The sequence below is a fragment of the Neobacillus cucumis genome (genome assembly GCF_002860255.1).
Lineage (GTDB): Bacteria > Bacillota > Bacilli > Bacillales > Cytobacillaceae > Neobacillus > Neobacillus cucumis_A.
Window position 1 is genome coordinate 115,343 of sequence record NZ_PGVE01000090.1, and the last position, 56,677, is coordinate 172,019.

The window sequence follows — 56,677 nt, forward strand, 5'->3', positions numbered from 1 at the left end:
TCTCGCTTAAAAAAGATTCCGTTTCTTCGCGGGATTATTGCAATTATTGAAGCTAGTGCTAATGGCTCAAAACATTTGAACTTTTCAACTGAAAGATATGATGTTGATCCTAAAGATGACAAAACCATTAAAGAAAAAGAAGTTTCGAAACTAACGATGTATTTAGGGGTAGCCGTTATAGGAGTCATTTCGTTTTTATTTGGGAAATTTGCTTTTACATTAATTCCTGTCTTTTTAGCTGTTCTAACAAAACCCATTTTCCCATCAGATTTTGCCCAAGTAATGGTAGAAGGCTTTTTTAAGCTAATATTACTCCTTTCATATATATACTTTGTTTCTCTTACCCCACTTGTAAAAAGAGTGTTTCAATATCATGGTGCTGAGCATAAAGTAATAAACACCTTTGAAGCAGGGGTAGATTTAACAGTTGAAAATGTGCAGGCCCATTCCCGACTGCACTATCGCTGTGGAAGCAGCTTCATTTTATTTACGGTCGTTGTTGGAGTGTTTGTTTATTTGCTTGTGCCAACCACACCTTTATGGTTACGGGTTGTTGACCGTCTTCTGTTAATACCAGTGGTGTTAGGTATTGCTTTTGAAGTCTTACAGATTACAAACAAATTACGCAATATCCCGGTATTAAAATATCTAGGTTTACCCGGACTTTGGCTTCAATTGTTAACAACAAAAGAACCAACTAATGACCAAGTAGAGGTAGCAATACTCTCTTTCCAAGAATTATTAAGAAGAGAGAAGGAAACAGATCTTGATACAAAAAATGAAGAAATTGTCTAAATCTTTTTACCTATGTGTTTAAAAGAATCAAAAAATGCTTAAGATGCTCTTAGGGAGGTGGCTTTCTTGAAAAATCGGACATCAACGTTTATTGTTGGGGTACTTATTATACTTGCATTACTTGGACTTGTCAGTTCATTTACAGCAGATCCTGCCGGTTTCATTCAGGGAATAGCTGTCGTCGCATTGATCGGTTTAGTTATTTATTTCCTTTTTCGAAGGTTTTCAAATTCGAGCCCTCAGAAAAAAGAGCAGCGGGCATTTCTTAAGGCAGCTAAAAAATCAAAAAAACGATTACAGCAAAAGAGTGGAGATTCTACTGCTAGGACTTCTTCTCTAGGAACATTCACTTCACTAAAGAAAAGCACCAAGACAAAAAAGAAAACCCCTGCTCATTTGACCGTTATCGACGGCAAGAAGGGTAAAAAGAAAAATCGAGCGTCTTTTTAGACACTCGATTTTTTTATTAGAAAAGCGCCAAGAGCATGAATTAGTACGACCACTGATCTAAAAACTTTTTAGCATGATTTTTGCCTATTTCAAATAATTTTTGTTTCTTTTCATCGCTTATGGAAAATTCGGTTAAAGAAACACCTTCTGCTTTAATAAAAATGATATTATCAACATGTTTTTTTGAAATGTAACGTTGATCATGGGCATCTTTCATTGTCTCAATCAGGGCCCCAAACAATTGAATCCCATTTTTTATTTGATGTTTTTCGTGTTCATATTCACTCGGGCTAAGCTTTATTCCAAGTACTGGCCTGACTTTTTTTACTGTTTCCGTATCAAACAGCCACATGGGAAAGTTACTGAGCACCCCGCCATCCACAATGACATTCACGCCATCCATAGACCGTAACTTAACGGGCTCATAAAAATAAGGAATACTGCAGCTCATTCGAATGGCTTTAGAAATGGGAAAGGAAGCCGGATTTATCCCGAATTTTTCTAAGTCATCAGGTATGACGATCATTTGTCCATTCGAAAGATCTGATGCAATGACTCTTAGCGTATCCGGCGGAAGGTCTGAAAATGTTCTTAACCCTTTTGCTTCAAGTTTCTCTTTCAGCCATTTTTCAAGTTCATTTCCTTTATAAAGGCCTAACTTCCAATATACAAGCATCCATTTTGCAATAGAAAACGGGATGATCGTCTTTCGAGTATCAAGCATTTTAGGCAAATCGAACTCATCCACCAATTTATAAATCTCTTTACTTGTGTATCCCGCAACGATTAAAGCGGCAATTATGGAGCCTGCACTTGTTGCAGCCACCCTTACAAATTGGAATCCCCTGCTTTCAAGTTCTTCATAGGCTCCAATAAGAGCAAAGCCTTTAATTCCCCCTCCAGAAAAAACGCCGTCTATTTTCATGGGCAGCCACTCCTAAAAGATGAACTTGTTACATCTTTAGTCAGCTTACTTAGAATATAGTACGGCGGACAAGTAGAAAATTTAAGTGAAATATTGGACTATAGCATGAGGGAAATATTCCTGAACATATTCCCGGATAGTAGTTTCTAAATCTTTTGCTGCTTCATCCGGATAGACATATTTTCCAATGCCATATCTTCCCCATTTGTATTTTCGTTCTTCCTCCTTCATTTCAAGCTTTGTTTTCGGATAGCGCTTGGCAATCACGTTCTTTGCTGGTTTGGTGTAACGATGCTGAATAAGTTCAAATGTTAAGTCAGGTATCTCTACTCCTGATAGCTCCTCACTAAGTCGTTCAAATAATTCTCGATACCCTTCTTTCCAGTCTTCATGCATGTAAATAGGTGCAATAATAAATCCTAACGGATAACCGGCATTGGCTACCTTCCGTGCAGCTTTTAACCTCTCTTCAAAGGAAGAGGTACCTGGCTCAAAGTTCTTAATCACGTAACGCGAATTCACACTAAACCTGAATCTTGTTTTTCCATTGTGTTTTGCATCAAGCAGATGGTCAACATGATGAAATTTTGTAACAAAACGAAGTTGGCCATATTCGGATTGTCCAAAGAATTCAATAGCTTTCTTTAAAGAATGAGTTAAATGATCCAATCCCACAATGTCAGATGTACAGGCTGCTTCAAAGCGGGTAATTTCGGGTTTGCGCTCATCCATATATTTTTGAGCCTGTTCAAAGATTTCATCTAGATTTACGTAAGTCCGGATATAGGGTTTACTTCCGAGTGTTGTTTGCAGGTAACAATAGTGACAGTGTCCCATACATCCCGTTGCGAGTGGAATCGCATACTCGGCAGATGGTTTTGATGTATCGAATTTTAATGTTCTTCTGATTCCTACTACTAAGGTTGATTTCGCATTACGGTATTGCTGTAGTTCATTATCACCAGGTATTCCCCTGACTTGGTTATGGGAAGTGGTTTCGCGAATTTCGAGACCTAATTTTGTGAATTTATCTTTTAACTCCCTGCCGAGAGGATACTCTAAAGCTTTGGGCTCGATATAGACAAGCTGCGGTATAAAAGGGTCCATACTGACTTCCTCATTTCACTTTATTTTTAAGTAGTATGAGTCGTTGTCAAGGAAGATAATTAATAATAAGGGAGAGAAGTTTTTCCATATTTATTAATCAAATCAAAAAAAGAGCATCGGTTTTTTATCCGATACTCTTCTTACTTTTTATTTAGATACGCTTTGCACCAATATACCTTGGCTTCCAATAGGTATTGCTTGTATATGTGATAATAACACCTTTTGATGAAGAAGCCATAATCATTTTTCCAGAGCCAATGTAAATCGCTACATGTGTTGGTCTGCTTGCTTTAGTTGGGGCAAAGAACATTAAATCCCCTACCTGTAGTGAGCTTACTCGATATCCTTTTGAATAGAACATATCTGCTGCCGTACGTGGCAGTGTTACGCCTGCCCTTCCAAAAGAGTACTTAACAAGACCAGAACAGTCAAAGCCAGCTGGTGTAATTCCTCCCCATCTATATGGAACACCTATATTTGATTTTGCTACCGAAATTGCTTTTGTATGATAATATGCCGCTTCTGCTTTATCACCCGATGAGGCAAACAAAGACGTTGTGATTGTAGCTGTCATTACTAATGCTGCAATTACTTTTTTTATCATGTTGTTATTCCCCCTTGAGTGAATTGATAACATTACTATACAAGGAAAGGATAACAGGCATGTCACAGCCATATTACAATTCAATTACAAAGTTATATTGATATAATTTTATAAAAAAAAAGAGAATGGAAGCTTTGTTCCATTCTCTAAAAGTTTTTATAAACCACACTTCAATTGGGCATTACAGTTAGTACATGTATTACATCCGCCGATTTCTTTTACTTTACCTTTGCGGCAGACTGGGCAAGTATTTCCAACCTCAGAACCAATGGTTACATCGGTTGAGCGAAGGTCACTAATTGTATCAACTAGAACCACATGCTGATGCGGTTTTTCATCAAACATGGATAATTGTTCATTTGTATTTTCTTCTGCTTTTAGAGTTAATACTTGAGAATCACGTGAACCGTCGACATAAACAGTACCACCTTTAGCACCACCGCGATATAGGCGCTCATATACCTTTTCAACTTGTTCTACACTGTATCCCTTAGGTGCGTTTACTGTTTTACTAATAGAGCTGTCAATCCAGCGCTGAATGACACATTGTACATCGGCATGTGCTTCAGGTGCAAGCTCCATAGCAGTAACGAACCATTTAGGAAGGTTGTTAGAGTCTGCTTCTGGGTGCTGATCTAAATATTCTTGTACGATATCTGCTTTTACTTCAATAAATTTGCCAAGACGTCCACTGCGGAAGTAAGAGAATGAGAAATAAGGCTCTAATCCTGTAGAAACGCCAACCATGGTACCAGTGGATCCTGTAGGAGCCACAGTCAGGAGATGCGAATTTCTAATACCCTTTTCTAGAATTGTTTCACGGATATCATCAGGCATTTTTTTCATAAATCCTGTATTTATGAATGCCTGTCTTAAGCGATTTGTTTCTTCAGGTGTTTCGCCAGTTAAGAATGGGAAGCTTCCCTTCTCTGTCGCTAATTCAACAGATGCTCTATAAGCAGTAGTTGCAATCGTTTCAAACACTTTATCAACTAATTCGTTGCCTTCTGGTGAACCGTATTCTGTTTCACAGTAGATCAAAAGATCATGTAATCCCATGACGCCCAGACCTACCCGGCGCTCACCAAGAGCCTGCTTTTTATTCTCTTCAAGGAAGTATGGTGTAGCGTTAATAACGTTGTCCTGCATACGGACACCAACAGCTACAGTTTGTTTAAGTTTTTCGAAATCTACTGTTTTTGTCTCTTTATCTGCCATTTCAGCAAGGTTTACTGCTGCAAGATTACACACTGAAAATGGTGCAAGAGGCTGCTCTCCACATGGATTTGTTGCAACAACTTGTTGTCCATATGCTTTAGCATTTGTCATGTCGTTGGCGTTATCAATAAAGAATATACCTGGTTCTGCCGAGTAGGTAGCGCAAATGTTGATTAAATTCCAAAGTTCTTTTGCCTTAATTTTCTTATAAACACGAACTTTATAACCAAGTTTTTCCCACTCGCGCACGTCACCGACTTTGTGCCATTCTTCATTATAAATATTCATTTCTTCTGAATTGTATTGCTCAACATAAGGGAAACGAAGTTCATATTCACTGTCGTTTTCTACGGCTTCCATAAATTCCTTTGTTAAACACACTGATATGTTTGCACCGGTTAAGAACTCAGAATTATGAACAGTATAATTACCGCCTGTTAGAAGCTTTTCTTCTGCATGGGCAATAATGCTTTCATCAAACCCGCCAAAGCCAGGAATGCTTTTATAGTTCACAATCCCTTGGTACATAGCAGTTTCTTGTAGAGTTAATGGTGTAAATTTCAGTTTATCTTTCGCATGCTTTTTAATAGTTTCATCATTTGTATTTTCAATTAAGAATCGTAGAATTCTAGGATTCTGCATTTTTGAAATAATAAATTCAATAATGTCCGGATGCCAGTCAGCCAGCATGATCATCTGAGCTCCCCGGCGCGAACCTCCTTGCTCAACAAGATGCGTCAATTTTGCAATATCATCCAACCAAGAAACCGAACCAGAAGATTTTCCATTTACTCCTCTAGCAAGAGTATTTCGTGGTCTTAATGTTGAACCATTCGTTCCTACTCCGCCGCCTCGGCTCATAATCTCCATGACCGACTTACGATGGTCAGAGATTCCTTCACGTGAATCTGGTACAAACGGCATGACATAACAGTTGAAATACGTCACATCCGTATTTGCACCTGCACCGTAAAGAACCCGGCCGGCTGGAATAAAGTTCAAGTTCACTAACTCTTGATAAAACTTCTCCGTCCACTCAATTCGCTTCTCTTCCGTAGTTTCAACCGCAGCCAGACCTGTAGCATTACGCTTCGCAATCTGCTCATAGAAGAGTTCTAATGGCTTTTCAATCACATCTAAAGACCTGATGATCGTTCCTGTAGATGCTTCCTCAGGATCATCAAGTACTCCTCTAAATTCCTCTTCCACTAAAACTTTTGCTTTTTTCTTCTCCCAATCAATCTCCATGATAGTCCCAAGACCGCGTGCTGGGAATTTCGGATCCTCTTTAATTGTTAAAACAACAAAGTCGCCAGTTGTAAGGGTAATTTTAGCTGTGTCTTTAAAGGTGTAACGGTCAAGCATAACCAATCGAGATACACCTTTATGAGTTATTTTCATATCTGGGGTAACCGGGTGCACTTGGGGGAATAAGCGGATATCCTCATTCAACCTTTCAAAATCAATATTCATTTTTTGTCTAAAAACTACAGACATGAGAACAACTCCTTCAAATAAAAATCTATCTATTGTATTTAATCTAATAGCATACAGCTATATCTAGTTGCTTTATATAAATAAGGTATCATAGTCTTACTGGAATAATCAACTAAAAATACAATATATAGTACCGAAAATATTTTCGGTAACACTATATATTGTATATAGAACGAATGTTAATTATTTTGTCAAACTCAAAATAAACTATAATTTGAAGAAAATAAAAGATTTAATCGGAATTTCGTCAAATAACAGGGAAATTCAACAAAATTCGAGGCTTGCTTCTTTTGTAAATTGCTATTTTCAAAAATAGAAAAAAGCGGCGGATGCCGCTCCCCCTACCTTTTGAAATTCCATTCATCATTTTCATAACGTTCTTTAGCAATTTTCTCTACATAAGCAAGTTCTTCTGCTGTTAATTGGTGGGGTTCTAGCTCAATATTCAACCCTTCTGCAAATCCTTTATAAAAAGCTTCCTTTGCTTCCTCTAAAGTAATCCTCCTAGGACTAATCGCGTTAATAGCGACTGCCTTATCCTTAAAAGCCTTTTTCATTCGTTGCTTAACCCGGTCATTAGGATACTTAAATAAACTAAATAACTTATCCTCATCCAAATCTAGAAGTATAGATCCGTGTTGGAGGATAACCCCCTTTTGTCTTGTTTGAGCGCTCCCCGCTACTTTTCGTCCTTCAACCACAAGTTCGTACCAGCTTGGAGCATCAAAACAAACAGCAGAGCGAGGACTTTTTAATGCATCTCTTTCTTCCGCTGTTTTAGGAACCGCAAAATAAGCTTCAAGTCCCAAATGATGAAAACCTTTTAATATTCCCTCCGAGATAACACGGTAGGCCTCTGTTACCGTTTTAGGCATTTCAGGATGATCTTCCGAAACAATGACACTATATGTAAGCTCATCTTCATGGAGCACTCCCCTGCCTCCAGTTGGTCTTCTGACAAACCCTAGATTGTGCTCCTTTACAGCATCCATGTCGATTTCTTTCTCGATTTTTTGGAAATAGCCTACAGACAAGGTTGGAGGATTCCAGCCATAGAACCGAATAACTGGAGGGATTTTTCCTTGACTGTGCCAATCAAGCAGTGCTTCATCCAAAGCCATATTAAAAGACGGAGAGCCATTCCCTGAATCTATAAAACGCCAAGTTTCTTTTTTCATATAAAGACCTCATTTGAAATAAATTAGTACGAATTTAAGTCTACCAAAATCTGATAGGAATTCAAAATCAGATGTTTCTGGTATAATTTTATTAGGCAAAATGAAAAAGTTTTTTCTTTTCATCTTTATCTTTAATGGTTTGACTTATATAATAAATACTAGTGCAGTAAAGCTTGAAAGGAGCAATAGAAGTTGAATTCACTTTATACTTTATTAATTATTATTGCAGCCGTTATAATCTACTCCGTCTTCACCTACTTTTATCAAAAGCGGATTGTTAAAACGGTAACAGAAGAAGAATTCCGTGCAGGATACCGAAAGGCACAACTAATAGATGTTCGTGAACCGAACGAGTTCGAAGGCGGCCATATTTTAGGATCCCGTAATATCCCAATGTCTCAATTAAAAATGCGCATGAAGGAGATCCGCCAAGATATGCCAGTTTATCTATATTGCCAAAGCGGTATGCGAAGCGCTCGTGCAGCACAATTCTTACACCGTAGAGGGTATAAAGATTTAACCCAGCTTCAAGGCGGATTCAAAAAATGGACAGGTAAAGTAAAAACAAAGAAATAATCAAGCTGAGAGGTCCCGGAAATGTCCCCGGGACCTCACTTATTTTTAAATCAATCATAAGGAATGGTCAGATTCTCACGGAATCTGACCTTTTTCTGTTAAGCCTTTTGATATTTTAAAACTGGTTTACGCGCCGCTAGTGTCTCATCTAAACGGCCAACAACCGTTGTATGCGGTGCCTCTTGAACCATTTCAGGATTTTCTTCCGCTTCTTTGGCAATTTGAATCATCGTATCGATAAAAGAATCAAGTGTTTCTTTCGATTCTGTTTCTGTCGGTTCAATCATAATACATTCTTCCACATTTAATGGGAAGTAAATGGTTGGTGGATGATAGCCAAAATCCAACAGACGTTTAGCAATATCAAGCGTTCGAACCCCTAATTTTTTCTGACGTTTACCACTTAGAACAAACTCATGTTTACAATGTTTATCAAACGGTAAGTCATAGTGTTCCGCCAGTCTTCTCATCATATAGTTAGCATTTAAGACCGCATACTCCGTAACTGCTTTTAAGCCGTCCGGCCCCATGGAACGAATATAAGTATAAGCCCTAACGTTAATACCAAAGTTTCCGTAGAACGGCTTAACACGTCCAATGGATTGGGGACGGTCATAGTCTAAAATAAATTCATTGCCACGCTTTGTAATAATTGGTTTTGGCAAAAATGGTATTAGATCTTCTTTCACTCCAACAGGACCTGAACCGGGACCTCCGCCGCCATGCGGACCTGTAAAGGTTTTATGAAGATTTAAGTGGACAACGTCAAAGCCCATATCACCAGGTCTAGCTTTAGATAGAACCGCGTTCAGATTTGCACCGTCATAATACAACTTTCCGCCTGCCTCATGAACAATATCGGCCATCTCAAGAATTTGTTCTTCAAATAAGCCAAGTGTATTTGGATTTGTGAGCATAAGCGCAGCCGTATCATTACCCACAACTCGTTTCAAATCATCTAAATCAACAAGACCCTGATCAGTGGATTTTACCGTTATCGTTTCAAAGCCAGCAATGGTTGCCGAAGCAGGGTTTGTACCATGAGCGGAATCCGGAACGATTACTTTAGTACGGTTGGTTTCACCGTTTGCTTCGTGGTAAGCACGTATTAACATTAACCCAGTCCATTCACCGTGTGCCCCTGCTGCAGATTGTAAAGTTACTTCATCCATCCCTGTAATTTCAACCAAATGCTGCTGAAGGTCGTATAAAAGCGCTAACGCCCCTTGAACAGAGCTTTCATCCTGTAGCGGATGAACATGAGCAAACCCATTAAAACGAGCAACATTTTCATTGATTTTTGGATTATATTTCATAGTACAAGAGCCAAGCGGATAAAAACCTGAATCTAGGCCATGGTTTCTTTTGGAAAGAGCTGTATAGTGACGGATGATATCAAGCTCAGAAACCTCTGGAAGTTCTGGATCTTCTTCACGCATGAACCCGTCTGGGAGCAGTGTGCTGATATTTAATTCCGGTACATCCATTTCCGGAAGACTGTAACCGATTCGGCCGGGAGTACTACGTTCAAAAATAAGTGCTTGTTCTTGATTATGCATGTAAATCCCCCAATTCTTTCACAAAAGTATCGATTTCTTCTTTTGATCTTTGCTCAGTTACGGCAATCAACATATGATTAGATAGTTCGGAATAGTCACGGCCTAAATCATAGCCCCCGATAATGCCCTTTTGTAACAATAGTTGATTCATTTCTTTAACAGGTTTTTTTAATTTAATGACAAATTCATTAAAAGAGTAGCCATTATATACCACCTCAAACCCGGCCTTTTTAAACTCATTTTTAGCATAGTGGGCCTTTTGAAGGTTTGCTGCGGCCAACTCACGAACACCTTTTTTACCCAAAGCTGTCATGGCAACAGATGCTGCAAGTGCGTTCAGCGCTTGGTTTGAACAAATATTTGAAGTGGCTTTTTCACGTCGAATATGCTGTTCACGGGCTTGGAGCGTTAAGACAAAACCACGGCGACCTTGATCATCTACTGTTTGGCCGACAAGACGGCCCGGTACTTTTCGCATTAATTTGTTCGTAACTGCAAAATACCCACAGTGTGGACCACCAAAAGCTGTAGGAATACCAAATGGCTGGGCGTCGCCAATAACGATATCAGCACCAAACTTCCCAGGAGGCGTTAATACACCTAGAGAAAGTGGATTGCTGTTTACAACAAACATTCCTTTATGGGCATGAATGATTTCCTCAACTTCTTTTAAGGGCTCAATACGACCAAAGAAGTTTGGATATTGAACGATTACGGCTGCCACCTCTTCGTTTACTAAAATCTTTAAGGATTCAATATCTGTTACGCCCTCTTTTATTGGGGCTTCTATCACTTCAAGATATTGTCCTTTGGCATACGTTTTAAGGACCTCCCGATACTCTGGATGAACAGCACTTGAAACAACAATCTTTTTACGTTTGGTATGACCCGCACTTAGCATGGCCGCTTCTGCAAGGGAGGTACCTCCGTCATACATAGAGGAGTTGGCAACATCCATACCGGTTAACTCACAAATCATGGTTTGGAATTCAAAAATAGCTTGCAATTCACCTTGGGAAATTTCCGGCTGATAGGGTGTATAAGCAGTATAAAACTCAGAACGAGAAATCACATGGTCCACAATTACAGGCATATAGTGATCATAAACACCCGCTCCTAAAAAAGAGACATTGCGTTTGAGGTCAGCATTTTGGTCTGCTAATTGGAACAGTTCTTTCATTAGTGCTGTCTCTGACTTAGCTGCTTTAATCTTATAGTCACCCTTGAACCTTACTTTTTCTGGGATATCGCTAAATAGTTCATCTATTGAAGAAACACCAATGGTTTCCATCATTGCCTTCTTATCTTGTTCAGTCATAGGTAAATAGCGATGTTTCATAATCTTACTCCCTTCTCCTATTTCTTTTCTCTTTTATAAAAAGGTGTTGGAACTACTGCAGCCTTTAGGCGTTTTCCACGAATTTCAACTTCTACCTCTGACTCTAGTCCGGCATATTCTGTCTTTATAAGAGCGAGACCAATATTTCTTTTTAACGTTGGCGACTGTGTACCGGTTGTTACTTCACCGATCAGTTCTTCTCCTTTAAAAACAGGATAGCCATGACGCGGAATACCGCGGTCAATCATTTCGATCCCTACTAATTTCCTTGTTAACCCATTCTCCTTCTGTTTTCTTAACGCATCTTTCCCAATAAAGTCAGCTTCTTTATTTAACTTCACTGCAAATGCAATTCCTGCTTCGAAAGGAGTGATCTCAGGAGAGAGCTCTTGCCCATAAAGTGCTAGAACTGATTCAAAACGAAGGGTATCCCGTGCACCTAATCCGCATGGAATTACTCCATCTTCTTTTCCTGCGTCCAAAATGGCTTCCCAAAGGTCAATTGCGTCGCCAGCCTCACAGTAAATTTCAAAACCATCTTCACCTGTATATCCTGTTCTTGATACAAGTGCCTTTATACCATTTAACTTTACTTCTTGCTGAAATTTGAAAAAGCCAATATGACTTAAATTTGTTTCAACAGCAAGTCTTTGTAGAACCTTTTCCGCAAGCGGCCCTTGCAGAGCAAGCTGGGCTGTTTTTTCAGACAAGTTATCAAGAATCACATCCCCTTCAACATGCTCATTAAGCCAGTTGTAGTCCTTTTCGATATTTGAGGCATTAACAACAAGTAAGTAATGATGATCCTCAATTTTATAAACAAGCAAATCATCGACGGTTCCACCATTTTCATAACACATTGCAGTGTACTGGGCTCCTCCGTTGTTAATTTTTGAAATATCATTTGTCATCATTTTTTGTAAGAATTTTAAACTATCTTTTCCTTTTACTTCCACTTCTCCCATATGAGAGACATCAAACAAGCCGGCTTTTGTGCGGACTGCTTCATGTTCTTCTTTAATGCTTGAAAATTGTACAGGCAGCTCCCATCCTCCAAAATCTATCGTTTTTCCACCGTGTTCTTTATACACTGTAAAAATCGGAGTTCTCTTTAATTCAGACATCCCTTAAGCCCCCTTCGTTCTTTTCCACATGTTTGATTACTCATTAACCAGTCAAACAATACTATTCCCCTATATTTTTTAAGAATATTAGGTTTTTTTAATGGCTCTGTTAAATTTGGCTGTTGAATTCCGCTCCAGGCGCTCGCTTTCCGCGGGCGTGCCAGGAAGCCTCCTCGGCGCTTTAGCGCCTGTGGGGTCTCCCCTGCCCCGTACTCCCGCAGGAGTCGAGCGACTTCCGCTCCAATCAACAGGTATAAAAAACAACAATATCGTTTAACAGAGCCTAAAACATAAAAAAGGACAGAAACCTCCCTATGAATATAAGAAGGTCTCTGTCCTTGCACCTGAAAGTTTACCTAAATGGTTTTCCCCTTTGGTGGCTGCTACACAATACAGCTCTCTCCAGAGTTGCGTCAAGCAAGTGTTCTTTTGCCTGAGAGATTCACATTGTCTGCTTGCTCCTTCGGCGCTACATCTTGTAGTCTCTCCCCTTGCTGTCATTCGCATTATAATATTTTCCAATTTGGTAATACTAATTATACTTAAAAAATAACTTACCTTATTAAAAATATTTTAAACATTCTAAGCTATTTTCATCCTACCATTAAACTACAACTTTGAGCAATAAATTTATTAGAAAATTAGAACACCAAAATCCTTTAGGTTAGGAAAAAGACATGATACTACACTGTATGTAAAGGAGCATAAATGATGTCTGTTGAAATTGAATTTGATTCCACTTGGCAGGATGATTTTTTACATAGGATTGACAACGATGGTCCGTGGGGGAACTGGGAGCTTTTTAAACTAGCAATCGATGTGGAAAAACATTTAGTCATCCCTGAATTTGAGGGTCTGCAGGCCCCAAATCACCTTCCTAATCTAACTCCTCTGCCGCACCAGCTCGAAACAGCGAAACAGGTTATTGAAAATATGAATGGTAAAGCCATTTTAGCTGATGAAGTCGGTCTAGGAAAAACAATTGAAGCAGGATTAATTTTAAAAGAATACATGATTCGCGGCTTAGTAAAAAAGGTTTTAATCCTCGTCCCGGCATCATTGGTTACCCAATGGGCGATTGAGCTTAATAGCAAATTTTTTATACCAGCTGTTACCCAAAGAAAAAGCTATGTATGGGAACAATGCGATGTGGTTGTTTCTTCTATTGATACTGCCAAAAGAAATCCCCACAGGGATATTATTTATAATCAGGATTATGATTTAATTATCATTGATGAGGCCCATAAACTAAAAAATAATAAAACGAAAAACTATGAATTTGTACAAAATCTTAAAAAGAAATTTTGTTTACTTTTAACCGCCACGCCAATTCAAAATCGCATTGAGGAAATCTTTAATCTGGTTTCTCTTTTAAAGCCTGGGCACTTAGGAAGTGAAACGGCCTTTTATGAAAAATATAAACGAGATGCCCGTTCCCTAAATGATGATGAGCGTTTAAAAGAATTAGTGAACAAGGTTATGATTCGAAATCGCCGCGCTGACACTGGTATTGAGTGGACAAAAAGACAGGTAGAAACCATACCAATTGAGTTCTCACCAGCTGAAAAGGATCTTTATGATACGATATGCCTGTTAAAAAATGAAGGAGATTGGGTTCAAACAAGTGCTTTTTCCGTGATGACTTTACAGCGCGAGGCTTGCTCCAGCAGGGAAGCAGTTTTCTATACCCTAAAAAATATGCTTCAAAAGAAAGAGAACCCCTCTCCTGCCTTTGAAGAACAAATACAATTTTTAATCAAAAAGGTTGAAGCTGTGCAACAAAATTCAAAAGCAGAAAAAGCCCTTGAATTAATCCAGCAGGTAAATGATAAGGTTATTATTTTTACAGAGTATCGTGCAACCCAGATGTATCTGCAGTGGTATTTAAAGCAGCACGGAATCAGTTCCGTTCCTTTCCGCGGCGGTTTTAAGCGAGGAAAAAAGGACTGGATGAGGGAGTTGTTCCAAAAACACGCTCAAGTCCTTATTGCCACTGAAGCTGGCGGTGAGGGGATCAATCTGCAGTTCTGTAATCATATTATTAATTTTGATTTGCCATGGAATCCAATGAGACTAGAACAGCGGATTGGAAGGATTCATCGCCTGGGACAGGAAAAGGATGTCATGATTTACAATTTTGCCATTAAAGGTACAGTGGAAGAACATATTCTTAAATTACTTTATGAAAAAATCCATCTATTTGAAAAAGTGATTGGAGAGTTAGACGATATCCTAACAAAATTGGAATTTGGAAATATTGAAGACCATCTTGTTGATATTTTCGGGCAATCCAGTTCTGAGGGTGAAATGCGTATTAAAATGGAGAATTTATCATCTATGATTGAATTTGCTCAATCAATGAAGGAGGATGACCCACATGCAGCAGCAGGAAATTCATGACTTTCTTATAAAATATTTTCAGGCAAACGATTGTCCTATCGTTGAAAATAAACCTGGATATCTAATTGTTCAATTAACCGTTGAACTTGATAAGGAATTAATGAACCGGCCCTTCTACTGGCACTATCTCGAAAAAACTGGCGGGATTCCAAACCCGATGAGGTTAACGTTTATAACGGACCAAAAAAAGGCACCTGAAAATATCAAAGGGGAAATTGTTCATTTTGGTTCACCCCGGCTTCATCAAATATTTGCTTCAACCAAAAAATTATCTAGTTATATCCGCTTATATGAAAACCATCAACATATTCAAAGTCAAACGGCCTTGTACCCTTGGCTGTGTATGAATGTCAAAATCTCTTATCAATGTGATCGGAAGAGAGATATTTTTAAATCCATCGGCTTACAGCTTATAAATGGACAAATGATTGAAGATTTTCACGGACGTTTACAAAAAGTACCTCTAACTCCAAAAATCCCGGACTATTCTTTTACATTATCTCCGCTGGTTAAACCAAAGAGCGGGATGATAAGGGTTGAAAACTATTTAAGAGCCATTATTAATGAGGATGACCATTCCTGGGCTGAAGAGGCACGAAAACGATGGGAACAGGATTTACGGTTACTAAATCATTTTTATGAAGACCTAGAAGAAGAAGAAAATGAAAACTATGAAACCGAAAAAAAAGCATTGCAAGAACAATATGAACCCAAAATTAATATCTCTTTTATTAATGGAGGCCTCTTTTATTTAACCGAAAAGGCAATATAATTACTTTCTAATATTGCTAATGTAATTAACGGTGACAGGCACCATGTGAATTCTTCACATGGTGCCTGTCACTTTATAATCAAAAAATTTTTTTATTTATTAAAAATAATAAAGGAAAAGTATGAATCCTGTCGAATTATGATTATAGACAATTTAAAAGGCGGTGGTACCCATTGTTAGTTCCATTGAAATACTAGCTAATCGGATTATTAAAGATGCCGTAAGAAATCAAGCAACCGATATTCACATTATTCCTCGCAAGAAAGACACACTTGTTCAGATCCGTTTAACCAACAAACTCATTCCACGATTATCCCTCCCAAAAGATGAATGCGACAGATTAATCTCACATTTTAAATTCACCGCAAATATGGACATCGGGGAAAGAAGACGCCCTCAAAGCGGAGCCGTTTTTTGTGAAGTAGACGGACAATTAATGGGTCTTAGACTTTCAACTCTTCCATCTAACAATAGAGAGAGCCTCGTTATTCGACTTTTACCGCAACATGAACAGATACCCTTTCACCAACTCTCACTATTTCCTTCCATGACAAGAAAGCTATTAGCCCTTCTCAAACATGCACATGGTTTAATTATCTTTACCGGTCCAACCGGCTCGGGGAAAACCACAACACTCTACTCTCTTCTTAATGAAACAGCGCACCTCTTTCATCGCAATGTAATCACACTTGAAGATCCCATTGAAAAAAACTACGACTCTGTTTTGCAAGTTCAGGTGAATGAAAAAGCCGGTGTAACCTATGCCGCTGGACTTAAAGCGATACTCCGGCATGATCCCGATATTATTATGGTAGGAGAAATCAGGGATGTAGAAACGGCAAAAATTGCAGTTAGAGCAGCCCTAACAGGGCATTTAGTCCTCTCCACTATGCACACACGAGATGCAAAAGGGGCAGTGTTTCGGCTCCATGAATTCGGTGTAAATTGGCTAGAAGTCGAACAGACCTTGATTGCCGTCACTGCTCAGAGATTGGTAGAACTAACCTGCCCGTATTGTGAAGGAGAATGTTCGCCACTGTGTTATTCCTCTGGCCGCTGGAAAAGAGCAAGTGTTTTTGAACTCTTATCCGGACGGAACCTAAACACAGCAATGAAAGCAGCTAAAGGTGAAAAAATAGACACACCTTACCGTACTTTAAAAGAAGTGATAAACAAAGGCATTGCATTAGGTTACATACAAGCATCCGAATATGAACGGCTGGTATACGATGATGAGCCGTCATAAATGGACTGTAAATGAACAAGCCAACTTCTTAAAAAGAACAGGAGATTTACTTTTACGGGGATACCCAATTGCTGAAGCAATTGAATCCATAGCATTGCAATTACCGCCCCATCGAAAGGAGGAATTATATGGATGTTTAGTTGAGTTAAAGCAGGGTTCACCTTTTCATGTTGTATTAAGCGACATTGGCTTTCACAAAGACTTAATCGGCTATATCTACTTCGCCGAACAGCATGGCAGTTTTGCTGAAGCACTATTGGAAGGAAGTGACCTTGCTTTATTAAAGGATAAAGATTTACAAAAGCTTTTAAAATTACTTCAATATCCATTGTTATTAATGTTTATTACTGGTTTTTTATTTATTTTCATCCAGAACACTTTATTGCCAAGATTTACAACACTGTTTGCTTCACTTGGACTAAAAGAAAACTTTTTCACAAAGGTCCTTTATGCTTTTGACCACTATTTCCCGACTGCCATTTATGCTATCCTAGTTGTTCTCATCCTGGCAGCCATCTATTATTTTTTTGTTTTTCGAAAGATTTCAATCCTTAGCCAAAGGGCACTGCTTATTCGTATCCCCATTGCCGGCAGAATCCTCAAATTATTGTTCACACACTACTTTTCCATTCAATTGAGTTTCCTATTATCCGGAGGAATTTCTGTCTCTGAGGCCCTTTCCCTATTTGAAAAAAATCACAGACAGCCATTTTACAGCCGGATAGCTGAAGAGATAAAAATCAAACTTGTAACAGGAGAAAAATTGGACACAATCATTGCCTCCTTTTCTTTTTTTGAAAAGGAATTTCCTATGATTATTAAACACGGCCAAGAAAATGGAAAATTAGAGCAGGAATTACTTTTTTTCAGCAAACATTGTGTGAGATGTATGGAGGAAAAAATTGAAAAAAGTTTAAAAACCATTCAGCCGATCCTTTACTTATTTATTGGATGTTTAGTGGTTTCAATGTATTTAGCTATTCTATTACCAATGTTCCATCTATTAGATGGTATTTAAAACAGGAGGTTAAGGTTATGTTAAAAAATGAAAAAGGGTTTACATTGATAGAAATGATGATTGTTATGTTGATAATATCTGTTTTGCTTTTGATCACCATACCAAATGTTACCAAACACAATTCTAATATCAACAATAAAGGTTGTGAAGCTTACGTGAAAATGGTCCAAGCCCAAGTTCAAGCCTATGAAATGGAAAAAAATAAAATCCCAACCCTTTCAGAATTACAAACAGCAGGCTATTTAAACGACATCAAGGGCTGTCCGAATGGTCAAGAAGTGACAATCGATTCCGAGGGTAATGTCAAAGCTGTTGAAAAAACAGACTCATAACCCTAAATGAACAGAAATCAAAAAGGCTTTACATTAATTGAATCATTACTAGTCCTCTCAATTTTTATTGTAATCTCCTCCATTACAGTCTTTTCATTACAACCCCAGCATTCTGTATTGGAAGATGAAAATTTTATTTCACAGCTAAGTGCAGACCTCCTTTACGCTCAACAATATGCGATTGCTCATCAAGACGAAGTCTCGGTCATGTTCATGTCCAATCAATTCAAATATTACATGGTTCCAAAGGCAGACTCGCAACCGATTGTCGAGAGAGACTATTCCACCAATATTTCTCTGACTGAAGGATCGCTTCCCTTGGCTTTCAGATTCCTCCCAGATGGGAATATTAATAAATTTGGTTCCTTTTTTATACAAACTAAGATAAAACAATACCGCTTGACCTTTTTGATTGGGAAGGGAAGATTTTATGTTACAGAGCAATAAGGGCTATTTCCTGCTAGAATTACTTTTGTCACTTTCAACCATGCTCATGCTTAGTCTATTCTTACTTCCTTTAGTAAGGGAGATGAAGGATCAATCAAAAAAAATAGAGATTGAGAATACCGCACAAAAATTTATGTATGAGGAACTGAAAGCAAAAATAATTGACGGAAGCACGTTTTCCGATTACACCATTAACCAAAATAATGTTAAATATAAAATTATTTGGTTGAACCCTAATTCAACTGGTCAAAAGGAGGTATGTGTAAAGGTTGAAAAAAATTCATTTTATCAGGAAACCAATATCTGTGGCGTCCTCGAATGATAAAGCTTTTACGTTAATTGAAGTATTAATTGCCTTTTCCATCTTTTCCACCATCATCTTCTTTATGGCACCTATTTTTAACATCCTCCTAAACCAAAAAAGTACAAAAATGGAATTGCAGGGTATGGAATGGGAAGTATTTTGCAGTCAAATAAAAAAGGAAATTGCAACAGTCTCTCGCGCTGAGGTAATATCCGGGCGATTGATTCTAACAAAGGGCACAGATACCATTCAATATGAAAAGTATGGGTCCTACCTTAGGCGGAGGGTAAACTCCACTGGAAACGAGACCATTCTTCAAAATGTTTCTGTATATTCCCTTTCAATTGTGAATAATGGCGTGAAAATTATAGTGGTAGATTTGTGGGGAAAAGAATATTCCGTAACTGCCTATTCCTACTTAAAGTGGAATACAAGTCCATGAAAAATAGTCAACAAGGCTTTACCTACCCTTTAACCTTATGCATCTTACTTCTTTTCCTAATCTTTTTCACCATGCATATTGAACAATTGTTAACAGAACGGAAGATGGCAGTTGACACAACAACCATCCTTAAACAGGAATATTATTTCCTATCCTCTGTCAAAAAAGTGGAATCTTTGTACCGCATCCAAGGTTCAATGCCTGCAAAAGGGACCTTCTTTTATGTAAATGGAACTATGGATTATAAGGCGGAGTCTCCTTCTGGTTATATACAAATTGTTGATTTTACACTCGTTCTTTATACGCGCAAACCTATAGCCGGTTACGGCTACTTTGATACACGTTCAAAAAACTTGATTAAATGGGTAGAAGCAAAATAATTAGATTGAAAGGAATAAAAAATGGACATAATGTTGGTGTAAAAGGTGGTGTGTCCATGAAAACAAATGATTATGTAAAATACATGACCCAAACGATTGTTAAATATGCTGACCAGCCAAAAGATGAACGAAAACGGCTGCGGATTGAGAAAAAACAAACAAAAGCAGATTTCTGGTACCGCTGGTTCGGTATCCTGCCCTATATACTTTATTCTGAAATAAAGAAAAAACAGAGACATAAATAGCGGTACTCATGTGCCGCTTCTTTTTTTTCATTAAATCATCATTGACAAAAAGAAAAATATCAATAAATTAGATATTTAAAACATATTGTTACAATATAAAGACAGTAATTGTGAACATTTTCTAAACATATAGTGTTAACATTGTTAACTTCATTCCTTTTTATTCTCTCTGTATTATAATGGAATAAATTATGGGGGTTCGAGGTGAACAGTGATGGAACAAACATTAAAAATAACAAACGTTTTGTCAGATCCAACACGTTACTACATTTATCAATACATTACCAAACGTCATCAAGAAGTAACAGTTCAAGAGGTAGCTGAAAATTTTAACATTCATCCTAATGTGGCCAGACTACATTTATCAAAGCTAGAAGATGTTAATATGTTAGCATCCGAAACAAAGAAAACCGGAAAAGGCGGAAGACCAAGCCGACTATACCGTTTATCTGAAGACGTTATACAACTGCATTTCCCTTACCGAGATTACATGCTTTTATCAAAAGTCGCTATTCAAACAATGATGTCACTTGGTGAGGCTGGTAAGGAAGCACTTTTTATGACTGGTAAACGTTTTGGGACTGAAATCATCGAACAGGAATTGGCAAAAAGAGCTCTTGGTGACGAGCTAACATTTGAGCATAAACTGTCGATCTTAAAAAGTGCTGCTACCCTGGCAGGTTTTTATCCAGAGTTTGAAGCCAATGGCGATCAAACGAAAATTTACTTCCAAATTTTCAATTGTCCGTTTAAGGAAGTTGCGGAAGAACATACCGAAGCTGTCTGCAATATGCACCATGAATTTTTAAAGGGGATGTTTGGCGCCTTATTTGAATCAGTTGAATTGATTGAAAAAGAAAATATGATTACTGGTTGTGAAACTTGCTCCTACCAGGTACTCGTCACAAACTAATTGGAACCCAATGTTTACATTATGCCTCCTTTTACTTTATAATATTGTATTGATGGTATCGCACGTTAAAAGGGGGTATACATATGGATCGCATGTTCAGAGTTTGTGGTTTTTGGACAGGTATTTTTACCGTAATGCTCTATTTGGGTGACATGGATAAAACAGCCATGCTATTCTTAGCACAAACAGGCTTTTTCGTTCTGCTTAGTTACCTAAAGCTTTCCGAACGTATGTATTTGTATGTTTTCGGAGCATATTTAACCATCTTCTTCGTCGGCTTTACATATTGGACAACGTTCATGATGCCACTTGGCGCAGGAGAATAATGACCAAAAGCGTAAGCGCTTAGCATTGTTTACGCTGCAGCAAAAAAACGCCGTATCCCGGCGTTTTTTTTTATTCTATGAACAAATCTTCTTGCCGTAACAGTAGATCTTTTTGCTGGATAATAACATGAAAATAAGCGCTCATTCCTGACGGCATAATTAAACTTCGAATCGCACGATTTCTCCTGCTAACCTCTGAAAAAGGATTGGGGTCATAATGGTTCTCTAACTCTTTCAGAATACCCGCTTTTAAAAGAAATTCATCCTGCCTAAGTTTGGTTAGCAACGCTAACCGATGCTGAGTCCCTTTTTGGACCAGATAATCAAAGTGAATATGGGTAGTAATGTCCATTTCACCCGGATTTTTGAGGACATCATTAATCATTGAATGTTGATGGTATCCTCTTAAACTCCCCATTTTGTGAATGGGATTAGCCCATTCCTCATTCGTATAGCCGTAATCAGCAGTTACAACCAGTCCTCCAATTAAGACATTCGAAATATCCTCAATCATCTTCTCCATCGCTAACGGAATTTCAATTCGCTGTTTTTCTTTTATAACCAGATTACTTTCTGAGAGGAAGGTAAGGATGGCTTTGTTCGTTAATACTTCATTTTGTTCAATTAATTGTCCGTCATCATTTATCCCTATCATCACTTCGAACAGCTGGCCATCTATTTTTTCAATAACATGGACAGGGAGAGCATCAAAGAGCTCATTAGAAAAAACCATCCCTCTAAACGGCTCCACCTCGTTCAGACTCACTGCTTGAACAAAAGAAAAATCAGGATAAAGTAATTCACTCTGTAGTTTTCGATGGTAGGGACTGCTTTCCACAATAATATATTTAATAGGTAGTTGGCTCGATTCTTGCCACTCTTTTAAAAAAGAATTCGCAAAGCGCCCTGTCCCACCCCCTAGTTCACAAAAAACGGGGGGCAATTTTGTTTTTTGGCAAATGTTAGAAAACCATTTTGCTGCCATTCTGCCGTAAATATCAGAAACATTACTAGTGGTAATAAAATCGCCTTGTTTTCCTATTTTTGTTGTATCTTTCATATAATAACCTAATTCTGGATGATACAAGACTGCAGACATGTATTCGGCATAAGAGATTAGCTCATTGGGTGAATGAGAAATTAAATTCCGTAAAAATGTAATCATGGTTACTCCCTTTAAATTAACACTGTTGACATAGTGTTAACTTTATTATAATGTTAGGATAAGTAGCTTAACATTAAAAATATCCCTTCCCATTATATGAAAAAGAACATCCCCTAAAAAGACCCTTCTCTCTAAATAAGGAAGGGTCTTTTTATATATTTTAGAATCCATTTAAAAAGGGATTGCTGTCCATTTCCTCTCCTATGGTCGTCACGGGACCATGTCCTGACAGGACATACGTTTCTTCCGGCAAACTTAAAAGTTTATCATGAATACTCTTTATTAGCTGGGCAGAATTCCCTCCTGGTAAATCAGTCCGGCCAATGCTTCCCTGAAATAAGGCATCACCTGAAATGACAACATCATATTCCTGAAAGTAAAAAGAAACACTGCCTGGTGAATGCCCAGGGGTATGAAAAATTCGGAACGAAAAATCTCCTATTTTCATTTCCCCTTCATTCTGTATAATATGCTCCGCTGGCTTCGCTACAATAGGATTAATTTGCATAAATAATTGGGAACCATTCAACCGAGGGTCACCAAGCCATTTTTCTTCCTGTTTGTGAATATAGACTGGAATGTTATAGGTGTCTCTCACACGATCTACTGCTCCAATATGATCAAAGTGTGCGTGGGTTAATAGAATAGCTATTGGCTTTAACTTTCTTTGATTTAACAAATGGATTAGCTTGTTCCCTTCCTCACCTGGATCAATAATCATGCAAGTTTTATCGGGATTTTCAACAATATAGCTATTAGTCTGCAGGGGGCCTAATGGAATTTGCTGCCATTTCATATCATGTTCCTCCAATACATAAGTTCATCACTATTTTACACTAAAGAACATTGGAGAGAAAGAAACGGCACACAAAAGCGCTATATTTTGCCCTCGACAAATCCATGAAAAAAATATAAAATAGGAAATGAATGTATATAATATAGTTACATAATTTTTTGAAAATCTTAGGCATCTTGCCTGCTTTAAAGAAAAAGGGGGAATTAAAATGGGTTTAGTGATTATATTTGCTCTCGTAACAATCCTTGCAGCTATTGGAGGATTTAAATCACTGAAAGATAAGAACTTCCTTGGCGCTTTTTGGGGTGTAGCTTCATTTCTAGTTTTCGGCTGGTTTACAGTCATGACGGTTATTGAATCCGGTTTCCCAACTGGAACTCATTAATACGAAACGTAAAGCAAAAGACTGTCATTTTGACAGTCTTTTTTGCTTGGTTATTTATCCTCTTTTTCGTTCAGCAGACTATTAACCCGTTCAACCTTATACTCCATGGTCCGTTTAACATCTCTGCGGTCATCAATACGAACCGTGGTAGCAACCCGCTGGATTCCCTCAGAGAATGGTACCTCATGCATGGCTTGGATCACTTCAAACAGTACTGGAAGTTCACCCTCAATAATTGTATTCATTGGAGTTAATTGAAACTTAATTTTTCCTTCCTCTTCATATTTTCTTAATACCTTTTGAACACTTGCTACATATTTACTTACACTTGGGGTTTCAGTTCCTAATGGAATGACTGTTACATCTACAATTGCCATTAAATATCACCTTCACTTTTCATTTTTAATTTCCTCTGTGATTTTACCATAACAATCCACAAAGCAAAAAAGAATGACTCTGTTTGTCATTCCTTCATTAAGTCATAAATTTCCTTTTTATTTAAATCAATTATTTTTTCATAACTATTACCGAGTAAAGCAGTATCTCCAGATGGTGAGAAGGAAATTGGAACATTATCCAAGCCGCCAAGTATCAGATCACTAGTGCCCTTCTTTAAATCATATCTCATAAGTTCGAAACCATCTGTATAGGTATCGGCATCACCACTAGAAAATGGTGTGAACGTAAGAAACTGTTTCTTTTGTTCACTATAATCATAAAAAGGGACCAGCCAATCTGAAAACTTTTTTAACTGCGGCTGAGAAAAACGAAACATCTCTTTTTTCTCTTTATCAAAAAATGAATAATCAGCCATGGATGTTTCCTTTTCGTTAACTGCTACGTTCATTAGCATATCACGATAAGCCGAAAATTGAATTACTTTAGAAAAAACAGTCTTTTCTCCTTCATCACGTAATTCTTTAAAAATAAGCGGGGCTGCTAAGGAAGGACTATTTTGATCCCAATTTAAGTAAGCCACCTCTTCTCTCTTTATCCATTGAATAAACGGCTGCGGCAGATTAAGTTCTGTCGTATTACCCATTTTCGTATCCAATAAAAATAATTGAAAGCTCCAGTCTTCTGCAAATTTAGTAACAAGAATTTTTGACTCATTAAATGGATTCCATTCAAACACTAAATCATACGAAGGAAACTTTTTCTTTAATAGTTCAGTTCCTTTGGAATCGATAATAGTCACCAAGCCTTCAAGTGAGGACGGGGATGAATGGATCAAAAGATATTTCCTTGATGGGCTTATTTGTACATTGACTATAGGATTCTCAGTTTTATAAATTAACTTACTTTTACCTGTTAAAAGATTATATAGAAAAAGATTTGACGTTTGATTTAAGTTAGTAACATAGAAAATTTGTTGATTGGTAAACCACCCTATCACCTTAGACATCTCACCCTGACCCTCCGGAATCAATATTGGCATTTTCCATTTGGCAGGCGAAGCCCCTATCATGCTTGTTTTTACATGTTTCATATTGTTTTTTTGATTAGACTGTTCCTTCTTAGCACATGAACTTAAACAGAGGGACGACAAAATAAAGATTAGCAAAATGAAAATTCTATTCGCTTGTTTAAATTTGTTCCTATAAATCAAGTCGTCTCCTCCTACCCCTATCATGGTTAAGACGGTATTTATACAAAAAATGTTTCCATAATCTAAATATCTCAAGTTAAATAGGAAAAAAGCCGTAGATGCCCGGCTTTTTTATTGTTTGTGTGTTGATGGACCGTTTCAAGCCCCATCTTAATGTCTGAATTTTCTTATGCTATTTCAATTCTATTGTAAATGACGATGAGGCGATATTACAAGTAAGGAAGCAGGAAAAATTTTAATAGGTTATTACCGTCTCAAATATTTCTACTGCACGTTTTAGAATATCTGGGTATTGAGAAAGCGGCAAGGGATTAATGCCTTTTCCGAGTTCTATTGTAAATCCTGGCCGCTTAAACTCCTGAATAAACCAGTCCTTATAACCTGCATGACTGTTTACATAGCGAACAGCTTGATAACCACTCACTTTTTCTAGTTCTTGGGCAAGTTGTTCCGACTCTGCTGGTTCAAGTCCTTCATATCCCCAATAAAACTCCTCTCCTTGGGTATGGAAGGCTAATAGAAGATCAAATTGAATTTTTTTTGCTAAGTTCGCCATTGTAACTGCCTCGGGTTCTGTTAATGGTTCATCCCCAGGAAAGTCTCTTGGAGCCGGAGCTTTAGGCTTTTTATTTTCCCTGCAAATGTCCCAGTTCGCTGGAAATTGGTTATTTAAATCGATTCCTCTTATATTTGCTTTCCAATGAATAAAGTCATCACTGCCTTCATTTATTTCAATTACCTCTTTTCGTAAATGAGCAGGCGGTCCGTTTAAAACTAAGTCTACTCCATCAGGATTAACCATTGGAACAATGGAGAGTGAAAGGCACTCATATATCGCTGCAGCATTCCTTCCTCTGATAGAATAATTATTAATTAAAGAGAGTAAATACTGATTTAATACACTCATTAGAACCATTGTTGTAATCCATTCATTGGCATGGAAGGAAGCATTCATATGTATTTTCTTTTCTCCCTTTCCAATCCTGATTTCTTGTATTGGACTGCCTAAAACACTTGTACCAACATTAGCGGTTTCTATAAAAGGATAGACACGTGTAAGGTTGTTTATTAACTTTGTCAGTCTCTTAGAATCTAATGGGGTTTTTACTGGTGCAAAGGGAACCGTCACTTTTTCGGGGACATAAATCTTCTCACCTATAGCCAATTTTTCTGGGGTTTTGGTTTGATTCAGCAGTAAGAGTGAATCAACCTCTACTCCTCTTATTTTAGCAATTTTTTCAAACGTATCTGCCTCTTTAATGGTATAAGGAACCGAAACATATCCAGGCAGTCGAACTTTCTCTGCTGGTTTCATCTCTGTTGGATTAATATTGGAGTTAGATTCCATAATTAAATAAAGTGGGACGTTAAAAAGCTCGCTTAAATATGACAAGGTATCTCCAGTTCGTACACAAATCTCCATATACTTTTCTCCTCCCATCATAAAAAAACATATGATGAAAGGAAGGAAAAAATGACGAAAACCCGTATTTCTACGGGTACATAAAAATCACCTATCTTTGGTTACTTTTTTCTTTTAGAATTTGGATTTCGTGTCTAAGTAGTAACACAGCTGTCTGATAGTCTTTTGGTTCAATTAGTTGTGCTTGATACAAATCTTTTATTTCTGCTTCCATTAGTTCAAGGTCGCCTAATCTATCACCAACATAAATAATTGTCCCAAACTGTTTTAAAAATTGCTGAATATCATAGATGGTTTTCATTTAGGAATTCCTCCCCCCTAACTTTTGAATGGAGAGTATTTTACTATACTAATGAAAGTATAACTCAAGCACCATTTCACCTCAAGACTATAAAATTATTCAAAAAAATAAGCAGAAGATAAAAGACAAACTAATGTCAGAGACCTTCTGCTTATTCCTATAACTATAATCTTCTATCATCCGCCAAGAGATTGCAAATGCTGATTAATTTCTTTTACCAAATCCTTATATTGTTCTTTTTGGGGATCTAATTTTGCAGCTTTTTCAGCATTCTTTTTAGCTTGTTTGAGATCATTTTGTTCCATGTTAATAAGAGCAAGATTAAAATATGCTTCATCAAATTCAGGATCAAGTTGAATAGCTTTTTGTAAATGTATTTTAGCATCAGGCAGCATATTCTTTTTTATTTCTACAAAAGATAAAAGAAAATAGGTCCTTTCTGTAAGATTGTCTGCATTCTTCTCTGTATCTTTCAATAGTTTATATGCTTGATCATATTTACCTTGTTTGACATAATTATTTGCTATCATTAAATTGTTGTTTTCATCCTTTGATTGAGCGGAACTACTAAATCCATAAGAAATAGAAAACCAAATGACTGCTATAGAAGCAATAAGAAAAACCATTTGCCAAATAAGTTTTTTCTTTTTAGGGAAATAAGTAATACCAGCTGCAAGAAATCCCCCAGCTAAACCTCCAAGATGTCCTGCATTATCGATCCCTGATGCGGAGAAACCAAACACAAGATTGATCCCTAAAATAACAATAAGATTCATTCCCATTGTTCTGAAAAATAATTTTGGATACATTACACCAAAATACAACAAAGCCCCAAAGCATCCGAAAATGGCACCACTTGCACCAGCAGATAAGTTAGTACTAAAGAGGAAGCTGGCAATAAACCCTGTAAATCCAGCAAACAAATAAATAAATGGAAAACGTAACCTGCCGAATATCCTTTCAACTGTTGTCCCAAGAAAATATAGTGATAGGGTGTTTGTTGCGAGGTGCAAGAAACCGATATGTAAAAAAACAGGTGTGATCAATCTCCACCATTCACCTTGATATATCAAAGCGTTTACTTTTGCCCCATACTTGATTAATGTCGATGTATTAGTACTTCCCCCGTTTATTTCCAACCAGAGAAAAACTGCAAGTTGAATAGCGATAAATACATAAGTAAATAAAGGCTTGCCGTTAAATAGAATTTCTTGCTCGGTTTTCACTCTTTTAATTGAAAGATTTAAAGCCGACTTTTTTAATTCATCCACTTCCTGTTCTGTATAATCATCAAGAACCGTAAAGTGGATGTCCCTTTCAAGTTTTTCGGATATTCTTCCAAGCCCTGAGTCAAGTACATCATTCGCCAGGAGGATGGAATTAACCTTCGTTTTATCTCCATGCGGAGAGACAAAAGGTTTTGCAAGACGAAATTCATACTCATCCACAGGTGGAAACTTACTAACATATATATTTAGTACATTAAGTTCACTTTTACCTATTTGTTTACGTACTCTTTCCCCGTTTGAAGCCGTAAATTCAATATCTCTTTGCATGGCATTACTCCAATCTAAATCATGGAGCAGCATTCGAATAATTGGAGCTTTCTTATTTTCCAATCTTTCCAGCCAGAGCTCTTTTTGATTTTCAAATAATTGTATAACTCGATAACCATGGTCAGAGATGAAAGAATATGCCAGCCTCCAAAAAACGTAACCTTCTCTATTATTCATTTCTCCCCTACTTTCTAAGTTCAGCTAAAAGTGAATATCAGCTATGGCAATACCTTACCAACACCATTTGCCCCTTAAGCTAAGAGATTCCAATTGCTAATCTGTATTCATTTTTACCCGGTTTCTTTCATTATAAACGAAATGAGTCATTTACATTTGATAGAACTACGGAACGAAAGATATTTAACTAATTCGACAAAAAATAGAAAAACCATCTGTGGTTTTCACCCTTCAGATGGTCCTCCAAAAACTGTTGACATTAATTTTTGTCTTATCCCAGGCACGCTCATAATAGAACCTACAGCAAGTCTGCGCATCCATCCTGTACCAATCAGGATATTAATGATTCTGTATCTATACCGGAATACGATATAACCAATTGAACCAATCATAAATATGGATGTTAATATACGAGACATCTTCATCCCTCCTACTTATTATTCTGTGATGATAATATAGGGATTATCCATAAGTTTAAAATAAAAAGAGATGAATTGGTAATCCATCTCTTTATTTCGTTAGAATTTCTTAAACACCGGTTCCATTGTCTTTTTTAATACTTGAACAGAGTTTGTGAATTGTGCCTTCTCTTCATCACTTAGATCAAGTTCAACAATTTCCCTAACACCATTTCGGTTAACAACAGCAGGGACACCAATATAGATATCGTCGTGGCCATACTCTCCATCCAAATAGGTGGAAACAGTAAGAACGGAGTTTTCATTTCTTAAAATAGCCTTTGTTAAGCGGACTAACCCCATGGCAATTCCGTAATAAGTAGCACCTTTTCGCTCAATGATGTGATAAGCAGCATCACGAACATTTAAGAAGATTTTATTTAAATCATCTTTATTAACGTCAGCTTTATTTTTAGTCCATTCAGAAATGGTTGTTCCTGCAATATCAGCATGGCTCCAGACAGGAAGTTCAGTATCACCATGTTCACCAATAATATAAGCGTGTACGTTCCTCGTATCCACGTCAAAGTATTCCCCAAGTAAATAGCGGAACCTAGCAGTATCTAAAATAGTTCCGGAACCAATAACCCTTCCTCTTGGAAGTCCTGAGAACTTCCAGACGGCATATGTTAATATATCAACTGGATTTGTGGCCACTAGGAAAATTCCATTAAAGCCGCTATCCATGATTTCATCCACAATGCCTTTAAAAATCTTCGTGTTTTTCTCAACAAGATCAAGTCTGGTTTCTCCTGGCTTTTGGTTTGCACCGGCAGTAATAACTACAAGATCAGCAACGCCGCAATCTTTGTAATCCCCATACCAAATTTTCGTACGGGATGGAGCAAAAGGCATACCATGATTTAAGTCCATAGCATCCCCTTCCGCTTTTTCCTTGTTAAGGTCAATTAACACCAGTTCTTCAGTTATGCCTTGGTTTAATAGAGCAAATGCATAACTTGACCCAACAAAACCTGTTCCGATTAGTACAACACGGTTCACTCGTCTTAGCATCTTCATTCCTCCATTTCAGTTATATAGATTGATACTGTGTAAATATTAATATGAGTACATAAAATTCTATCAAAAAAGTCTAAATATTACGATTGATAATATTGCAGCTATTAGTCCTGAAAGAAAATTCACCATATCATTATCCACTAAGGTGAAACCTTTTATTCTTATTGTTGGGAATTGACAATGGCTCTTCTTTTCCGTAGTGATTCCACATTGTTCACATATATACACTTGCTGATAAAAAGCACCAAATAATGTATCAATAACATTTCCAATAAAACCAAATAGAAAAATAATCACCACTAAGTAGAGATCTAAGTGGAAAAACCAATAACTAAGTATGGAGATAAAGAACGAGCCAGAAGCTCCGGCAACACTGCCTAATCCGCTTATTGCACCAGAGGTACCTCTTTCAACTCGTTTAAAGGTTCGTATGTAAATGGGGTTTTCCCTGCTTAAACTGCCAATTTCCGATGCCCATGTATCGGAATTGGCACTCGCTATACAGACTATAAACCCTAGCATCCAAATCAGCTCAGGCTGAAGGGAATAAAGGAGGCTAAAAAGTGATGCAGCACCTCCATTCGCAAGAACCTGAAGCCAATCTCTCGTTCCCCCTTTGGCTAGTTTTTCTTCCATTTTTGTTTTGGCAGCACTTTTATATTTTGACCAAAAGCTGGACGTGGCAAAAAAAGCCCCCAGCAACGCAAGTCCATTTACACCAAAACCAATATATACAGACATCCCTACAAACATAGCTGTAAAGGCTCCTGTTATGGTTAGTGCATTTAATCGAACTCCTGCCACCGCCACAACTATTATGACAATAAAAGCAGAGATACCTTCTAGCATTTTGCTTTAATAACCTCTTGATCTGTAATAATTTTAGAAACTGGAATATCATGTTTTTCAACAGGAAAATGTGGGATGATTTGCAGATGAAAAGCTAGTGATAAGGTTTTACCGGAATAATTTGATAAAAACCGATCATAAAAACCCCCCCCAAAACCTAACCGAAAGCCGTCTCTAGTATAGGCAAGACCAGGGACAATGATTAAATCAATCATTTCGGAACTAATCTTGTTAGTCACTGATACTATTGGTTCCCATAAACCATAGTAAACCGATTCAAGTTGGGAAAAATCTGTAAGTGTTCTAAAGGATAGTGTTTTATCAATTGGATTACATTTTGGGACAACTACTTGTTTTCCTTCATCCCAAGCTCTACGAATGATTTGATATGTATCAACTTCTGGCTTTCTCGAAATATAAATCCCGATGGTTTTCGCTGTTTTCCACTCATCCTCTTCAAATAGGGTGCGGGCAATTTTATGAGAATAATCTTCATATAGGGTTTTTCCAAGTGATTGGAGCGACTCTTTAACTCGCGTTCGTACTACTTTTTTATCATTCATTATAGTTCCACCTCACCTTTTTTACGCAACAAAAAAAGCAGCAGGAAGCCCTACTGCTTATTTTGTTTCACGGTGTGCTGTTGTACGCTTTTCTCTTGGGCAATATTTTTTAAGCTCAAGACGATCTGGGTTGTTACGTTTATTTTTTGTTGAAATATAGTTACGATCTCCACACTCAGTGCAAGCTAACGTAATATTTACACGCATGTTTATTTCCCTCCAAACGATTAAGCTGTTCGTTCATACGACTTTTCTATAATATCACTTTTCAACAGGAAATGCTAGTGTGTTTTTTAAGAAGTGCTTTTTCTAAGGAAAGGAGTTCGCTTTTATTGGAACCACTTATCGTCCAAGTAACCATTTTTAAGGTTTGATGCGGCTCGATACACATTTTCATCGTAAAAATACTAGCCGCAGGTCCTTTTGCCATAGGCTGATATTTTAAGTTTCCTTTTTGAATGGAACTCCAAATCCGGTCCGTAAATGCACTCCATAATGGGACAACTGAATATTCTTTTATACAGGATTTATTACAGAATCCATTCACGAGATAGACCATTTCATCCGCATGATGAAAAATATGATTTTCTACTGGTGACACAAAAGTTAAATGGTCATGACTAACATTTAGAAAATGGTGCATCGCTAAAAGATTAATCGGTTTTGTTTGATCACTGTGATTACTTACATGAACACTTGAAAGAGAAATCTTTGAATGAATTTGTTCATGCTTCACCTGCAACATTAATGATTCATCGTAAATCACTTTCTCCATAGTGTTTTGGAGCCATAAGTATTTACCATTTACCCAAATACCAGGAATAAATTGAAATGTATCTATCGCTTGTTTAAGATCAGAGACATTTTTCTCGTTTTGAGATTCAGTAGTTAATTTTATCATCATGTACACCTAATTTATTATTTATTTGGCGCTGCCTTTTGCTCCTTCTCATTAACTCGATTGTCTAATAAAGTATCTTTGATAACCCTGCTTGTTTCAGCAGCGATCCGTTTCCATCCATATAGACTTTGAACAATTTGCTTACCTCTGGTGCCAATCTCTTTTGCTTTCTCAGGTTGACTTAATAAGTATTCCAACTGTTCTAATAGACTATGAGCATTTCCCGGAGCCATAAGCATACCCGTTTGAAGATGCTTTACAATTCCTTTCATACCGCCAGTATTAGACACCACCGTTGGTTTCCCCAGAATCATTGTTTCTAAAACAACAATACCAAATGGCTCGTAAAGGCTTGGTATAACAGCCAGCTCACAGCCTTGGATAAGGACATTTCTTTGTTCATCCGAAACATAGCCAATAAAGGAAACCTGTTTATCCAAACCACGTTCTGTTACCTGTTTTTGATAGGTTCTGAGCATTGGTCCTTTACCAGCTATTACGAAGCATAAGTCCCTATTCTTTACCTTTGCAATTGCTGCTGCCTCGATAATGGTTTCAAAACCTTTTTCTTCGACTATTCTCCCAATGGAAAATATATACTTTTTTCCATTTAAATCAGGGAAGATGTCTTCAATCTTATGGTCCACCCTTAAGGGTTCAATTCCATTTGGAATAACGGCAACCTTTTCATCGGCTGATGTAAAAACCTTTTTTATTTCGTCCTTCATATAATCGCTGCAAACAATTAGTTGATCTGATTCCAAAATTAATTGTTGTTCTTTTTCGTGGATAAATTGTTGTATCTCCGTGTAGATTCCATTATTTCTTCCATGCTCAGTAGCATGGATGGTTGTCAGCAATGGAATGCCTAAACGTTCCCTTAATGTGATTGCTGCTGCTCCAACTAGCCAATCATGGGCATGTATGATGTCAAAGTCTTCCCCCATTGCAAGTTGTTCTGCTTTAAATGCCATTGCTAAATTAAGTCCAGCGATCCAATTTAGGAAATGGTCATCATATTCATTTATAGGCTTTACACGATGGACAGTTACTCCATTCATGTCTTCAAAGGGCGGAAGATCATTTTTCCCTGCTGTTAATACATGAACTTCATGACCCTGTTCTGCTAACTGTGAGGATAAGCCAAAAACATGTCTAGAGAGTCCACCGACAATGTTAGGCGGATATTCCCAGGAAAGGATCAGAATTTTTAATTTCCATACGGTTTGGCTTTTTACATCCAAGTCAACTGAGGCTGAAAGTGGCTTATTCATTTTACTCCTCCAAGCTGTTCGATTTCACATAGTAGCTGTAAGTACTCACATGCTCCATCCATTTTGGAGACTCTTCCTCAAATCGTTGAAATTGCAATAATTCCTGGTGATATGTACCCCCGCTCTGAATATCTAGAGAAGGCGTTTGAATACTATCTGAACGATAAAGAGGAAAAAATTCATTGTTATAGACGTACACACCTAATTCAGCGACATAGCAACGATTTTCCGCCAATCCTTTAACAAACCAGTGCCCACTTTGATAAGGAACAGTTATTTCATTATAATGGTGGGCGTTTTTACCATTAAACAATATATTTGTTACATCAAAAATTTTAAAAACAGTAACCAATTCTTCAAACTTACGATTAAAAAATCGCTCAATGATTTTTTTTGGTAATTCGGAAACGTCCCAGAAAAGAATTAGTTTGCGAGGTGCAACAAGCTTTGCCTTTAGCTCACCTTTTAGTGGGATTAATTCAGGTGAAATAGAGTAATCTGAGGAATTTGTATCCTTGGTAGATTGCCTATTAGTGTGACCAGTTATTTCATTATCATTATCATTCTCTTCAATCCATTTATTCCAACGATATTGAACTTTGCCTACCGTTGTATTTAATTCCGTGGCGATTTTTCGAAATGAAAGCCCATCTCCTCTTAATTTAATAATTTCTTCAATCATTTTTTTCCTCCATTCTGTAAACAATCAATATATGCATTTAATTACAAAATAATTCTATTAATTATTAATTTAATGGTATCATCAGTTTAAACAGCAGACAATAAACACAATTTGTCGTAATTTGGTTACCCTATACAGTATGCTTATTTACCAACCGAAAATTTTTTTAGATTTTTAAACTTACACTGTTTTTTACAATAATCAACAAAATTCAGAGCTGACGATGATCAGACTTTCGACACTATTTCCTATATAAAAAAAATGAGGATGCATAATGCACCCTCATTTTAACTCTACTCATTTAAATTAATTCGTTGTCCTGTTACAAGGTAAATAACATTTTCAGCAATATTCGTTGAGTGGTCAGCAATTCTTTCTACAAACCTACAAACAAATGATAACTGGATAATTTGATTGGTTGAATTAGGATTTTGCGGAATATATCCCATTAATTCCTGAACTAGCCGGCCAAACATTCTATCTACCTCGTCATCTTTTTTAGCACATCTTTGCGCCAAGGCTACATCTTCCCTGGTAAAGGCCTCTATTGACTCGGTAACCATCTCTAAGGCTATCCCCATCATCAGGGGTATGTCAACGATATCCTTAATATGCTTTTCCACACCAATATGGATAGTTGATTTTGCAATATTTACTGCCATATCAGCCAATCTTTCAACTTCAGATGATACCTTTAAAGCTGCACTAATTTTTCGAAGGTCAGTCGCTACAGGTGACTCTCTCGCAATTAATAATAATGCTTTATCATTGATTTCTTGCTCCAATTTGTCAATTTCATTATCACCTAAAATAACGGCCTTTGCCTTATCGAGATCTTGATTGACTAAGGAAATCATGGCCTCTCTAATAGCCACTTCAGCTTTTTTAGCCATTGAAATTAACATATCGTTTAACTGAATTAAATTATGATCAAAATTAGATCGTGTACTCATTATTCTAGTCACCTCATCATCCGAATCTTCCAGTAATATAGCCCTCAGTACGTGAGTCTGCAGGGTTTGAAAAAATTGTAGCTGTAGAGTCGAGCTCGATTAACTCTCCCATTAAGAAGAAAGCTGTTTTATCAGACACCCGTGATGCTTGCTGCATATTGTGAGTAACAATAACAATTGTATATTTTTCTTTTAACTCTAAAATCAATTCTTCAATTTTTAAAGTAGAAATCGGATCCAAGGCAGAGGTTGGTTCGTCCATTAACAGTACATCAGGTTTGGTTGCTAATGCTCTTGCAATACATAACCGTTGTTGTTGTCCACCAGACAAACCTAACGCAGGTGCATGTAATCGGTCCTTTACTTCATCCCATAATGCCACGTCCATCAATGATTTCGTGACAACCTCATCAAGGTGAACCTTCTTTTTAATCCCATGGATTCTTGGTCCGTAGGCAACATTATCATAAATAGATTGTGGAAACGGGTTTCCCTTTTGGAATACCATACCTACATGCTTCCTAAGGTCTACAAGGTCAACTTTTTCATCAAGTATGTTTTTTCCGTTAAAGTTTATTTCTCCTGTCATTTTGACATTTGGAACCATGTTGATCATTAAGTTTAGAGTTTTAATGAAGGTTGATTTACCACAACCCGAAGGCCCAATAATGGCAGTAACCTCTTTTTTGTTAATGGAGAAATTAATATCCTTAAGAGCATGGTGTTCCCCATACCATAAATTCAATTGGTTAATATCAAACACTTCTCTTGTCAATGTCGAAGTCAGCATCGTTTTTCCCCCTTATCCAAACCTTCCAGAAATATATTCTTCGGTCTTTTTCACTGAAGGATTAGTAAAGATTTTTTCGGTAGAATCATATTCAACCAAATCTCCATTTAAGAAGAAAGCCGTTTTATCAGAAATTCGGGAAGCCTGCTGCATGTTGTGAGTTACAATAATGATGGAATAATCCTTTTTCAATTCAACGATCAATTCCTCAACCTTCGCATTAGAGATTGGATCTAATGCCGAAGATGGTTCATCAAGAAGCATAACAGTCGGCTTCATCGCAATAGTTCTCGCTATGCATAAGCGTTGCTGCTGTCCGCCTGAAAGGGATAGGGCCGACTTATGAAGTCTATCCTTTACCTCGTCCCAAAGGGCAGCTTTCTCAAGACTTTCCTGTACGATATCATCAAGAACACTTTTCTTTCTTGTGCCGCTAAATTTCAAAGCATGAGTAATATTTTCATAGATTGATTTTGGAAATGGATTTGGCTTTTGAAATACCATACCTATCTCTTTCCTCAAAGCAACTACATTTATTCGGTCGGATAAAATATTTAAATCTTCATAGATGATTTCTCCTTCAGCTCTTGCTCCTGGGATTAAATCATTCATCCGATTGATACTTCTTAAAAAAGTGGATTTACCACAACCAGATGGCCCAATTAATGCTGTTACTGAATTTTTCTCAATATCCATTGAAATGCCATTAACAGCACGTTTTTCTCCATAAAATATTTCTAGATTATTTACTTTTAAAATATTTTCCATTTTCAACGGGACGGTTGTTGTTGGAATTATTTGTTCTATCGATTCCTTTTCTAAAAGAGTAGTAACCATCCGTTTTCACCTGCCCTTTATTTAGTTGCTGTGATCTTTTTATGAATCATACTTCCAATCCATCTAGCTAATAGGTTAAATAGTAAAACCGAAATAACTAGCACAGCTGCCGATCCGTTCGAAACCTCTTCAACGTCAGGAATGAGCCCTTGCGTATTAACTGACCAAATGTGCACAGCCAGCGTCTCGGCAGGACGAAAAATATTTAGTGGAGATTGTTCAGAAAATGGGTTCCAGTTTGAATAATCCAGCCTTGGTGTAGATAGGCCCGCTGTAAATAATAATGCAGCTGCTTCTCCAAATACCCTTCCTGCCGCAAGGATTGCACCTGTTAAAATCGATGGAAAAGCACTTGGTAAAATAACCGTTTTAATCGTATGCCAATGAGTAATCCCTAAAGCAAGACTGGCTTCTTTTAAATCGCGAGGTACGGCACGAATGGCATCTTCACTCACCCGGACTAATACAGGTAAATTAAAAACTGTTAATGCCAGAGCACCTCCAAGAATGGTGTACCCCCATCCAGTTAAATTTACAAACATTAATAAACCAAACATCCCGATAACAATGGATGGAAGAGAAGCCAATACCTCAATACAAGATCGAATGATATCAGTAACTTTCCCTGGCTTTGCATATTCGGCCATATAGATTCCGCCGCCTAAACCAAGAGGAACAGTAATTAACATCGTAATAAAAAGAACGTAAAAGGAATTAAATAATTGATCCCGAATTCCTCCACCAGCCATTACATTACTTGAAGGAGTGGTTAAAAATTCAAAAGATATGTGCTTAAATCCGTTGATTAATATAAACGAGAATAAACCAACTAAAATCGAAATGATGATTATAGCAATAGCAACAAATACTCCAGTAGCTATACGGTCAGCAGTTTTACTGTTCATTACATTTTCCTCCTTGATGACAGATAACGGATAAGGAGAATAAACGCAAACGACATGACTAATAGAATTAAGCCCATAGACCAAAGTGTGTTATTTTCAACACTTCCATATGTGGTATGACCCATGTTTAAAGTAATAATTGTCGTTAAAGTTGCGGATGCATCCAAAAGGCTTGAAGGTATATTTCGAACGTTTCCGATAACCATTTGAACGGCTAAAGCTTCTCCAAATGCCCTTGCCATACCTAATACTATTGCAGTGAGCAACGTTGGCAATGCTGCGGGAATGAGCACTTTGCGAATGGTCTGCCAGCGGGTCGCACCTAAGGCATAAGAGCCTTCTCTTAAATTTTTTGGCAATGAACTCATCGCATCTGTCGCGATCGTAGTGATTGTTGGTAAAATCATAATAGACAATACAATTGTTCCTGAAAGTAAACTAAACCCTAATCCTCCCACATGTTCCCGTACAAAAGGAACTAATACTGTAAGCCCGATGAATCCATAAACAACGGAAGGAATACCAACTAATAACTCAATGACCGGCTGTAATATTTTTCTTCCCCACGAGGGTGCAATCTCTGTCATAAATATTGCTCCGCCAATTCCTAATGGCGCAGCAACAAGTGCAGCAAGAAAGGTTACAGCAAATGAACCGAAGATAAACGGTAAAACCCCATATTTCGGGTTAGCTTGATTTGTAGGATTCCAATCTGCACTGGTTAAGAATTCAATAAGACTGACACCATTTTTAATAAATGATTGTAAACCTTTTGTGCCAAGGAAAATGGTTATAGATATAGTGGCTGAGATCATGATTACTGCGCATAAAATAACTAGTATTTTCCCGCGCATTTCACCATTCATCCAATTTTTTTCAGATTTTAATAATCTGTCTTTTGCAGGTATAATCTTTTCCATAATGCACTAACACTCCTAAAATACGTCATAATAGGGTAAATGCTTGGCCGCACTTACCCCGTTCAATTTTTTAGAACCTTAGCTTATAGATTTTTTTGATTTCCTTTAGCATCACGTTCTACTTTCATTTTTGTTACAGGAAGATATCCTTGTTGCTTAAGAAGGTTATTTTGAATATCATCTGACATCATAAAGTCAAGAAACTCCTTAGCAAGTCCATCTGGCTCACCCTTAGTATATGAGTGTTCGTAAGCCCAAACTGGGAATTTACCCGTTTGTACATTTTCAGCAGTAGGTTCTACACCATCAATGGAAAGAGGTGTTACTGAATCATCTGTGAAGTAAGAGAATGCAAGGTAGCCAATGGCTCCATCTGTTTCATTAATAATCTTTTTAACTGTGTTTGAAGAATCTTCTGTAATTCCTTCAGCAGGTGTTGCACCATCAAGAGCGAACTTATTAAATACTGCACGTGTACCTGATGAGTCAGGACGGTTTACTAGAACGATCTTTTGGTCTTTTCCGCCAAGTTCTTTCCAGTTAGTGATTTTTCCAGTAAATACTTTAATTAAATCTTCTTTTTTAATATCTTTAATACCAACTTTAGGGTTAACTGCAGCTGTCATACCTACAACCGCTACTTTATGATCGACAAGCTGATCAGCTGGGATACCTTCTTTTTCTTCTGCAAATACATCTGAGTTACCAATCTGTACAGAGCCTTCAGATACCTGTGATAAACCTGTACCAGATCCGCCAGCTTGAACTTGAATATCAACTTTTGGATTTTGAGCCATGAACTCTTCAGCCGCTGCTGCTACTAAAGGCTGCATAGCAGATGAACCAGAAATAGATAATGAACCTGATAATTCTTTCTTTTCTTCTGTCTTTGTTGTGTTGTCTTTTCCTTCAGATTTATCTTTAGAAGTTCCTCCACCACATGCCGCAGTGAAGACCATTAAAGCTGCAAACAATGCAAGTAGGCTTAATTTTTTTAGGTTTTTCATTTCTGTAATTCCTCCTACGAATTTGGTATTAATTATGTTTGTCTGTCTTACATGTTTAAGAATAAAACATATATGTAAACCCTGTTTTAACGAAATGTAAAGGTTATGTAAATATATGTTTAGTTATTGTAAATTTAAAAGAAATAAAAAAACACCTGTCTGAATAAATGACAGGTGGCTATTAAAATATTAAATTATTGATCTATTTTACTGGGAGTTTTGTGTAGAATCAGCTGCAGTTTGGTCAGCTTGTTGATCAGTGCCAGTAGTTCCATCAGTAATTTGATGTTTTTTCTTTAGATCAAAATAAGCATCTAAAACTCTCCGGCCAATTAAGTTGTTGATACTTGGACCGCTGTTTCCTTGATAAGCCCATGGCACAACTACAGCCAGTGCTACTTCCGGATTGTCGGATGGCGCGTAGCTGACAAGACTTAAGTTCCACACTTCTGTTCCACGTTTTGTTTTATCGGTTCCATCATAAAATGCCTGGGCTGTTCCGGTTTTACCTGCAGGATGGTATGGTGCACTCCCAAAGTAACTTTTCGCCGTCCCATCACCGACTTGCATAACCATTCGGAAGCCTTCTTGAACCCGCTTGATCCAAGCATCTTTCATATCAATACGATTTAGGACCTTAGGTTCCATTTCTTCAACGATTGGTCCTAACTCATTACTATCCATTACTGGTTCGCGAATTTCTTTGACGATATGCGGCTGGACACGATTCCCCCCATTAGCGATCGTTGAAACGTATTGTGCTAATTGCATTGGGGTGTACGTATCATACTGGCCAATGGCAAAGTCAAGAAGTTTACCCGGAATATTCTCTGTTCCTGGGAAGCCGCTCATTTCATTTGGAAGGTCAATTCCAGTCCTTGTTCCCAGACCAAATTGGCTAAAAGATTGCCGCATGGTATTAAAGGTCTTTGCAGTTTCCATATTAAGTGTTCCATTAGGAACATATTTTCCATGGGCCATTGCAATAACCGTCTTCCACATATAAACGTTGGAAGAAACCTGTAAGGCTCTTAAATCATTAATGGAACCAAAGGTTTTCCATGATTTTTTTATAGGTGTATTTTTAATCACTAATGGTTCATCTCGTTGGATTGTTCCAGGTTTAATTGCACCAGTTTGATAACCAGTTAAAATAGTAGCACCTTTGACCGCTGACCCCACATTGTAAGAGCTGGTAAAAGTACCACTAGCATAGTCTTTCATGACTGTCTTTCCTTTACTGTCCTTACCAATTAGTTTTCCGGCCATTGCCAATATTTCACCTGTATTGGGATTCGTGACAACGACAAAGGCACGATCCATAACACCAGTATTAGGTTTACTTTTAGCAGACCACATTTCTTCTTCGATTATTTTTTCAACCTGCTGCTGAAGCTCCATATCAATCGTTAAAACTAAGTCATCCCCACGCTTTCCTTCCGAAACAACTTCAGTCGAGAGGATTTTTCCTGATTTGTCAGTTACGTTTTTCACTTTTGCCTTTTGTCCATGAAGAACATCTTCATATTTTAATTCAAGATAGCTTTTCCCTACGCGGTCATTTCTGCTATATCCACGAGCAAGATATTTATCTAACTGTTCCTTTGGAATACCCGATTCGGACGAAGTGACATCCCCTAGAATAGATTGTAGGGTATTACCAAATGTATACTTACGTTCCCAGTCTGTGGTTGTATCCACACCAGGCAAATTAGCTAAATTTTCACTGACAATGGCATATTCTGCTGCTGAAACATTTTTATTTTTAACAATCTGCGGTGTTAGAGCATAGCCACTATTGAATTTACTATAAATAGCGAGTGTTTCAAGCTCTTCTCCTTTAATGCTGTTGATCTCCTCGTCAGTAACTCGATCCAGTTGTAACTGATAAATTTCCTTATCGTCTAATTTTTTCTCATTGTATAAAGCCCATTCTTTTTTAGTAATTTTCGCTTTAGCCTTTTTTGGATGTTTCATAATCCAATAATCCTTTTTGTCACGAACAGGAACCTTGGATGTATCCATCTGAATGAGCTTTGCTAATTTCCCTGCGGTGTTCAACATCTCCTCTTGCGTCACATTTTGACTTTTAGTATAAGTAATCGCATTTAAAGGACTATTATCTACAATTGTTTGTCCATTTCGGTCATACATTTTCCCCCTTGGAACAGGGTTATTAACGGTAATATCCTCGGTCCGTTCAATTTCACGTTTAAAATCATCACCAAAGACAATTTGCAGTTCTCCAAGACGAAGGATGAGAACAGAGAAAAGGATAAATACCACAAAAAACACCATATTTAAACGAAACGGGACATGTGTTCTTTTCTTTTTCTTTTTAAGATTCAAGGTTTATATACACTTCCTTTACTGCGGCTAACATAACTTTCTTTATTTTATAGGATAATGTTTTATTTTTCTATGAATAACCCTTACCAATTTTGTTAAAAATCCTGGACCAAATTAAGTTATTTTAGATGTACATATAAAAAAACGATGAGTCATTAACTCACCGCTTTATCTGCAGGTATTCGAACCCTTCTAATGAACAAATAAATTAATAAATGACCAGCACCCAAAAAGAATAATAAAATCGGAATACTTTGTTCCTCATTAAACCAAGTAATAGCTGCCAGAAAGGCTAGGATCGACACAATCCTGCCGAGATTCAGGTATATTTCCCGAACAACAATATATTCTATCCTCATTTCTGCAGCTTTCCATCCTGAACCAATCACATCATATGTAGTCGAACTATAAGGGACTAGCAAGAGCGGATACGCTATGGCGATTAGCCCTCCATATAATAATAATTTAACAAAGTTCAAATCCCAAACAATCAGCAGGACTGAAGCATAAAGTATAATTCCGCCAATCAAAATGGCTTTTTTTCGATTCTTTTTCTTAATCAATCGTGACGCAAAATAATAAGCAATAAAGGAAATTCCTGAATTAATCAGGCCAAATGTCCCTAAAGACATCTCACTTCCAGTTGAAATATATACAAAAACAGAGATAACAAAAGCAAAAGTTCCCTCACGTAATCCTTGAAAAAAATGAGCATTTGTAATTAATCGCCAATTTTCGTTTTGCTTCCTTTCCTCAATAATCCGTTTAAAACAGTATCTCCCTGACGCGGGTCTGGGTTTTAATGAAAAACTCATAAATACAGCTAATCCGAATAATGCTAGTGATAAGCCAAAAACAAATGTATAACCGGTAAACTGTTCAAATCTTGTGATGATAATCCCTGCTGCAATCGGTCCAATCATTCCTCCTGCAGAAGATAATATCCCTAAAAATCCATTAAAAAAATCTCGTGTCTCTGGTTCTGTAATTTCAAAGGTTAACACATTGTAAGCCAGCCAATAGAAACCATAACCAATCCCCAAGAGAGCCCCTAATAAAAGTAAATAAGTAGATGCATTTGTCCCCGTAACCAGAACAGCTAAATAAAATAACGCTAATGAGATGACACCAATCCGAAGTACAATCACTCGATCAATTTTCTTTGCCCACCGCCCGGCCAATATAAATGTTAACGGTTGTAATATGACTATTGACAGGTTATAAAGTGCAATATCAGAATACTGTCCTGTTTGCTTCCACAAATAAATATTCACAAAGGTATTGGACAAAGCAACACTTAATGAATACAAACCGCCGATGATTAGCAAAAGTGATAAATCCTTAGTTAATTCTACGTCACCTAAAATCTTAAATTTTTTTGCCATAAAAAAACTCCCCTTTGTCATAAGGGTAGTCTTTATCATGAACAAGGTTATTATACAAACTTTAAATAAATGAAAAAAGGCAGCTAAAAGCTGCCTTTTATTGATTAAATTATTTCGCTGCGTTATAACGCTTAGAAACTTCATCCCAGTTTACAACGTTCCAGAAAGAACCAATATAGTCTGGGCGTTTGTTTTGATATTTTAAATAGTAAGCATGCTCCCAAACGTCTAACCCAAGGATTGGAGTTTTTCCTTCCATTAATGGAGAATCTTGATTTGGAGTGCTGGAAACTTCTAATTCACCATTGTTTACAGATAACCATGCCCAGCCAGAACCGAAACGTGTAGTTGCTGCTTTAGCGAATTCTTCTTTGAAACTTTCAAAGCTGCCAAATTTGCTATTGATTGCGTCAGCTAATTCACCAGTTGGGGCACCGCCGCCATTTGGAGAAAGGATCTGCCAGAATAAAGAGTGGTTAGCATGACCGCCGCCATTGTTACGTACAGCTGTACGTGCAGCTTCTGGAACCGCATCCAAATTAGAAATTACTTCCTCAACTGATTTAGAAAGTAATTCTTCATTACCTGCTAATGCATTATTTAAGTTTGTAACATATGTGTTGTGGTGTCTAGTGTGATGGATATTCATTGTTTCCTTGTCAATGTGTGGTTCTAGTGCATCTTCTGCATAAGGTAATTTTGGTAATTCAAATGCCATGATTAATTCCTCCTAATATGTACGTATTAATTTTTTTGGGGGCTTTAGATACCTTATTTCCGTAGGATTTATAAGAATATTTCTAAAGCTTTGCCTTAAAGATACCAAAGTTGGTTTTTCGTTTCAAATAAAATGCTTACGGATACCCAACATAAATACAATGTCCTTTTTAAAGAAATTTATACCAGTAAAAAAACACCAGAGAGTTTCCTTATTAATTTTCGAAAAATTGTCATGATTCATCAAACTAGCATCCTGTCAACGATTTTTGTCATATCCTTTCAAAAGCACTTCCATCTCACGTTAATGACTTATTGACATGTTTTTTATTAAGGATTTTAATCAACTTGTAAGGATCAAAAGGAGTGAGTAATATGCCGACCACAAGCATTTCAATATATAGTCTAATGTTACAATTCTTTCAAAAAAAAGAGCCTATTCAAAAGGTTAAAGCTGGTACAGTATTTTTTCATGAAAAAGATTCTGTTGAGTATGTTTACTTAATACTCAAAGGAAGTATTGCTCTAGGCAGGGTTCACTTACGTGGAAAGGAATTTATTTTAAAAGTCTTAACTGACAAGGAAGTAATTGTAGAGTATCAGCTTTTTAAAGCCAATCCTCAATATCAGTTTTATGCTAAGGCTTTGACAGACTGTGAGCTTCTCTCTATAAAAAGAGAACTATTTGAGGAATTTATTTTGACGGATCCTGAAGCAATGAATGCTTTGGCGGCATGGTTAAGCACTGGATATATTAAGGCACAGATGAAGTGTCAAGACTTAATAATGAATGGTAAAAAAGGGGGCTTATATTCAATCCTTATCCGCCTATGCAATTCTTACGGAGTAAAAACTGAGGATGGCCTATTGATTGACCTCCCGTTAACCCATCAGGAACTCGCCAACTTAACGTATGGCACAAGAGAAGTCATTCAACGTGCCTTAAAAGAACTCCGTGAGAAAGATATTATTCTATATGAAAATCAAAAGTTTACCATTAAGAATCTACCTTATTTAAAAAGTGAAGTAGATTGTCAAAACTGTCCATTTGAAATTTGTGGCATTAATTAGAAGCTATACTTAGAACAGTGATTAGATAAATACTTAAAAAAGCCACTTGAATAAAAGTGGCTTTTAACATGGTAACAGTGCTTTCTATTAAAGAACAACGATTAAAAAATACCCCACCATAATTACTTGAATAATTGTTTTTGTCACAACGCTGCTAATAAATCCAATGACCGAGCCGAATCCAACCTTCACGCTTTCATTAAAGCTTCTTCTATTTACTAAGAGCTCAGCTGCAATCGCCCCTATGAATGGACCAATTAATATTCCAAATATGGGAATGACAAACGGCCCAGCTAAAATACCAAGTGTGCTTCCCCAAACCCCGGCCTTTGAACCACCGTACTTTTTTATACCGATTAAGTTAGCTATATAATCGGCTGCAAACAATAAGACGACAAATAATCCCTGAATCAACCAAAACAGCCAATTGAAAGGCTCAAAGGAAAACAACACGCCATACAATAGAAATCCAGCTAGTAGGAATAGTACACTAGGTATAATAGGATAAATCAAACCAATAAAGGCTACTGCAAAAAGAATACCTATGATAATCCAATAAACTGCTTCCATCTCTTCCCATCCTTCTTTCATTCTTTATCTTTCTACGATCTAGCATCAAAATAGTTTCAAAACCGCTACATTCTTGTATATATTAATGACACAAGCTACAATAGAATTTGAGTTCATGTTCTGTTTTCTACTATGAACTGCAAACTAAATTTAAATTTGTTTTACTTTAAAGGTGGTTATTTATGAATATCTTCAAACAATTTTATAAAAGTATCTATTCTCCAAGGGATATTGCTTTATTTCGCTTTCAGGGAATCGGCAAAACAATTTTTTATGTATTTTTCTTAACGTTCATCTCCATCCTTCCATCCATTATTTATTTTAGTACGGCACTAACACAGGGGATTGACGCTGCAAAATCGATTTTAAAAGACCAGGCTCCTGCTTTTTCGATTAAAAACGGCCAGCTGATTGCTAAAACTGAGGTGCCTATTACCATTAACAAAGGGAATTTTACCATTATTTTTGATCCTACTGGTGCAATTTCAGAAGATGATGTTGCAGATGAAGGAAATGCTTTCGCTTTATTAAAGGATGAATTTGCCTTATCCTCTGCAGGCAGGGTTGAAAGCTATCCATATTCGATGATGAATGATATACATATTACCAATAGCGATTTGTTCAATTTTGTTGATACAATCGAAGGAATGAAAGGAATTATTATTCCGGTTGTATCATTATTTATATATGTATTCTCAAGTGCTGCAAGTTTCATTGAAGTATCTATTTTAGCCTTAATAGGTTTAGCTTTAAAAGGTAACAGAAGGCTTAATTACAGGCAATTGTGGAGAATGGCAGCGTATAGTGAAACATTGCCTACTCTATTTTTTACCATTATGACGGCTATTCAAACCACCGTGCCTAACAGTTTCCTTATTAATTGGTTTGTTGTAATCATCGTGTTATACCTTGCTATTAAGGAAGTCCCAAAACCGAAAAATGAACAATAAAAACGTCCTTCAGCGGACGTTTTTTTGTTCTAATCTAATGTGGACAAGCATACGAATGTACAAACATCCCTAACTTGGAGGCTTGTCCCGTGAAAAAATTATTCGGCTTTCTACTAGCAATCTTAGTTATATACGTTATTTATTACGATCTTACAGTCGGCACCCTTCCAACCTCCTCCCCTCAGCAAGTTGACGCTAAGGTTGAAAAATCTGCTCCACCTGCCAAAACAGGTATACCATCTTTTGATGCAGAGGTAAAACCAGGCGATACCGTTATATCTATTGTTGAGCATAGAATAAATAAATCACTTCCTGTGTCCATCCAAGACTTAATTGAAGACTTTCAAGCATTGAATAGTGGAAGGACTCCTGAAAAAATTCAAATTGGTTCTACATATCATTTTCCAGATTACTCAAAATAAAGAGGATAGTCGTTAATCTTGTCAAAAATAGCAAATGGCTGATAAAATAAGATGAACCTCTAATCATGTTGTTCTATTCAATGATTATGGTTTGTGAGAACATTAAGAGTACAGTCCCGTAAACTCGGGCAATAAATCGGATTTATCTGGATTCGAATCCATATTTAAAGGAGAGCGAATTACACGTGAGTGAAATAATACATCGCACCAAAACACGGCCAATTAAAGTAGGAAATTTAACGATTGGCGGAAACAATGAAATTATTATTCAAAGTATGACCACAACGAAAACCCATGATGTCGAAGCAACTGTTGCTGAAATAAAACGATTGGAAGAAGCAGGATGCCAAATTGTCCGGGTAGCTTGTCCGGATGAACGTGCTGCAAATGCAATTTCAGAAATTAAAAAAAGAATTAATATACCTCTCGTAGTTGATATTCATTTTGATTATAAATTAGCACTAAAGGCAATAGAAGGCGGTGCCGATAAAATTCGGATTAACCCAGGAAATATTGGTAAACGAGAAAAGGTTGAAGCAGTAGTTAAAGCTGCTAAAGAACGTGGGATTCCTATTCGCATTGGGGTAAATGCAGGATCACTTGAAAAGAAAATCCTAGAAAAATATGGGTATCCTACAGCAGATGGTATGGTGGAAAGTGCTCTTCATCATATCAAAATCCTTGAAGACTTAGATTTCCATGATATTATTGTTTCCATGAAGGCCTCTGATGTTAATCTTGCTATCGAGGCTTATGAGAAAGCTGCCCGTGCTTTCGATTATCCATTACACTTAGGGATTACAGAATCAGGCACTCTATTCTCAGGTACTGTAAAAAGTGCTGCCGGATTAGGAGCAATTATCAGTAAAGGAATCGGAAACACACTACGTATTTCCTTGAGTGCAGACCCTGTAGAAGAAGTTAAAGTTGCCCGTGAGCTTTTAAAAGTATTTGGTCTTTCTTCTAATGCGGCCACACTGATCTCTTGCCCAACTTGTGGAAGAATTGAAATTGACCTTATTTCTATAGCAAATGAAGTAGAGGAATATATTTCAAAGATCAAAGCACCAATTAAGGTTTCAGTCTTAGGCTGTGCAGTAAATGGTCCTGGTGAAGCCCGTGAAGCGGATATCGGCATTGCTGGCGCCCGCGGGGAAGGATTGTTGTTTAGAAAAGGTGAAATTGTCCGTAAGGTTCCTGAAGCCCAAATGGTCGAAGAGCTAAAAAAAGAAATCGACCAAGTCGCTGAAGAGTATTTCCTAAAAAAAGCGGAAGAAGAAAAGTTAAGTAATAAAAGTAAGTAAATCAAACAAAAACCCGGTAGTGGCTACCGGGTTTCTTTTTGCTCCTGCGCAGTCTGTTAAAAGAACGGAAGAATAAAGATGCCGACAATAATTGATATTGCTCCAATACCAATCGCCCAAGCACCAAGGCCTTCTGCACCCCTTCTTCTTGCTACGAATCCTAACACAATTCCTGCAGCACCAAACAGTATAGGCATTACAAACAGTGATAAAATTGATAACGCTAAGGCAAGGACACCCATCCCTGTTCCTGCGGCAGCTCCAGTCTGTTGCTGCTGCGCATTTGTTTGATTATTGCGTAATGTAACAGGAACAGGTGCAGCGATCTCTGCTGCTGATTCTTCTCTATATCGAGAAGAACGGATAGGTACAGATGCACCAATTTCAGGAGTATTCTCCGACTTCTTTAAGGAGTAAGAAGTTTTAATTGGCTCTGCCACTTCTGAAGCTGTTTCTTCCCTATATGCTGAAGGAGAATTTGGTATATCTTCTCCAATAATAGGTCCTCGAAGCGCTTCTTGCACTTTCGTGTCTCTTTCATCTGCCATCCTAATCCCTCACTTTCAGTAATAGGAGCATTTATTATTGTGGACTACCTGACGGTTTTTAGTATGTTAATGTTTGTCTAAAATAGTTATTTATATGAAATACGGTAATATTACTACTAAAAATAACCCTTTATTGTTGTCAGGTCTTTGGTACAATATAAAGAGAACTTAACCACAACGAAGGGGACGATGGAATGAGAAGATTTGGTATTGATATAGATGGCACCGTTACCTCCCCTGCCTCACTGCTTCCATTTATTAACAGGGCATTTAAGTTAAATATTTTATATGAAGATGTTAATCAGTACGAGTTGACACCTTTTGTGAATGTGCCTGAAAAGGAATTTGCACAATGGTTCACGGAAAATGAACCGATTATCTACAAAGGCTCTCCTCCGGCACAAGGCGCAATTGACGTATTAAATAAATGGAAACAGACACATGAACTTTTTTTCATAAGTGCACGTGGACCTCATTTACTTGATGTAACAGAGGAATGGTTTTTTCAGAATGGATTAACCTTTCACCATATTGAATTAATCGGTTCACATGATAAGGTGGAAACTGCCAAAAAACATAAAGTTGATGTTTTCTTTGAGGATAAACATGATAATGCCGTCATGATTCATGAGGAATGCCGAATTCCAGTTATTCTTTTTGATACCCCTTATAACCAGGATCCGATACCAGAGGGTGTTATCCGTGTGAAGAATTGGAACGAGGCATATGATTGGGTTGAGAATTGGTTAAAGAAACATGAAACCGTACGTAAAAAACAGCTTGTGTAATCACAAGCTGTTTTTTAATGGCACTCAGGACATCTTCCATAGATTTCAAATTTATGCCCAGAAATATCATATCCTTTTAAATTTTCACTTAATCCGTCCATTGGGCAGGTTTCAATTTCTTTCGTTTTTCCACAGTCTAAGCAGATAAAATGATGATGATGGTGATTTCTTGAGCAGGTAAAACGGAAGTGTTTTTCCCCAGATAACTCAGTCATTTCTAGAATACCCATACTTACAAATAACGAAAGGTTTCGATAAATGGTATCAAAGCTTAAGCCTGGATAATCATCTTTTAACAAGTCCAGAACATCCTTCGCCGTTAAGTATTTGTCACTATCTGCGAATAGTTGCAGCATATCTTCTCTTTTACCTGTCTGCTTGAAACCATTTTCTTTTAAGTATTGTATGGCTTCATTCACATTCACTTAGCTCCACCTCCTAATGCACGGGCTGACTTTTTGTATAGGATAGCTATTAATAAGATGAGTACTGCAATCATAACAATCGTCCCACCTGGAGCAAGATCAAGATAATAGGCCGTAAAAAGGCCCCCTAATACAGACAGTTCACCAAAAATAACTGATAAATAAATGGTCTGTTTGAAACCTTTAGCAACGCGAATACTTGCTGCCACTGGCAATGTCATTAAAGAGGAAACCAATAATATTCCAACTATTCTCATTGAAGCAGCAATTACAAGAGCTACCATTACAATAAAAATGAAGTGAATACTTTTTGCAGGTATTCCTGAGGCTTTGGCATGTTCCTCATCAAAGGAAAGTAAAAATAGTTCTTTATACAATAGAATAATTAATAATATGACCAAAATACTAATAATAAGGATAACCCATAAATCAGTTCTGCTGACCGCAGATACACTTCCAAACAAATAACTGAATAAGTCGGTATTAAATCCATTTGCAAGTGAAATAAAAATTACACTTAATCCAATTCCACCTGACATGATGATTGGGATAGCTAATTCCTGATAGTGTTTATAAACTCCTCTCAATTTTTCAATAAACAAGGAACCCCCTACAGAAAAAACCATTCCCATATAAAGCGGGTTTAAGCCAGCCAGGAAAGCAAATTTATTTTCAACCAGCAGACTTGCTGCAATACCTGCCAATGTAACATGGCTTAATGCATCCGCAATTAATGATAACCGCCTAACGACAATAAATACACCCAATAACGGGGCAAGAACACCTATCATAATTCCTGTAAGAAAGGCATTCTGTAAAAACTCATAATGAAAAATACCTTGAATCAATTTTTAACGCCTCCATGTTCATGTTCATGGTTATGGGCGAGGACATGAACATCATGACCATAAACTTTAGACAATCCATTCATATTACTAAGTTGTTCAAATTCTTCTGTATCCCCATGAAAATGTAAATGTTTATTTAAACAGGCAACATGTGTCACCTTATCTGAAATGGTTCCTATATCATGAGTAACCAATAATAGCGTGATCCCTCTGTTGGTATTTAAGTCTGCAAGCATTTGGTAGAAAGAATGAACATTTTCCGCATCCACTCCAACTGTAGGTTCATCCAATATCAATAAATTAGGCTCACTTACAAGCGCACGAGCAATAAATACCCTTTGCTGCTGTCCCCCAGAAAGCTCACCAATATTCCTATGACTAAACGCCTTCATCCCTACTGCCTCTAATGCATCGGAAACCTTCTGTTTGTCTTCTTTTTTTAGAAAGTTAAACAGACCCAGTTTTTTGGTCAATCCGCTCGATACTACTTCAAATACTGTAGCAGGGAATCCGGTATTGAAGGAGTTTGCCTTTTGAGAAACATAACCGATTTTTTGCCAATCTTTAAATTTACTTATTTCTTGACCAAATAAATAAATGTTCCCTTTTTGCAGCCTCAATAATCCTAAAATTAATTTTAACAAGGTTGATTTACCTGAACCGTTGGGCCCCACTATAGCCAGAAAGGATCCATCCGGTATGGTTATGTTAATATCTTCAAGAACACTATCTTTTTCATATCTATAGAAAAGATCTTTTATTTCAATAATGGCTTGCATATTTTACACTCTCACTTTTAATTATAAGAATCATTCCGATTTAACTTCAAGTAGTATACAATAGGAATATCCAATTGTAAAGGCTCCAGTCACTTTGCTTTTTAATCCATTGTCACACTCTATTGCCTTCTTCATACATTAGCATGGAGGAGTGATGAGAGTGAAAATATTTGAAAGCATCATTAATCATAAAATCAATACAATCACAGCAGAAGAGCTTGTAAAGTATGGGAATCAGTTTAATATTCCTGTTAGTCTCCAACAGGCAAAAAAGATTGCCGAGTACTTAAGAGGTAAAAACATTAATATATTCGATAATACACAGCGTACTCAATTAGTAAAACAAATAGCTAAAGCAGCTGGACCTGAAACCGCACGAGAAGTTAATAAGCTTTTAATCCAATTTACAAAGCAATAAAAAGCTGTGCTAAAAGCACAGCTTTTTACTTATCCTTGCAAGATTTCATCTAACAGGTTTTCATTAAACACTTGTTCTCGAAGCATGTTGATTTCAAATTTATACGGCGCTTTTTTATTATTTTTGTCTTCACCTACAAAAGGAGTCTCTAAAATCTTAGGAATATCCTGTAATTGTGGATGATGAACCACATAGTTAAGTGCCTTAAATCCGATATGACCAAAACCAATATTCTCGTGGCGGTCTTTTCTCATCCCAACTGAATTTTTACTATCATTGATATGAAGTACCTTAAGCTTGTCTAAGCCAATAATATTGTCAAATTCATTCAAAACACCATCAAAGTCTTCAACAATATTATAACCTGCATCATGTGTATGACACGTATCAAAGCAAACGGATAACTTATCATTATAGGTAACTCCGTTCATAATCATTGCCAGTTCTTCAAAAGATTTTCCGCACTCGGAACCTTTTCCTGCCATAGTTTCTAATGCAATTTGGACCTGTTCCTTACCAGTTAATACTTCATTTAAGCCCTCAATGATTTTTTTAATGCCAAGCTCTGTTCCAGCTCCAACATGAGCCCCTGGATGAAGCACTATTTGTTTCGCTCCTATAGCCTCTGTTCTTTCTATTTCACTACGCAAGAATCTTACTCCTAATTCAAATGTATCCGGATTGGTTGTGTTACCAATATTTATGATGTATGGAGCATGGACCACAATTTCTGTAATCCCATTCAACTCCATATGTTTTCTGCCTGCTTCTATATTCAAGTCTTCAATTTTCTTTCGTCTAGTATTTTGAGGTGCACCCGTATAAATCATAAATGTATTGGCGCCATACGATACTGCTTCAGTACTTGCTGCAAGCAGCATGTCTTTTCCACTCATGGAGACATGTGAGCCGATTTTCAACATTCTAATTCTCTCCCTCATTAATAATTATTTCTTTCTTTTCTCTATCTTTCGCTGACGTTTTTTTATCTTATCCAGTTCCCACTGCATTTTCTTTTTATAACCAGGCTTTACCTTTTGTGGTTTTTTGACCAATGATTTAGCAGTCCGGTCTGCTTCATCTTCTTTTTTTACACGAGTTTTCCGTTTATTTCTATCGTCGATTTCTTCAATCCCCTCATTCTTGAAATCAACATGTTTAAACTGAATACCCATTTTTTCTAAACGGTTTAATGCATCCTCATCGGAATTTTCATAAATGGTAAGGGCAATACCCGAATGACCAGCTCGTGCCGTTCGTCCCACCCTGTGAATATAAAAGTCCAAATCAGTTGGCAGTTCATAATTTATGACATGGCTGACGCCTTCAATATCAATTCCTCTTGATGCCAGATCGGTAGCAACAATATACTGATACTCTAGGTCTTGTATTTGTTTCATCATTTTTTTACGTTCCCGAGGGCTTAAATCACCATGGACCCGGCCGACTTTTAATCCCTTTTCGTTTAAGAAATAGGCAACCTCTTCTGCCATTTTTTTTGTATTTGTAAAAACAATGGCTAGATATGGATTATAAGCAAGCAATGCATCATGGACCAGCTGTTTTTTATTTCGGTGTCTGGATGGTAATAAGTATTGAATTAAATTCTCGGCTGCTTTTCTTTTGGAATCAATCTGGACCGTCTTTGGGTTTTCCATATATTTCTTCAAAAATGGTTTCAACTTTTCCGGAATGGTGGCAGAAAACACTAGCATTTGGAGTTTCTCTGGCATTTTGGCTGCAACCTGATCGACATCTTCAATGAATCCCATATCAAGCATCATATCCGCCTCATCAACAACAAGAATGTTGGATGTATGGATAAATAAGGCCTGCTCCACCATGAGATCTTTAATTCTCCCAGGAGTACCCACAACGATTTGCGGCTGTACCTTTAATTTTTCAATCGTCCGCTGCTTATCCGTTCCACCAATATAGCATCTAGTCATTATTTGACTTTCAGGACTGCAATGTTCAGTAACCTTCAGTATTTGATGATATATTTGCGAGGCTAATTCTCTTGTTGGCGCAGTAATAACCGCCTGAACTTCTTGCCGAGCAGGATCAATCCCCTCCAGTATTGGTAAAACATAGGCAAATGTTTTTCCTGTCCCAGTTTGGGATTGTCCGATGGCACTTTCTCCTTTTAAAACTAATGGGATCATCCGTTCCTGAATTTCTGTAGGCTCAAAAAAGCCAAATTGGTTCAGTGCTTCTATGATAAAAGGCTGAAACTTAAAACGTTCAAATTGATTTGCTCTCATAAAATAGCTCCTTATTGTTATTAATCATATTTATGGAGTAGTACTTCCTCAGTTTTACATCCTGCTCTATTTCCATCATGTTATTATAGTAAAATTTCACCTAAATAACCAGTTAACTTTCCTTTTTATTCACAGCTTTTACTTTTTAGGCAAATTTTAAAACGAAAATTAATTTTTCTCTGTGTGTAAAACCTAAACCAAATTTGGATTTATGCATATTTTAATGTATTAAGTCATACTGGAAGGAGGTCATGGAATGCAGCCAAGACCAAGAATGCCCTTTAACGGCGGCGGAATGGGCCCACAGATGTTCGGAGGCGGTGGTCCAATGATGGGGCCTGGGGGGCCCTCTTTCGGAAGGAACCCTATGATGATGAGGCCGCCAACTGGACCATTCGGCGGAGGAAACCAAATGATGGGTGCAAGGATGGGATCTGGACCGATGAATCGAGCTGGCGGAGGCATACTCTCTAGACTGCTTGGAAGAGGGACTCAAGCAAGTGCACCAGGCGGAATGATGGGATTAGGCCGAGCTGGCGGAGCCGGAGTGCCAGGATTAGGCAGAGCAGCTGGAGGCGGAGGCGGGTTATTGCAATCCTTAAGCAATCCTGGAGGATTAACCGGAATCTTAAACAATACCCAGCAAGTCTTAAAGACGGCACAGTCAATCGGACCAATGATCCAACAGTACGGTCCAATGGTAAAAAATATACCTGCTATGTGGAAGCTATATAGAGGATTTAAAAATGCCACAAAAGACACAGATTCATCCAATAAAGATACAAAAACTCAATCAGCCTTAGAAGAATCTTCCAGCAGCGAAAGTACGGAATCGTCAACTTCCAATCAGCAAACCAACCGAAATGAAATCCAAAAGGAACGTTCCGTAAAATCACAAAAAGGCAGTTCCGTACCAAAGATGTATATTTAATTTTACCAGAATGCTGCAGCCCAGCATTCTTTTATTTTTCCAATAATTTTAAAGGAAAAATGTATCTTTGTATTATATCTATTAGTTTTATATAATAAATACATAGACTAACAGAAAAGCCTTTAAGTTAGCTGCTTAGTATAAGTAAATCAAAGTTCAATTAGGGGGACTTTTTCCTATGCAAATTATAAAAATATCACCACGCGGTTACTGCTATGGTGTTGTTGATGCCATGGTCATTGCAAGAAATGCCGCTTTAGATAAAACACTGCCTCGTCCAATCTACATTTTAGGAATGATTGTTCATAATAAACATGTAACTGATGCCTTTGCTGAGGAAGGTATTATCACTCTTGACGGTAAAAATCGGATGGATATCCTCGAAAAGGTGGATTCAGGGACTGTTATATTTACCGCCCATGGCATTTCTCCAGAAGTACGTGAACTTGCCAAAAAGAAGGGTCTGGTTGCCATTGATGCCACTTGCCCAGATGTAACCAGAACACATGATTTGATTGAGGAAAAAACCAAGCAAGGCTACCAAGTCATTTATATTGGGAAAAAAGGGCACCCAGAGCCTGAAGGAGCAGTTGGTGTTGCACCAGATATGGTTCAATTAGTAGAAACCCCTGCTGATGTTGAAGCATTAACCGTTCAAAGTGATAAACTCATCGTTACTAACCAGACTACCATGAGCCAATGGGATGTTTCTGATACAATGAAAAAGGTACAAGAAAAATATCCGCATGTAGAAGTATACAATGAAATTTGCCATGCGACACAAATCCGTCAGGAAGCAGTGGCGGGACAAGCAACAGAAGCGGACGTTACCATTGTTGTTGGAGACCCAAAAAGTAATAACTCAAATCGCCTTGCTCAGGTTTCAGAGGATATTGCCGGAACAAAAGCCTATCGTATCGCGGATATATCCGAATTAGAAATTGATTGGATAAAAGATGCCAAGACAGTTGCCGTAACATCCGGTGCTTCTACACCAACCCCAATCACCAAGGAAGTCATCTCATTCCTTGAGCAATTTGATCCAAATAATGAATTGACGTGGGAACGCCGAAAACAAGTTCAATTAAACAAAATTCTTCCAAGAGTCAAAAGCACTGATAAGTAAATCAGAAAAGCGCA

General features: G+C 37.3%; 64 protein-coding genes and 1 riboswitch (1 of these 65 only partly in view). Of the genes, 24 read left to right on the forward strand and 40 right to left on the reverse strand.

Annotation, left to right across the window (positions count from 1 at the left end; genetic code table 11):
- Together CVD27_RS23990 and CVD27_RS23995 are read left to right on the forward strand one after the other, a co-directional pair.
- On the forward strand, window positions 1-795 hold the 3' portion of the coding sequence (locus tag CVD27_RS23990; RefSeq protein ID WP_101651158.1) for a DUF1385 domain-containing protein. It extends 150 nt beyond the left edge of the window; only the last 795 of its 945 coding nucleotides appear in the window; its start codon lies beyond the left edge, outside the window; its stop codon occupies window positions 793-795.
- 57 nt (window positions 796-852) lie between these two features.
- Window positions 853-1,245, forward strand: a complete 393-nt coding sequence (locus tag CVD27_RS23995) for an SA1362 family protein (protein WP_308301821.1) — start codon at window positions 853-855, stop codon at window positions 1,243-1,245.
- A gap of 40 nt (window positions 1,246-1,285) precedes the next feature.
- Here CVD27_RS23995 and CVD27_RS24000 read toward each other — a convergent pair whose 3' ends face one another.
- The 5 genes from CVD27_RS24000 to CVD27_RS24020 all read right to left on the reverse strand — a co-directional run bounded on the left by CVD27_RS24000 (window position 1,286) and on the right by CVD27_RS24020 (window position 7,774).
- Window positions 1,286-2,170: a patatin-like phospholipase family protein gene (locus CVD27_RS24000; RefSeq protein WP_101651161.1), complete on the reverse strand. Its 885-nt coding sequence runs from the start codon at window positions 2,168-2,170 to the stop codon at window positions 1,286-1,288.
- An 81-nt stretch (window positions 2,171-2,251) separates the two neighbouring features.
- Window positions 2,252-3,277 carry a spore photoproduct lyase gene (gene splB / locus CVD27_RS24005; RefSeq protein ID WP_101651163.1) on the reverse strand — a complete coding sequence of 342 codons (1,026 nt, stop codon included), beginning with the start codon at window positions 3,275-3,277 and terminating at the stop codon, window positions 2,252-2,254.
- Between the two features lie 151 nt (window positions 3,278-3,428).
- Window positions 3,429-3,881, reverse strand: coding sequence for a C40 family peptidase (locus CVD27_RS24010; RefSeq protein WP_257984471.1), 453 nt, complete (start codon window positions 3,879-3,881; stop codon window positions 3,429-3,431).
- Between the two features lie 156 nt (window positions 3,882-4,037).
- A complete protein-coding gene (locus CVD27_RS24015; protein ID WP_101651165.1) occupies window positions 4,038-6,596 on the reverse strand; it encodes a vitamin B12-dependent ribonucleotide reductase in 2,559 nt (852 codons plus the stop codon).
- Between the two features lie 341 nt (window positions 6,597-6,937).
- Window positions 6,938-7,774: a lipoate--protein ligase family protein gene (locus CVD27_RS24020; protein ID WP_101651167.1), complete on the reverse strand. Its 837-nt coding sequence runs from the start codon at window positions 7,772-7,774 to the stop codon at window positions 6,938-6,940.
- 192 nt (window positions 7,775-7,966) lie between these two features.
- Here CVD27_RS24020 and CVD27_RS24025 point away from each other — a divergent pair, with 192 nt between their 5' ends.
- Complete coding sequence (locus CVD27_RS24025; protein WP_101651169.1) at window positions 7,967-8,350, forward strand: rhodanese-like domain-containing protein; 384 nt, start codon at window positions 7,967-7,969, stop codon at window positions 8,348-8,350.
- 98 nt (window positions 8,351-8,448) lie between these two features.
- On the opposite strand, the gene gcvPB is transcribed toward CVD27_RS24025, so the two are convergent.
- Genes gcvPB through CVD27_RS28390 form a run of 4 tightly spaced genes read right to left on the reverse strand, consistent with a single transcriptional unit; the run spans window position 8,449 to window position 12,620 of the window.
- Window positions 8,449-9,909, reverse strand: coding sequence for an aminomethyl-transferring glycine dehydrogenase subunit GcvPB (gene gcvPB / locus CVD27_RS24030; RefSeq protein WP_101651171.1), 1,461 nt, complete (start codon window positions 9,907-9,909; stop codon window positions 8,449-8,451).
- Complete coding sequence (gene gcvPA, locus CVD27_RS24035) at window positions 9,902-11,248, reverse strand: aminomethyl-transferring glycine dehydrogenase subunit GcvPA (RefSeq protein WP_101651172.1); 1,347 nt, start codon at window positions 11,246-11,248, stop codon at window positions 9,902-9,904. The genes gcvPB and gcvPA overlap by 8 nt, the downstream gene beginning before the upstream one ends.
- Before the next feature lie 17 nt (window positions 11,249-11,265).
- Entirely contained in the window at window positions 11,266-12,372 is a 1,107-nt protein-coding gene (gene gcvT / locus CVD27_RS24040) for a glycine cleavage system aminomethyltransferase GcvT (protein WP_101651174.1), read from the reverse strand.
- Window positions 12,360-12,620, reverse strand: coding sequence for a hypothetical protein (locus CVD27_RS28390; RefSeq protein WP_180960419.1), 261 nt, complete (start codon window positions 12,618-12,620; stop codon window positions 12,360-12,362). The genes gcvT and CVD27_RS28390 overlap by 13 nt, the downstream gene beginning before the upstream one ends.
- A 163-nt stretch (window positions 12,621-12,783) precedes the next feature.
- Window positions 12,784-12,873: riboswitch (glycine riboswitch) on the reverse strand.
- Window positions 12,874-13,083: 210 nt separating this feature from the next.
- Between CVD27_RS28390 and CVD27_RS24050 the strand changes: the two genes are divergently transcribed.
- The 12 genes from CVD27_RS24050 to CVD27_RS24105 all read left to right on the forward strand — a co-directional run bounded on the left by CVD27_RS24050 (window position 13,084) and on the right by CVD27_RS24105 (window position 21,197).
- The gene (locus CVD27_RS24050; RefSeq protein ID WP_101651178.1) at window positions 13,084-14,772 is read left to right on the forward strand and encodes a DEAD/DEAH box helicase; all 1,689 of its coding nucleotides are present in this window, start codon (window positions 13,084-13,086) and stop codon (window positions 14,770-14,772) included.
- A complete protein-coding gene (locus tag CVD27_RS24055) occupies window positions 14,750-15,544 on the forward strand; it encodes a YqhG family protein (protein ID WP_101651179.1) in 795 nt (264 codons plus the stop codon). Before CVD27_RS24050 ends, CVD27_RS24055 begins: the two co-directional genes overlap by 23 nt.
- Window positions 15,545-15,707: 163 nt before the next feature.
- On the forward strand, window positions 15,708-16,790 hold the full coding sequence (comGA, locus tag CVD27_RS24060) for a competence type IV pilus ATPase ComGA (protein WP_101651181.1): 1,083 nt from the start codon (window positions 15,708-15,710) through the stop codon (window positions 16,788-16,790).
- Entirely contained in the window at window positions 16,756-17,808 is a 1,053-nt protein-coding gene (gene comGB / locus CVD27_RS24065; protein ID WP_308301823.1) for a competence type IV pilus assembly protein ComGB, read from the forward strand. The genes comGA and comGB overlap by 35 nt, the downstream gene beginning before the upstream one ends.
- A 17-nt stretch (window positions 17,809-17,825) precedes the next feature.
- The gene (gene comGC / locus CVD27_RS24070; RefSeq protein WP_101651183.1) at window positions 17,826-18,140 is read left to right on the forward strand and encodes a competence type IV pilus major pilin ComGC; all 315 of its coding nucleotides are present in this window, start codon (window positions 17,826-17,828) and stop codon (window positions 18,138-18,140) included.
- A gap of 6 nt (window positions 18,141-18,146) precedes the next feature.
- Window positions 18,147-18,587: a competence type IV pilus minor pilin ComGD gene (gene comGD / locus CVD27_RS24075; RefSeq protein ID WP_101651185.1), complete on the forward strand. Its 441-nt coding sequence runs from the start codon at window positions 18,147-18,149 to the stop codon at window positions 18,585-18,587.
- Window positions 18,571-18,909: a competence type IV pilus minor pilin ComGE gene (gene comGE / locus CVD27_RS24080; protein ID WP_101651187.1), complete on the forward strand. Its 339-nt coding sequence runs from the start codon at window positions 18,571-18,573 to the stop codon at window positions 18,907-18,909. Before comGD ends, comGE begins: the two co-directional genes overlap by 17 nt.
- On the forward strand, window positions 18,893-19,333 hold the full coding sequence (gene comGF / locus CVD27_RS24085; protein ID WP_257984472.1) for a competence type IV pilus minor pilin ComGF: 441 nt from the start codon (window positions 18,893-18,895) through the stop codon (window positions 19,331-19,333). Before comGE ends, comGF begins: the two co-directional genes overlap by 17 nt.
- Window positions 19,330-19,713 (forward strand): competence type IV pilus minor pilin ComGG, encoded by a 384-nt coding sequence (comGG, locus tag CVD27_RS24090; protein WP_101651189.1) that lies wholly within the window; start codon window positions 19,330-19,332, stop codon window positions 19,711-19,713. Before comGF ends, comGG begins: the two co-directional genes overlap by 4 nt.
- Before the next feature lie 56 nt (window positions 19,714-19,769).
- Entirely contained in the window at window positions 19,770-19,958 is a 189-nt protein-coding gene (locus tag CVD27_RS24095) for a YqzE family protein (protein WP_101651191.1), read from the forward strand.
- Between the two features lie 214 nt (window positions 19,959-20,172).
- Window positions 20,173-20,871, forward strand: coding sequence for a helix-turn-helix transcriptional regulator (locus tag CVD27_RS24100; protein WP_101651193.1), 699 nt, complete (start codon window positions 20,173-20,175; stop codon window positions 20,869-20,871).
- An 83-nt stretch (window positions 20,872-20,954) separates the two neighbouring features.
- On the forward strand, window positions 20,955-21,197 hold the full coding sequence (locus CVD27_RS24105) for a DUF2626 domain-containing protein (protein ID WP_101651195.1): 243 nt from the start codon (window positions 20,955-20,957) through the stop codon (window positions 21,195-21,197).
- A gap of 70 nt (window positions 21,198-21,267) precedes the next feature.
- On the opposite strand, the gene CVD27_RS24110 is transcribed toward CVD27_RS24105, so the two are convergent.
- Together CVD27_RS24110 and CVD27_RS24115 are read right to left on the reverse strand one after the other, a co-directional pair.
- Window positions 21,268-22,362, reverse strand: a complete 1,095-nt coding sequence (locus CVD27_RS24110) for a class I SAM-dependent methyltransferase (protein ID WP_101651197.1) — start codon at window positions 22,360-22,362, stop codon at window positions 21,268-21,270.
- A 160-nt stretch (window positions 22,363-22,522) separates the two neighbouring features.
- A complete protein-coding gene (locus CVD27_RS24115) occupies window positions 22,523-23,158 on the reverse strand; it encodes an MBL fold metallo-hydrolase (RefSeq protein ID WP_101651199.1) in 636 nt (211 codons plus the stop codon).
- 208 nt (window positions 23,159-23,366) lie between these two features.
- Here CVD27_RS24115 and CVD27_RS24120 point away from each other — a divergent pair, with 208 nt between their 5' ends.
- Window positions 23,367-23,543, forward strand: a complete 177-nt coding sequence (locus tag CVD27_RS24120) for a DUF2759 domain-containing protein (RefSeq protein WP_101651201.1) — start codon at window positions 23,367-23,369, stop codon at window positions 23,541-23,543.
- Between the two features lie 50 nt (window positions 23,544-23,593).
- Here the strand turns inward: CVD27_RS24120 and CVD27_RS24125 are convergent, their stop codons facing one another.
- From CVD27_RS24125 to CVD27_RS24230, 22 genes are all read right to left on the reverse strand, one after another.
- Complete coding sequence (locus tag CVD27_RS24125; protein ID WP_101651203.1) at window positions 23,594-23,920, reverse strand: MTH1187 family thiamine-binding protein; 327 nt, start codon at window positions 23,918-23,920, stop codon at window positions 23,594-23,596.
- 86 nt (window positions 23,921-24,006) lie between these two features.
- Window positions 24,007-25,032: a YqgU-like beta propeller domain-containing protein gene (locus tag CVD27_RS24130; protein WP_180960420.1), complete on the reverse strand. Its 1,026-nt coding sequence runs from the start codon at window positions 25,030-25,032 to the stop codon at window positions 24,007-24,009.
- Window positions 25,033-25,387: 355 nt separating this feature from the next.
- Window positions 25,388-26,575 (reverse strand): M14 family metallopeptidase, encoded by a 1,188-nt coding sequence (locus tag CVD27_RS24135; protein ID WP_101651206.1) that lies wholly within the window; start codon window positions 26,573-26,575, stop codon window positions 25,388-25,390.
- 91 nt (window positions 26,576-26,666) lie between these two features.
- Window positions 26,667-26,876 carry a YqgQ family protein gene (locus CVD27_RS24140; protein WP_101651208.1) on the reverse strand — a complete coding sequence of 70 codons (210 nt, stop codon included), beginning with the start codon at window positions 26,874-26,876 and terminating at the stop codon, window positions 26,667-26,669.
- Between the two features lie 176 nt (window positions 26,877-27,052).
- Window positions 27,053-28,609 (reverse strand): rhomboid family protein, encoded by a 1,557-nt coding sequence (locus CVD27_RS24145; protein ID WP_101651210.1) that lies wholly within the window; start codon window positions 28,607-28,609, stop codon window positions 27,053-27,055.
- Window positions 28,610-28,833: 224 nt separating this feature from the next.
- Entirely contained in the window at window positions 28,834-29,028 is a 195-nt protein-coding gene (locus tag CVD27_RS24150; protein ID WP_101651212.1) for a hypothetical protein, read from the reverse strand.
- A 99-nt stretch (window positions 29,029-29,127) separates the two neighbouring features.
- Complete coding sequence (locus CVD27_RS24155; RefSeq protein ID WP_101651214.1) at window positions 29,128-30,081, reverse strand: L-lactate dehydrogenase; 954 nt, start codon at window positions 30,079-30,081, stop codon at window positions 29,128-29,130.
- A 69-nt stretch (window positions 30,082-30,150) separates the two neighbouring features.
- Complete coding sequence (locus CVD27_RS24160; protein ID WP_101651216.1) at window positions 30,151-30,936, reverse strand: DUF92 domain-containing protein; 786 nt, start codon at window positions 30,934-30,936, stop codon at window positions 30,151-30,153.
- Entirely contained in the window at window positions 30,930-31,499 is a 570-nt protein-coding gene (locus tag CVD27_RS24165) for a 5-formyltetrahydrofolate cyclo-ligase (protein ID WP_180960421.1), read from the reverse strand. The genes CVD27_RS24160 and CVD27_RS24165 overlap by 7 nt, the downstream gene beginning before the upstream one ends.
- A gap of 57 nt (window positions 31,500-31,556) precedes the next feature.
- The gene (gene rpmG / locus CVD27_RS24170) at window positions 31,557-31,706 is read right to left on the reverse strand and encodes a 50S ribosomal protein L33 (protein WP_015594975.1); all 150 of its coding nucleotides are present in this window, start codon (window positions 31,704-31,706) and stop codon (window positions 31,557-31,559) included.
- Window positions 31,707-31,767: 61 nt separating this feature from the next.
- Window positions 31,768-32,403: a hypothetical protein gene (locus CVD27_RS24175; protein ID WP_180960422.1), complete on the reverse strand. Its 636-nt coding sequence runs from the start codon at window positions 32,401-32,403 to the stop codon at window positions 31,768-31,770.
- Between the two features lie 14 nt (window positions 32,404-32,417).
- Window positions 32,418-33,674, reverse strand: coding sequence for a glycosyltransferase family 4 protein (locus CVD27_RS24180; RefSeq protein WP_101651222.1), 1,257 nt, complete (start codon window positions 33,672-33,674; stop codon window positions 32,418-32,420).
- 1 nt (window position 33,675) lies between these two features.
- Window positions 33,676-34,356, reverse strand: coding sequence for a DUF4912 domain-containing protein (locus CVD27_RS24185; RefSeq protein WP_101651224.1), 681 nt, complete (start codon window positions 34,354-34,356; stop codon window positions 33,676-33,678).
- A 293-nt stretch (window positions 34,357-34,649) separates the two neighbouring features.
- Window positions 34,650-35,309 (reverse strand): phosphate signaling complex protein PhoU, encoded by a 660-nt coding sequence (gene phoU, locus CVD27_RS24190; RefSeq protein WP_101651226.1) that lies wholly within the window; start codon window positions 35,307-35,309, stop codon window positions 34,650-34,652.
- Between the two features lie 16 nt (window positions 35,310-35,325).
- Window positions 35,326-36,099, reverse strand: coding sequence for a phosphate ABC transporter ATP-binding protein PstB (gene pstB, locus CVD27_RS24195; protein WP_101651228.1), 774 nt, complete (start codon window positions 36,097-36,099; stop codon window positions 35,326-35,328).
- 12 nt (window positions 36,100-36,111) lie between these two features.
- On the reverse strand, window positions 36,112-36,867 hold the full coding sequence (pstB, locus tag CVD27_RS24200) for a phosphate ABC transporter ATP-binding protein PstB (RefSeq protein WP_219621331.1): 756 nt from the start codon (window positions 36,865-36,867) through the stop codon (window positions 36,112-36,114).
- 86 nt (window positions 36,868-36,953) lie between these two features.
- Window positions 36,954-37,841, reverse strand: a complete 888-nt coding sequence (gene pstA / locus CVD27_RS24205) for a phosphate ABC transporter permease PstA (protein ID WP_101651233.1) — start codon at window positions 37,839-37,841, stop codon at window positions 36,954-36,956.
- Window positions 37,841-38,707 carry a phosphate ABC transporter permease subunit PstC gene (gene pstC / locus CVD27_RS24210; protein WP_374703103.1) on the reverse strand — a complete coding sequence of 289 codons (867 nt, stop codon included), beginning with the start codon at window positions 38,705-38,707 and terminating at the stop codon, window positions 37,841-37,843. The genes pstA and pstC overlap by 1 nt, the downstream gene beginning before the upstream one ends.
- A 137-nt stretch (window positions 38,708-38,844) precedes the next feature.
- Window positions 38,845-39,768 carry a phosphate ABC transporter substrate-binding protein gene (locus tag CVD27_RS24215; RefSeq protein ID WP_101651237.1) on the reverse strand — a complete coding sequence of 308 codons (924 nt, stop codon included), beginning with the start codon at window positions 39,766-39,768 and terminating at the stop codon, window positions 38,845-38,847.
- Between the two features lie 207 nt (window positions 39,769-39,975).
- Window positions 39,976-42,066: a peptidoglycan D,D-transpeptidase FtsI family protein gene (locus tag CVD27_RS24220; protein ID WP_101651283.1), complete on the reverse strand. Its 2,091-nt coding sequence runs from the start codon at window positions 42,064-42,066 to the stop codon at window positions 39,976-39,978.
- Window positions 42,067-42,272: 206 nt separating this feature from the next.
- Window positions 42,273-43,502, reverse strand: a complete 1,230-nt coding sequence (locus tag CVD27_RS24225; protein ID WP_101651239.1) for an MFS transporter — start codon at window positions 43,500-43,502, stop codon at window positions 42,273-42,275.
- 109 nt (window positions 43,503-43,611) lie between these two features.
- Window positions 43,612-44,220 (reverse strand): superoxide dismutase, encoded by a 609-nt coding sequence (locus CVD27_RS24230; protein ID WP_101651241.1) that lies wholly within the window; start codon window positions 44,218-44,220, stop codon window positions 43,612-43,614.
- A 374-nt stretch (window positions 44,221-44,594) separates the two neighbouring features.
- On the opposite strand from CVD27_RS24230, the gene CVD27_RS24235 reads away from it, so the two are divergent.
- Entirely contained in the window at window positions 44,595-45,290 is a 696-nt protein-coding gene (locus CVD27_RS24235; RefSeq protein ID WP_101651243.1) for a Crp/Fnr family transcriptional regulator, read from the forward strand.
- Window positions 45,291-45,377: 87 nt separating this feature from the next.
- Here CVD27_RS24235 and CVD27_RS24240 read toward each other — a convergent pair whose 3' ends face one another.
- Window positions 45,378-45,860 carry a DUF456 domain-containing protein gene (locus CVD27_RS24240; protein WP_101651285.1) on the reverse strand — a complete coding sequence of 161 codons (483 nt, stop codon included), beginning with the start codon at window positions 45,858-45,860 and terminating at the stop codon, window positions 45,378-45,380.
- Between the two features lie 182 nt (window positions 45,861-46,042).
- On the opposite strand from CVD27_RS24240, the gene CVD27_RS24245 reads away from it, so the two are divergent.
- The 3 genes from CVD27_RS24245 (at window position 46,043) to ispG (ending at window position 48,536) form a co-directional block, all read left to right on the forward strand.
- The gene (locus tag CVD27_RS24245; protein WP_101651245.1) at window positions 46,043-46,810 is read left to right on the forward strand and encodes a DUF1189 domain-containing protein; all 768 of its coding nucleotides are present in this window, start codon (window positions 46,043-46,045) and stop codon (window positions 46,808-46,810) included.
- A gap of 89 nt (window positions 46,811-46,899) precedes the next feature.
- The gene (locus CVD27_RS24250) at window positions 46,900-47,232 is read left to right on the forward strand and encodes a hypothetical protein (RefSeq protein ID WP_101651247.1); all 333 of its coding nucleotides are present in this window, start codon (window positions 46,900-46,902) and stop codon (window positions 47,230-47,232) included.
- Window positions 47,233-47,378: 146 nt separating this feature from the next.
- The gene (gene ispG / locus CVD27_RS24255; RefSeq protein WP_257984477.1) at window positions 47,379-48,536 is read left to right on the forward strand and encodes a flavodoxin-dependent (E)-4-hydroxy-3-methylbut-2-enyl-diphosphate synthase; all 1,158 of its coding nucleotides are present in this window, start codon (window positions 47,379-47,381) and stop codon (window positions 48,534-48,536) included.
- 56 nt (window positions 48,537-48,592) lie between these two features.
- Here ispG and CVD27_RS28925 read toward each other — a convergent pair whose 3' ends face one another.
- On the reverse strand, window positions 48,593-48,976 hold the full coding sequence (locus tag CVD27_RS28925) for a hypothetical protein (protein WP_374703104.1): 384 nt from the start codon (window positions 48,974-48,976) through the stop codon (window positions 48,593-48,595).
- Between the two features lie 302 nt (window positions 48,977-49,278).
- Here CVD27_RS28925 and CVD27_RS24265 point away from each other — a divergent pair, with 302 nt between their 5' ends.
- On the forward strand, window positions 49,279-49,872 hold the full coding sequence (locus CVD27_RS24265; protein ID WP_101651251.1) for a 5' nucleotidase, NT5C type: 594 nt from the start codon (window positions 49,279-49,281) through the stop codon (window positions 49,870-49,872).
- 14 nt (window positions 49,873-49,886) lie between these two features.
- Here CVD27_RS24265 and CVD27_RS24270 read toward each other — a convergent pair whose 3' ends face one another.
- The 3 genes from CVD27_RS24270 to CVD27_RS24280 are packed head-to-tail and all read right to left on the reverse strand — an operon-like array spanning window position 49,887 to window position 51,924.
- The gene (locus tag CVD27_RS24270; RefSeq protein WP_101651253.1) at window positions 49,887-50,297 is read right to left on the reverse strand and encodes a Fur family transcriptional regulator; all 411 of its coding nucleotides are present in this window, start codon (window positions 50,295-50,297) and stop codon (window positions 49,887-49,889) included.
- Window positions 50,294-51,145: a metal ABC transporter permease gene (locus CVD27_RS24275; protein WP_101651255.1), complete on the reverse strand. Its 852-nt coding sequence runs from the start codon at window positions 51,143-51,145 to the stop codon at window positions 50,294-50,296. The genes CVD27_RS24270 and CVD27_RS24275 overlap by 4 nt, the downstream gene beginning before the upstream one ends.
- Window positions 51,142-51,924 (reverse strand): metal ABC transporter ATP-binding protein, encoded by a 783-nt coding sequence (locus CVD27_RS24280; RefSeq protein WP_101651257.1) that lies wholly within the window; start codon window positions 51,922-51,924, stop codon window positions 51,142-51,144. Before CVD27_RS24280 ends, CVD27_RS24275 begins: the two co-directional genes overlap by 4 nt.
- A 160-nt stretch (window positions 51,925-52,084) precedes the next feature.
- Between CVD27_RS24280 and CVD27_RS24285 the strand changes: the two genes are divergently transcribed.
- Complete coding sequence (locus CVD27_RS24285; protein ID WP_101651259.1) at window positions 52,085-52,342, forward strand: DUF2624 domain-containing protein; 258 nt, start codon at window positions 52,085-52,087, stop codon at window positions 52,340-52,342.
- 29 nt (window positions 52,343-52,371) lie between these two features.
- Here CVD27_RS24285 and CVD27_RS24290 read toward each other — a convergent pair whose 3' ends face one another.
- Together CVD27_RS24290 and CVD27_RS24295 are read right to left on the reverse strand one after the other, a co-directional pair.
- Complete coding sequence (locus CVD27_RS24290) at window positions 52,372-53,265, reverse strand: deoxyribonuclease IV (RefSeq protein WP_101651261.1); 894 nt, start codon at window positions 53,263-53,265, stop codon at window positions 52,372-52,374.
- A 24-nt stretch (window positions 53,266-53,289) separates the two neighbouring features.
- Window positions 53,290-54,606, reverse strand: a complete 1,317-nt coding sequence (locus tag CVD27_RS24295) for a DEAD/DEAH box helicase (protein ID WP_101651263.1) — start codon at window positions 54,604-54,606, stop codon at window positions 53,290-53,292.
- Window positions 54,607-54,862: 256 nt separating this feature from the next.
- On the opposite strand from CVD27_RS24295, the gene CVD27_RS24300 reads away from it, so the two are divergent.
- Window positions 54,863-55,537: a YqfQ family protein gene (locus tag CVD27_RS24300; protein ID WP_257984474.1), complete on the forward strand. Its 675-nt coding sequence runs from the start codon at window positions 54,863-54,865 to the stop codon at window positions 55,535-55,537.
- A 178-nt stretch (window positions 55,538-55,715) separates the two neighbouring features.
- Window positions 55,716-56,663, forward strand: coding sequence for a 4-hydroxy-3-methylbut-2-enyl diphosphate reductase (locus CVD27_RS24305; RefSeq protein ID WP_101651265.1), 948 nt, complete (start codon window positions 55,716-55,718; stop codon window positions 56,661-56,663).
- The last annotated feature ends 14 nt before the right edge of the window (window positions 56,664-56,677 follow it).

What these genes read in the sequence shown, in the direction of transcription:
- CVD27_RS24185 (WP_101651224.1), bottom strand. Translation starts at nt 34,356, where the DNA reads ATGATTGAAGAAATTATTAAATTAAGAGGAGATGGGCTTTCATTTCGA.
- CVD27_RS24100 (WP_101651193.1), top strand. Translation starts at nt 20,173, where the DNA reads ATGGAACAAACATTAAAAATAACAAACGTTTTGTCAGATCCAACACGT.
- pstB (WP_101651228.1), bottom strand. Translation starts at nt 36,099, where the DNA reads ATGCTGACTTCGACATTGACAAGAGAAGTGTTTGATATTAACCAATTG.
- splB (WP_101651163.1), bottom strand. Translation starts at nt 3,277, where the DNA reads ATGGACCCTTTTATACCGCAGCTTGTCTATATCGAGCCCAAAGCTTTA.
- CVD27_RS24305 (WP_101651265.1), top strand. Translation starts at nt 55,716, where the DNA reads ATGCAAATTATAAAAATATCACCACGCGGTTACTGCTATGGTGTTGTT.
- pstC (WP_374703103.1), bottom strand. Translation starts at nt 38,707, where the DNA reads ATGAATGGTGAAATGCGCGGGAAAATACTAGTTATTTTATGCGCAGTA.
- CVD27_RS24050 (WP_101651178.1), top strand. Translation starts at nt 13,084, where the DNA reads ATGTCTGTTGAAATTGAATTTGATTCCACTTGGCAGGATGATTTTTTA.
- comGE (WP_101651187.1), top strand. Translation starts at nt 18,571, where the DNA reads ATGTTACAGAGCAATAAGGGCTATTTCCTGCTAGAATTACTTTTGTCA.
- rpmG (WP_015594975.1), bottom strand. Translation starts at nt 31,706, where the DNA reads ATGCGTGTAAATATTACGTTAGCTTGCACTGAGTGTGGAGATCGTAAC.
- CVD27_RS24220 (WP_101651283.1), bottom strand. Translation starts at nt 42,066, where the DNA reads ATGGTGTTTTTTGTGGTATTTATCCTTTTCTCTGTTCTCATCCTTCGT.
- CVD27_RS24290 (WP_101651261.1), bottom strand. Translation starts at nt 53,265, where the DNA reads ATGTTGAAAATCGGCTCACATGTCTCCATGAGTGGAAAAGACATGCTG.
- pstA (WP_101651233.1), bottom strand. Translation starts at nt 37,841, where the DNA reads ATGAACAGTAAAACTGCTGACCGTATAGCTACTGGAGTATTTGTTGCT.
- CVD27_RS24000 (WP_101651161.1), bottom strand. Translation starts at nt 2,170, where the DNA reads ATGAAAATAGACGGCGTTTTTTCTGGAGGGGGAATTAAAGGCTTTGCT.
- CVD27_RS24175 (WP_180960422.1), bottom strand. Translation starts at nt 32,403, where the DNA reads ATGATGATAAAATTAACTACTGAATCTCAAAACGAGAAAAATGTCTCT.
- CVD27_RS24055 (WP_101651179.1), top strand. Translation starts at nt 14,750, where the DNA reads ATGCAGCAGCAGGAAATTCATGACTTTCTTATAAAATATTTTCAGGCA.
- CVD27_RS24235 (WP_101651243.1), top strand. Translation starts at nt 44,595, where the DNA reads ATGCCGACCACAAGCATTTCAATATATAGTCTAATGTTACAATTCTTT.
- CVD27_RS24180 (WP_101651222.1), bottom strand. Translation starts at nt 33,674, where the DNA reads ATGAATAAGCCACTTTCAGCCTCAGTTGACTTGGATGTAAAAAGCCAA.
- CVD27_RS24130 (WP_180960420.1), bottom strand. Translation starts at nt 25,032, where the DNA reads ATGAAACATGTAAAAACAAGCATGATAGGGGCTTCGCCTGCCAAATGG.
- CVD27_RS24295 (WP_101651263.1), bottom strand. Translation starts at nt 54,606, where the DNA reads ATGAGAGCAAATCAATTTGAACGTTTTAAGTTTCAGCCTTTTATCATA.
- CVD27_RS24240 (WP_101651285.1), bottom strand. Translation starts at nt 45,860, where the DNA reads ATGGAAGCAGTTTATTGGATTATCATAGGTATTCTTTTTGCAGTAGCC.
- CVD27_RS24020 (WP_101651167.1), bottom strand. Translation starts at nt 7,774, where the DNA reads ATGAAAAAAGAAACTTGGCGTTTTATAGATTCAGGGAATGGCTCTCCG.
- CVD27_RS24135 (WP_101651206.1), bottom strand. Translation starts at nt 26,575, where the DNA reads ATGGAGATTTGTGTACGAACTGGAGATACCTTGTCATATTTAAGCGAG.
- CVD27_RS24155 (WP_101651214.1), bottom strand. Translation starts at nt 30,081, where the DNA reads ATGCTAAGACGAGTGAACCGTGTTGTACTAATCGGAACAGGTTTTGTT.
- comGC (WP_101651183.1), top strand. Translation starts at nt 17,826, where the DNA reads ATGTTAAAAAATGAAAAAGGGTTTACATTGATAGAAATGATGATTGTT.
- CVD27_RS24140 (WP_101651208.1), bottom strand. Translation starts at nt 26,876, where the DNA reads ATGAAAACCATCTATGATATTCAGCAATTTTTAAAACAGTTTGGGACA.
- CVD27_RS24150 (WP_101651212.1), bottom strand. Translation starts at nt 29,028, where the DNA reads ATGTCTCGTATATTAACATCCATATTTATGATTGGTTCAATTGGTTAT.
- CVD27_RS24265 (WP_101651251.1), top strand. Translation starts at nt 49,279, where the DNA reads ATGAGAAGATTTGGTATTGATATAGATGGCACCGTTACCTCCCCTGCC.
- phoU (WP_101651226.1), bottom strand. Translation starts at nt 35,309, where the DNA reads ATGAGTACACGATCTAATTTTGATCATAATTTAATTCAGTTAAACGAT.
- comGD (WP_101651185.1), top strand. Translation starts at nt 18,147, where the DNA reads ATGAACAGAAATCAAAAAGGCTTTACATTAATTGAATCATTACTAGTC.
- CVD27_RS24160 (WP_101651216.1), bottom strand. Translation starts at nt 30,936, where the DNA reads ATGCTAGAAGGTATCTCTGCTTTTATTGTCATAATAGTTGTGGCGGTG.
- CVD27_RS24215 (WP_101651237.1), bottom strand. Translation starts at nt 39,768, where the DNA reads ATGAAAAACCTAAAAAAATTAAGCCTACTTGCATTGTTTGCAGCTTTA.
- CVD27_RS24015 (WP_101651165.1), bottom strand. Translation starts at nt 6,596, where the DNA reads ATGTCTGTAGTTTTTAGACAAAAAATGAATATTGATTTTGAAAGGTTG.
- CVD27_RS24280 (WP_101651257.1), bottom strand. Translation starts at nt 51,924, where the DNA reads ATGCAAGCCATTATTGAAATAAAAGATCTTTTCTATAGATATGAAAAA.
- CVD27_RS24125 (WP_101651203.1), bottom strand. Translation starts at nt 23,920, where the DNA reads ATGGCAATTGTAGATGTAACAGTCATTCCATTAGGAACTGAAACCCCA.
- gcvPA (WP_101651172.1), bottom strand. Translation starts at nt 11,248, where the DNA reads ATGAAACATCGCTATTTACCTATGACTGAACAAGATAAGAAGGCAATG.
- CVD27_RS24245 (WP_101651245.1), top strand. Translation starts at nt 46,043, where the DNA reads ATGAATATCTTCAAACAATTTTATAAAAGTATCTATTCTCCAAGGGAT.
- gcvT (WP_101651174.1), bottom strand. Translation starts at nt 12,372, where the DNA reads ATGTCTGAATTAAAGAGAACTCCGATTTTTACAGTGTATAAAGAACAC.
- pstB (WP_219621331.1), bottom strand. Translation starts at nt 36,867, where the DNA reads ATGGAAAATATTTTAAAAGTAAATAATCTAGAAATATTTTATGGAGAA.
- CVD27_RS24120 (WP_101651201.1), top strand. Translation starts at nt 23,367, where the DNA reads ATGGGTTTAGTGATTATATTTGCTCTCGTAACAATCCTTGCAGCTATT.
- comGB (WP_308301823.1), top strand. Translation starts at nt 16,756, where the DNA reads ATGAACGGCTGGTATACGATGATGAGCCGTCATAAATGGACTGTAAAT.
- CVD27_RS24095 (WP_101651191.1), top strand. Translation starts at nt 19,770, where the DNA reads ATGAAAACAAATGATTATGTAAAATACATGACCCAAACGATTGTTAAA.
- CVD27_RS24165 (WP_180960421.1), bottom strand. Translation starts at nt 31,499, where the DNA reads ATGAATGATAAAAAAGTAGTACGAACGCGAGTTAAAGAGTCGCTCCAA.
- CVD27_RS24010 (WP_257984471.1), bottom strand. Translation starts at nt 3,881, where the DNA reads ATGATAAAAAAAGTAATTGCAGCATTAGTAATGACAGCTACAATCACA.
- CVD27_RS24115 (WP_101651199.1), bottom strand. Translation starts at nt 23,158, where the DNA reads ATGAAATGGCAGCAAATTCCATTAGGCCCCCTGCAGACTAATAGCTAT.
- CVD27_RS24230 (WP_101651241.1), bottom strand. Translation starts at nt 44,220, where the DNA reads ATGGCATTTGAATTACCAAAATTACCTTATGCAGAAGATGCACTAGAA.
- CVD27_RS24225 (WP_101651239.1), bottom strand. Translation starts at nt 43,502, where the DNA reads ATGGCAAAAAAATTTAAGATTTTAGGTGACGTAGAATTAACTAAGGAT.
- CVD27_RS24110 (WP_101651197.1), bottom strand. Translation starts at nt 22,362, where the DNA reads ATGATTACATTTTTACGGAATTTAATTTCTCATTCACCCAATGAGCTA.
- CVD27_RS24105 (WP_101651195.1), top strand. Translation starts at nt 20,955, where the DNA reads ATGGATCGCATGTTCAGAGTTTGTGGTTTTTGGACAGGTATTTTTACC.
- CVD27_RS24145 (WP_101651210.1), bottom strand. Translation starts at nt 28,609, where the DNA reads ATGAATAATAGAGAAGGTTACGTTTTTTGGAGGCTGGCATATTCTTTC.
- gcvPB (WP_101651171.1), bottom strand. Translation starts at nt 9,909, where the DNA reads ATGCATAATCAAGAACAAGCACTTATTTTTGAACGTAGTACTCCCGGC.
- comGG (WP_101651189.1), top strand. Translation starts at nt 19,330, where the DNA reads ATGAAAAATAGTCAACAAGGCTTTACCTACCCTTTAACCTTATGCATC.
- CVD27_RS24300 (WP_257984474.1), top strand. Translation starts at nt 54,863, where the DNA reads ATGCAGCCAAGACCAAGAATGCCCTTTAACGGCGGCGGAATGGGCCCA.